The 57,671-nt window shown below is 33.4% G+C and carries 45 protein-coding genes and 5 pseudogenes (2 of these 50 running past the window's edge); 28 read left to right on the top strand and 22 right to left on the bottom strand.

The window, feature by feature from the left end; genetic code table 11:
* On the bottom strand, positions 1-907 hold the 5' portion of the coding sequence (locus tag MJ631_RS02990) for a ribose-phosphate diphosphokinase (protein WP_019236386.1). Its footprint begins 14 nt before the window's first position; 907 of the gene's 921 nt are visible here — the first part of the coding sequence; the start codon lies at positions 905-907; the stop codon falls past the left edge of the window.
* A 412-nt stretch (positions 908-1,319) separates the two neighbouring features.
* Between MJ631_RS02990 and MJ631_RS02985 the strand changes: the two genes are divergently transcribed.
* The 3 genes from MJ631_RS02985 (at position 1,320) to MJ631_RS02975 (ending at position 4,076) form a co-directional block, all read left to right on the top strand.
* A complete protein-coding gene (locus MJ631_RS02985) occupies positions 1,320-1,517 on the top strand; it encodes a hypothetical protein (protein WP_063630617.1) in 198 nt (65 codons plus the stop codon).
* Positions 1,518-1,821: 304 nt separating this feature from the next.
* On the top strand, positions 1,822-2,721 hold the full coding sequence (locus tag MJ631_RS02980; protein ID WP_214303431.1) for a DMT family transporter: 900 nt from the start codon (positions 1,822-1,824) through the stop codon (positions 2,719-2,721).
* 47 nt (positions 2,722-2,768) lie between these two features.
* On the top strand, positions 2,769-4,076 hold the full coding sequence (locus tag MJ631_RS02975) for a UDP-glucose dehydrogenase family protein (RefSeq protein WP_262986649.1): 1,308 nt from the start codon (positions 2,769-2,771) through the stop codon (positions 4,074-4,076).
* 17 nt (positions 4,077-4,093) lie between these two features.
* Here MJ631_RS02975 and MJ631_RS02970 read toward each other — a convergent pair whose 3' ends face one another.
* From MJ631_RS02970 to MJ631_RS02925, 10 genes are all read right to left on the bottom strand, one after another.
* Complete coding sequence (locus MJ631_RS02970; RefSeq protein ID WP_341818897.1) at positions 4,094-5,239, bottom strand: MFS transporter; 1,146 nt, start codon at positions 5,237-5,239, stop codon at positions 4,094-4,096.
* 140 nt (positions 5,240-5,379) lie between these two features.
* Complete coding sequence (locus tag MJ631_RS02965; protein WP_211908064.1) at positions 5,380-6,423, bottom strand: threonine aldolase family protein; 1,044 nt, start codon at positions 6,421-6,423, stop codon at positions 5,380-5,382.
* Positions 6,420-7,469 carry a threonine aldolase family protein gene (locus MJ631_RS02960; RefSeq protein ID WP_263858717.1) on the bottom strand — a complete coding sequence of 350 codons (1,050 nt, stop codon included), beginning with the start codon at positions 7,467-7,469 and terminating at the stop codon, positions 6,420-6,422. Before MJ631_RS02960 ends, MJ631_RS02965 begins: the two co-directional genes overlap by 4 nt.
* 1 nt (position 7,470) lies before the next feature.
* Positions 7,471-9,246: an ABC transporter ATP-binding protein gene (locus MJ631_RS02955; protein ID WP_263858705.1), complete on the bottom strand. Its 1,776-nt coding sequence runs from the start codon at positions 9,244-9,246 to the stop codon at positions 7,471-7,473.
* Positions 9,247-10,236 carry a phytanoyl-CoA dioxygenase family protein gene (locus MJ631_RS02950; RefSeq protein WP_262986645.1) on the bottom strand — a complete coding sequence of 330 codons (990 nt, stop codon included), beginning with the start codon at positions 10,234-10,236 and terminating at the stop codon, positions 9,247-9,249. It abuts the gene before it with no gap.
* Between the two features lie 4 nt (positions 10,237-10,240).
* Positions 10,241-11,917 carry a WG repeat-containing protein gene (locus MJ631_RS02945; protein ID WP_263858704.1) on the bottom strand — a complete coding sequence of 559 codons (1,677 nt, stop codon included), beginning with the start codon at positions 11,915-11,917 and terminating at the stop codon, positions 10,241-10,243.
* Entirely contained in the window at positions 11,878-14,205 is a 2,328-nt protein-coding gene (locus tag MJ631_RS02940) for a glycosyltransferase (protein WP_262986643.1), read from the bottom strand. Before MJ631_RS02940 ends, MJ631_RS02945 begins: the two co-directional genes overlap by 40 nt.
* Positions 14,162-15,115 carry an NAD-dependent epimerase/dehydratase family protein gene (locus MJ631_RS02935; RefSeq protein WP_262986642.1) on the bottom strand — a complete coding sequence of 318 codons (954 nt, stop codon included), beginning with the start codon at positions 15,113-15,115 and terminating at the stop codon, positions 14,162-14,164. Before MJ631_RS02935 ends, MJ631_RS02940 begins: the two co-directional genes overlap by 44 nt.
* Before the next feature lie 125 nt (positions 15,116-15,240).
* Positions 15,241-15,990 (bottom strand): NTP transferase domain-containing protein, encoded by a 750-nt coding sequence (locus MJ631_RS02930; protein ID WP_262986641.1) that lies wholly within the window; start codon positions 15,988-15,990, stop codon positions 15,241-15,243.
* Positions 15,991-16,111: 121 nt separating this feature from the next.
* Complete coding sequence (locus MJ631_RS02925) at positions 16,112-19,885, bottom strand: ankyrin repeat domain-containing protein (protein WP_262986640.1); 3,774 nt, start codon at positions 19,883-19,885, stop codon at positions 16,112-16,114.
* A gap of 429 nt (positions 19,886-20,314) precedes the next feature.
* Here MJ631_RS02925 and mutL point away from each other — a divergent pair, with 429 nt between their 5' ends.
* The 9 genes and pseudogenes from mutL (at position 20,315) to wmk (MJ631_RS02880) (ending at position 29,639) form a co-directional block, all read left to right on the top strand.
* Complete coding sequence (gene mutL / locus MJ631_RS02920) at positions 20,315-22,111, top strand: DNA mismatch repair endonuclease MutL (protein WP_253309690.1); 1,797 nt, start codon at positions 20,315-20,317, stop codon at positions 22,109-22,111.
* Between the two features lie 68 nt (positions 22,112-22,179).
* On the top strand, positions 22,180-23,118 hold the full coding sequence (wmk, locus tag MJ631_RS02915; RefSeq protein WP_262986639.1) for a WO male-killing family protein Wmk: 939 nt from the start codon (positions 22,180-22,182) through the stop codon (positions 23,116-23,118).
* A gap of 169 nt (positions 23,119-23,287) precedes the next feature.
* Positions 23,288-23,953, top strand: coding sequence for a JAB domain-containing protein (locus MJ631_RS02910; RefSeq protein WP_143688756.1), 666 nt, complete (start codon positions 23,288-23,290; stop codon positions 23,951-23,953).
* A gap of 170 nt (positions 23,954-24,123) precedes the next feature.
* Positions 24,124-24,837, top strand: a pseudogene (locus MJ631_RS02905) (hypothetical protein); the annotation flags it as partial.
* A gap of 62 nt (positions 24,838-24,899) precedes the next feature.
* Positions 24,900-25,031, top strand: a complete 132-nt coding sequence (locus tag MJ631_RS02900; protein ID WP_255521118.1) for a hypothetical protein — start codon at positions 24,900-24,902, stop codon at positions 25,029-25,031.
* Between the two features lie 255 nt (positions 25,032-25,286).
* Positions 25,287-27,041 (top strand): reverse transcriptase domain-containing protein, encoded by a 1,755-nt coding sequence (locus MJ631_RS02895; RefSeq protein ID WP_214303292.1) that lies wholly within the window; start codon positions 25,287-25,289, stop codon positions 27,039-27,041.
* Between the two features lie 92 nt (positions 27,042-27,133).
* A pseudogene (locus MJ631_RS02890) lies at positions 27,134-27,619 on the top strand (hypothetical protein); the annotation flags it as partial.
* Between the two features lie 86 nt (positions 27,620-27,705).
* The gene (gene wmk / locus MJ631_RS02885; protein ID WP_006013992.1) at positions 27,706-28,614 is read left to right on the top strand and encodes a WO male-killing family protein Wmk; all 909 of its coding nucleotides are present in this window, start codon (positions 27,706-27,708) and stop codon (positions 28,612-28,614) included.
* A gap of 89 nt (positions 28,615-28,703) precedes the next feature.
* Complete coding sequence (gene wmk, locus MJ631_RS02880; protein ID WP_143688974.1) at positions 28,704-29,639, top strand: WO male-killing family protein Wmk; 936 nt, start codon at positions 28,704-28,706, stop codon at positions 29,637-29,639.
* A gap of 95 nt (positions 29,640-29,734) precedes the next feature.
* Here wmk (MJ631_RS02880) and MJ631_RS02875 read toward each other — a convergent pair whose 3' ends face one another.
* The 3 genes and pseudogenes from MJ631_RS02875 to MJ631_RS02865 form a co-directional block, all read right to left on the bottom strand.
* On the bottom strand, positions 29,735-30,649 hold the full coding sequence (locus MJ631_RS02875; protein WP_262986636.1) for a patatin-like phospholipase family protein: 915 nt from the start codon (positions 30,647-30,649) through the stop codon (positions 29,735-29,737).
* A gap of 8 nt (positions 30,650-30,657) precedes the next feature.
* The gene (locus MJ631_RS02870; RefSeq protein WP_262986635.1) at positions 30,658-30,879 is read right to left on the bottom strand and encodes a hypothetical protein; all 222 of its coding nucleotides are present in this window, start codon (positions 30,877-30,879) and stop codon (positions 30,658-30,660) included.
* A 67-nt stretch (positions 30,880-30,946) separates the two neighbouring features.
* Positions 30,947-31,087: pseudogene (locus MJ631_RS02865) on the bottom strand (ankyrin repeat domain-containing protein); the annotation flags it as partial.
* 80 nt (positions 31,088-31,167) lie between these two features.
* On the opposite strand from MJ631_RS02865, the gene MJ631_RS02860 reads away from it, so the two are divergent.
* The 8 genes and pseudogenes from MJ631_RS02860 to MJ631_RS02825 all read left to right on the top strand — a co-directional run bounded on the left by MJ631_RS02860 (position 31,168) and on the right by MJ631_RS02825 (position 38,226).
* Complete coding sequence (locus MJ631_RS02860) at positions 31,168-32,580, top strand: IS4-like element ISWosp2 family transposase (RefSeq protein ID WP_214303148.1); 1,413 nt, start codon at positions 31,168-31,170, stop codon at positions 32,578-32,580.
* A 2-nt stretch (positions 32,581-32,582) separates the two neighbouring features.
* Positions 32,583-32,954: pseudogene (locus MJ631_RS02855) on the top strand (phage major tail tube protein); the annotation flags it as partial.
* 87 nt (positions 32,955-33,041) lie between these two features.
* Positions 33,042-33,989 (top strand): Rpn family recombination-promoting nuclease/putative transposase, encoded by a 948-nt coding sequence (locus MJ631_RS02850; RefSeq protein WP_262986632.1) that lies wholly within the window; start codon positions 33,042-33,044, stop codon positions 33,987-33,989.
* Between the two features lie 118 nt (positions 33,990-34,107).
* Complete coding sequence (locus MJ631_RS02845) at positions 34,108-34,359, top strand: phage tail assembly protein (protein WP_262986631.1); 252 nt, start codon at positions 34,108-34,110, stop codon at positions 34,357-34,359.
* A 112-nt stretch (positions 34,360-34,471) separates the two neighbouring features.
* On the top strand, positions 34,472-36,634 hold the full coding sequence (locus MJ631_RS02840) for a phage tail tape measure protein (RefSeq protein ID WP_262986630.1): 2,163 nt from the start codon (positions 34,472-34,474) through the stop codon (positions 36,632-36,634).
* A 3-nt stretch (positions 36,635-36,637) separates the two neighbouring features.
* Entirely contained in the window at positions 36,638-37,045 is a 408-nt protein-coding gene (locus tag MJ631_RS02835) for a phage tail protein (protein ID WP_262986629.1), read from the top strand.
* Positions 37,046-37,055: 10 nt separating this feature from the next.
* The gene (locus MJ631_RS02830; RefSeq protein ID WP_244226844.1) at positions 37,056-37,229 is read left to right on the top strand and encodes a tail protein X; all 174 of its coding nucleotides are present in this window, start codon (positions 37,056-37,058) and stop codon (positions 37,227-37,229) included.
* Position 37,230: 1 nt separating this feature from the next.
* Positions 37,231-38,226, top strand: coding sequence for a phage late control D family protein (locus tag MJ631_RS02825; protein ID WP_262986628.1), 996 nt, complete (start codon positions 37,231-37,233; stop codon positions 38,224-38,226).
* On the opposite strand, the gene MJ631_RS02820 is transcribed toward MJ631_RS02825, so the two are convergent.
* The gene (locus MJ631_RS02820; protein ID WP_262986627.1) at positions 38,163-38,711 is read right to left on the bottom strand and encodes an ankyrin repeat domain-containing protein; all 549 of its coding nucleotides are present in this window, start codon (positions 38,709-38,711) and stop codon (positions 38,163-38,165) included. The genes MJ631_RS02825 and MJ631_RS02820 overlap by 64 nt on opposite strands.
* Positions 38,712-38,839: 128 nt before the next feature.
* Here MJ631_RS02820 and MJ631_RS02815 point away from each other — a divergent pair, with 128 nt between their 5' ends.
* The 3 genes from MJ631_RS02815 to MJ631_RS02805 all read left to right on the top strand — a co-directional run bounded on the left by MJ631_RS02815 (position 38,840) and on the right by MJ631_RS02805 (position 40,949).
* Positions 38,840-39,064: a hypothetical protein gene (locus MJ631_RS02815; RefSeq protein WP_262986626.1), complete on the top strand. Its 225-nt coding sequence runs from the start codon at positions 38,840-38,842 to the stop codon at positions 39,062-39,064.
* 9 nt (positions 39,065-39,073) lie between these two features.
* Positions 39,074-39,979 (top strand): patatin-like phospholipase family protein, encoded by a 906-nt coding sequence (locus tag MJ631_RS02810; protein WP_262986625.1) that lies wholly within the window; start codon positions 39,074-39,076, stop codon positions 39,977-39,979.
* Between the two features lie 217 nt (positions 39,980-40,196).
* A complete protein-coding gene (locus MJ631_RS02805) occupies positions 40,197-40,949 on the top strand; it encodes an exonuclease/endonuclease/phosphatase family protein (protein WP_262986624.1) in 753 nt (250 codons plus the stop codon).
* Here MJ631_RS02805 and MJ631_RS02800 read toward each other — a convergent pair.
* The 7 genes and pseudogenes from MJ631_RS02800 to MJ631_RS02770 form a co-directional block, all read right to left on the bottom strand.
* Entirely contained in the window at positions 40,902-42,314 is a 1,413-nt protein-coding gene (locus MJ631_RS02800) for an IS4-like element ISWosp2 family transposase (protein ID WP_214303148.1), read from the bottom strand. The two genes, MJ631_RS02805 and MJ631_RS02800, sit on opposite strands and share 48 nt — an antisense overlap.
* A 25-nt stretch (positions 42,315-42,339) precedes the next feature.
* On the bottom strand, positions 42,340-46,230 hold the full coding sequence (locus tag MJ631_RS02795) for a toxin TcdB middle/N-terminal domain-containing protein (protein ID WP_262986623.1): 3,891 nt from the start codon (positions 46,228-46,230) through the stop codon (positions 42,340-42,342).
* Positions 46,231-46,589: 359 nt separating this feature from the next.
* A complete protein-coding gene (locus MJ631_RS02790) occupies positions 46,590-47,726 on the bottom strand; it encodes a SpvB/TcaC N-terminal domain-containing protein (protein WP_262986622.1) in 1,137 nt (378 codons plus the stop codon).
* A 155-nt stretch (positions 47,727-47,881) separates the two neighbouring features.
* Positions 47,882-48,103, bottom strand: a pseudogene (locus MJ631_RS02785) (patatin-like phospholipase family protein); the annotation flags it as partial.
* Positions 48,104-48,427: 324 nt separating this feature from the next.
* Complete coding sequence (locus MJ631_RS02780; RefSeq protein ID WP_262986620.1) at positions 48,428-49,081, bottom strand: hypothetical protein; 654 nt, start codon at positions 49,079-49,081, stop codon at positions 48,428-48,430.
* Between the two features lie 89 nt (positions 49,082-49,170).
* Positions 49,171-49,437, bottom strand: coding sequence for an exonuclease/endonuclease/phosphatase family protein (locus tag MJ631_RS02775; protein ID WP_262986619.1), 267 nt, complete (start codon positions 49,435-49,437; stop codon positions 49,171-49,173).
* Entirely contained in the window at positions 49,428-50,840 is a 1,413-nt protein-coding gene (locus tag MJ631_RS02770) for an IS4-like element ISWosp2 family transposase (protein WP_214303148.1), read from the bottom strand. Before MJ631_RS02770 ends, MJ631_RS02775 begins: the two co-directional genes overlap by 10 nt.
* 63 nt (positions 50,841-50,903) lie before the next feature.
* Here MJ631_RS02770 and MJ631_RS02765 point away from each other — a divergent pair, with 63 nt between their 5' ends.
* The 5 genes from MJ631_RS02765 to MJ631_RS02745 all read left to right on the top strand — a co-directional run.
* Complete coding sequence (locus MJ631_RS02765; RefSeq protein ID WP_262986618.1) at positions 50,904-52,730, top strand: RHS repeat domain-containing protein; 1,827 nt, start codon at positions 50,904-50,906, stop codon at positions 52,728-52,730.
* A 70-nt stretch (positions 52,731-52,800) separates the two neighbouring features.
* A complete protein-coding gene (locus MJ631_RS02760) occupies positions 52,801-52,941 on the top strand; it encodes a hypothetical protein (protein ID WP_262986617.1) in 141 nt (46 codons plus the stop codon).
* 142 nt (positions 52,942-53,083) lie between these two features.
* On the top strand, positions 53,084-53,440 hold the full coding sequence (locus MJ631_RS02755; protein WP_262986616.1) for a hypothetical protein: 357 nt from the start codon (positions 53,084-53,086) through the stop codon (positions 53,438-53,440).
* 10 nt (positions 53,441-53,450) lie between these two features.
* Complete coding sequence (locus MJ631_RS02750) at positions 53,451-53,945, top strand: Tc toxin subunit A (protein WP_262986615.1); 495 nt, start codon at positions 53,451-53,453, stop codon at positions 53,943-53,945.
* Positions 53,848-57,671: the 5' portion of a Tc toxin subunit A-related protein gene (locus MJ631_RS02745; RefSeq protein ID WP_262986614.1), read on the top strand. The gene runs 1,954 nt beyond the window's last position; only the first 3,824 of its 5,778 coding nucleotides appear in the window; its start codon is at positions 53,848-53,850; its stop codon lies beyond the right edge, outside the window. Before MJ631_RS02750 ends, MJ631_RS02745 begins: the two co-directional genes overlap by 98 nt.

Genomic DNA, 57,671 nt, shown 5'->3' with positions numbered 1-57,671 from the left:
TACCTCCTTGCATAAAGCAAATTAAAATATTTGCAATTGAAACAACCTCTATCTTATCATTTTTTTCAAATTTGTGAAATACGGTGTCCGTAATTACTAATTTATCCAGAGAAGAGGAAGAGATTTTCTCAACTGCATTTCCTGAAAGTATTCCATGTGTAATGCACGAAACTACAGACTTTGCTCCTCGATTTTTTAAAGCAAGAGCTGCATTACATAATGTTCCGCCAGAGTCAACTATATCATCAACAATGACGCAATTTTTGTTTGCAACTTCTCCGATTACATTCATTACCTCAGATGTACCTGCTTTTTCTCTATATTTATCTACTACAACAATATCATTATCCAACTTGTGTTTTTCCTCTAAAATCTTTGCAAAAGCACGAGCTCTGCCAATTGCTCCAACATCAGGCGCAACTATTGCCAAGTTTTCCTTGTATATAGAGTTAACAAATACTTCAAAACAGCTTAGATTAGTAACTGGTATATCAAAAAAACCTTCAATTTGACTTGAATGCAAATCAATAGCAGCAACACTGTTTGCACCAGCTATTTGAATAAGATTTGCAGTTAATTTAGCACTTAAAGCAGATTGCATATTATTGTTTTTAATAACCCTATCCTGCCTACTGTATCCGTAATAAGGAATAATAGCTGTTATTCTCTTGGCTCCAGATCTCTTTGCTGCATCAATTGTAAGCAGAAGCTCCATAAGGTTATCATTTACAGGGGAAGAAAGAGATTGTACTATATATACTTCTTGATTACGTAGATCATTTGCTACTTCTACATTTACCTCACCATCGGCAAATCTTGACACCTGATTGGGGAATAGCTGAGCATTTAGCCCACTTGCTATTGAATCTCCTAATCGTTTACTAGCGCTACCTATTATTACCTTCATATATACCAATTAAGTTTTGAAAATTATACAGAAACCATGGAACGATTAAAACTTTATTCTTGCCGCCAAGTGGATCATAGAAACGAAAAAGTTACTCGAAACATTTCACCAGCTTTCTTATCATGATATGTATAACAATGTTACAAAAAATAATATCATAGAATTCAATAGGATAATTCCTAGAAAACCCCTACATACTAAAAAAAGCAAAATGCTGTTAAAATGAGCTTAAGAATAAATAGCAAACATCTAACATAACAATTCTATTTGTAAATCAGGTGAGACTTATCCTATAGAAAGCTTTCGAACTACGCAAGCGTATCTTTTGCCTTTAGTATTTCTTTAAACCTGCTGCAAAAGAGTGGGAATGGTTATAAAATAGGGAGGTATAGCAAGAGAATAGAGAGGGAAGATGAGCTTAAACTACCATAATCTAAAAGAACATCCGAGAAATTTTCGAGATGTAACAGGTTTGAAAATAGAAGAATTCGAAAAGATTGTAGAAAAAGTGCGCCCAGAGTGGGAAAAAGTTCAAGAACAGAAGAAATGCCATGGAAGAACGTCAAGATTGCCTGTATTGGAAGATAAAATACTCTGTATAATTCTATAGACCTGCTGCAAAAGAGGAGATATTTAAAGAGAGATGTAGCAAGAGGGAATGAGCTTAAATTATCAAATCAACGTTATTCTACTTTACCTCACTAGCATTTTCCTTACCTTGAGCCTTACTATTACTCACAAATATAAACGTTCGTTACATAGCTCTTAATATGTCTAAAGAGACGAAATTTCCCGAATTATTTATAATGAACCCTTACGATCACATTCTGGGGACGTACATCAGAAAACTTTTATATTATTAGTTTTGTAGTAAAATTATATGAGTACATCGTATCTATTAAATCAGAAGCTTTATGGATTACAGATTGAGAGCTTATTTGTTTGGGGTTATCTGGTTTATACTTAGCTTACTTAGTAGTGTAGCTAATGATACTATATCAAAATATCTAAGTTTACATCTTCAGAGTTTTGAAATAATTTTTTTCCGCTTTCTGTTTACCACTATTACCCTTGTACCTTTTATGTTTTACTATGGAATAGAAACTTTTAAAACAAGTCAAATATCTACTCAAATAACCAGGGGTGGGTTGTTGTTTTGTGGAATGACCTTATGGACTTACGGGTTGACTGTTTTCCCCATAGTAACTGCAACGATTATAAGTTTTTCTATACCATTATTTGTTATACTTCTTGCAATCCCTTTGCTAAACGAAAATATAATTTGGCAAAGATGGATAGTAACTGTTATTGGCTTTGTTGGTATTGCTATTACTACCAAAGCTCATAGTGAAGATTTTAATCCTAAAATTCTTATTTTTATTGTATCTGCATTAATCTTTGCTATATTAGACATACTTAATAAGAAACTTGTAATAAAAGAGTCAGTAATAAGTATGTTATTTTATTCAGCTCTAACGACAACTATTTTTTCTACTCCACCTTTGTTATTTTATTGGCATATGCCTTCCTTGTTGGAGTTAGTATTACTGCTGATTTTAGGAATAAGTTCAAACCTAATTCTGTTCTTCATGTTAAAAGCTTTTGCTCTTACTGATGCTACTGCACTTGCACCGTATAGATACATAGAGCTAATAATTTCTGCAATAGTAACATACGTTATATTTAATGAATTACCTGATAAAAGTGCTTTATATGGTACTTTGATATTAATACCATCAACCTTATTTATAGCTTATTCGGAAGGTAAGGCAATTAAGAAAAATAATGTAACAACAAAAGTTTATAATTGTTAATGGTATTTATTTTAGATGCTAAGCTATATTTTTAAGGTGATAATAAAATGCACATAACTATTATAGGAGTAGGGTATGTAGGCTTAGTATCTGGTACAATGTTATCGGAGCAGGGCCATAAAGTTGATTGCATTGACATAAATACTGAGAAGATTGAACTTTTGAAATCAGGGAAAATTCCCTTATATGAACCTGGATTAGCAGATTATTTAGAGAATAATATAAAGTCACAAAGGATAAGATTTTTCGATTCGTATTTTCAAATAAATCCCAATACAGAAGTAGTATTTATAACTGTAGATACTCCATCAGACTCCCTAGGAAATGCAAATTTAAAGAATGTATATAATGCAGTAAGTGAAGTTTCTGAGAGAGTTAATCAAGATTGCTTAATAGTGATAAAGTCAACTGTTCCTCCTGGTACTGCAGAAAATATACATAATTATTTATCTAATAAGGGCTATAACTTTGATTTAGGAGTTAATCCAGAGTTTCTCAAGCAAGGCTCTGCAGTATCAGATTTTTTATACCCAGATAGGATAATAATAGGAGTAAAAACTAAGCTAGCTAGGGCAAAACTAGAAGTTATATATAGATCATTTATAGATAAGAATATTCCGTTAATAGTCACTGATACAGTTACTGCTGAAATGATTAAATATGCTTCTAATGCTTTTCTAGCAACAAAGGTTGCTTTTATCAATGAGATGGCAGGTTTATGTGAGCTATTAGGAGCAGACATTGACCTTTTAGCTAACAGTATGGGAATGGACCATAGAATAGGTAAGGAATTTCTCAAAGCTGGTCCAGGGTTTGGAGGATCATGTTTTCCTAAGGATTTGTCAGCTTTATTAAGGCTTGCTGAAGACTACAATGTTAAGCTACAAATTTTAAATTCAGTTAAAGAATCTAACTATAATCATATAACGAACATTGCTAAAAAGGTAGAATATGTATTAAATGGAGTCCAAAATAAAAAAATAGCAATATGGGGGCTAACTTTTAAGTCTGGTACTGATGATGTAAGAAATAGCCCAGCTATAGATATTGCACAATTGTTAGTGAATAACAAGGCTAAAATTACTGCATATGACCCAATGGGGATGGATAATGCTAGGCAAGTTCTAAAGGATATAGAATACGCGGACAATGCTATAGGGGCTGCAAGGGACGCGGAAGCCTTGTTATTGTTAACGGAGTGGAAAGAATTTAAAAATCAAGATTTTGCAAGTTTAAAGAGTATTATGGCTGCACCTAATGTTTTTGATTTCCGTAATTTATTAGATAGCGAGCTATTACTAAGATATGGTTACCATGTTTATTCCTTGGGTAAAAAATCTATCTACAAAGTTTAACTGTTGAGAAATTTTTTTTACACCGCTTTACTTAGTTTTTTTAGATCTTTGCTTGATAGTATGGAAAAGCAAACGAGTGCAACAACAGAGCAAATGGAAAAAAATGAAAACATAATACTGTTACCACAGTGCTTAACAAGTACTCCTAAGAGCACGCATGAAAATATTGAACTTGCAATATACCCAAATAATCCTGTTAAGCTTACAATTGCACATACATTATTTTGTGGAGCAATTTCTACAGCTATAACACCTGTCAGTACTTGCACTCCAAATATAAAGAATCCTGATAAGATTGCACCAAGGTTCATAAGAATTATGTTTTGACCAAAGTTCATTGCAATAAAAGTGAGTGCTATACCCAACATATAAAGTGATGCCAGCAAGCTTCTATTTTGAAAGAAGTACATATCACTAATTCTTCCTGTTATTAAAGTTCCAAGGATTCCACCTAAATCATATACGCCTGTTATTAGTGAGGATTGTACAAGAGAAATTTGTAATTTATTCTTTAAAATTATAGGAAACCAAAAAAAGATTCCCATTTTTATAATATAAGCACAAAAAGTAGCACAACATAGAAACCATATGGAACTTGTTACCTTGATACCTATTTGAGATTTCTGCACCTTATAATAGGTAGTAAAGTTGGCACTTTCTTTGTAATATGCTTTTAATATTGTATAAATTCCAAAAAGTAAGCATAAGAGACCAGAGTACAAAAATGCACTTTTTGCATCATATATTTTAATTATACTTGGTAATACAATTAAAGTAATACAAGAACCAAGTTGCTGAGATGAGCTCATAACTCCCCATGATGATGCAATTGAAGAGATGCTAGAGTTTGTAACCATAAACTTGGTAATAGCTGGCCAACCTAACCCTTGTGTCCAAGCTAATAATATTAATGTTAACAGTAATAAAGTTAGATTATTATATGATGAAGTTATACCAATGGTTAATAATCCAGTTGCAATATTGCATAGCCCAAACATAAATAATGGATTATTTTTGGAGTCCATGATTATTCCATTAACAAATTTTGATACTCCATAAAAAAAAGAAAAGCAGGCAAAAAAATAGCTTAATTTTACATGGTCAGTATCTATTAACAGTGGTAGAGCAATTGGTATACTTTGTCTTGATAAATAAAGCAGCATATATCCACAGAAGAATAGTAAATATTGAAAGAAGACAAAGTTCACACCTATTCCCAAATAGCTCTATGCAGATGCTAGCATAATACTATATTGGTATAATATTGTTTGACAAGAAGTTTGCAAACAATTAGTGCAGAAAATTACTTACTTAGTATCTTTCTTATAGCAGATACAGTAGTATTAATATCTTCATAGCTTATATCTCTATGTGTTATAGCTCTGATTTTACCTTTGATGTTAGCCATTCTAATTCCATAATTTGTCATTAGTACGTTTATTAATTCTTGAGTAGATATACAATTAGTATGTAATGAAAAATACGCTATATTAGTTTTATACAGGTCGATATCAATTATAACTTGATCTATAGAGCCTAGGCCTTCTATAAGGTGCTGCATTTTTTTATGATCTTCTTCTAAAGAATTTACATTATTATGTAGAGCATATAAACATGCAGCTGAAATAATGCCAGCTTGGTGCATACCTCCGCCAATTTGAAACTTATAGTACCAAGCTTTTTCAATAAAATCTTCACTTCCAAGCAATATTGCGCCCATTGGAGCACCTAATCCTTTACTAAAATCAATAAATATCGAATCAAAATAACTTGCATACTCTTTTGGAGATATTTTAGTATGAGCACAAGCGTTGAACAGTCTTGCTCCATCTAAATGAGTGAATACGTCATTCTCTTTGCAGAGACTTGAGATCTCTTGAATATATTCTAAAGGCCACACAGCTCCACCACCAAAATTTGTCGTTTGTTCGATAGAAACAAGCCCAACTCTCGGAATATTTCTTAAACTAGGACGAGTAATAAACTCAACAATTTGTTCTCCAGTAAATATTCCTCTCGTACCTTTGATGGGCAAAGGAGTGGCATGTGCCTGGGCTGCGATCAAGCCAGATTGTACTATGAGTGGATGTGAAGTTTCATCAAGCAGCAAGTAATCACCAGGTCTTTGAATGTGTACTTTATAAGCAATTACATTGGACATCGTTCCTGAAATCAAAAAGATTCCTGCAGGTTTACCTAATATTTTACATGCGGTTGCCACTAATTCGTTTACAGTTGGATCTTCACATGCAGCTTCGTTTCCAACTTTTGCTTTAGCCATCGCTTCCCTCATTTTAGCTGAAGGGTCAGTGTTTGAATCGCTAAAGAAATCTATTTTTATTCTCATATTAAATTTAACACAACCTCCTTTATAATTTCAGCAGCTTTCATGATTTCTGTTTCCTTTGTGCCAAGATGGGTAACTGCTCTTATATGAGACTCGAGCCAAGGAAAAAGCAATAAACCATAAGCTTGGCACTTACTCAAGAAAACCTCATTAGTTACATTTAGTGCTTTTATACTGAAGCTTACTATATTAGTTTCTGGATAAGGTAGTACCAGTTTTATGTGTGGAATTTCTTTAATCTTATCTGCAAACAATTTAGCGAGCTTATTATCTTCTTTAAGCCTAGAGATATTATTCTGTAGTACGTATTTTGCTGCATTAGCACAATACCCTATCTGATGATAACCACTACCTAGCCAAACCTGTAGCTTTTTAGCCCTTTCAATTATCTCTCTTTTACCCATAAGCATTGAACCAAAAGGAGCGCCAAGTCCTTTAGTAAAAGAAAAGCTCATTGTATCCACATATTTAGCATAATCTGCTAAAGCAATATTTGTTTCGATATGAGCATTAAATATTCTTGCACCGTCTAAATGAAGATTTACATTGTGAGCTTTTAAAAAGTGATATAACTCGACTTGTTTTTCAAAAGGATAAATTTTACCATTAAACCCGTTTATACTATTTTCTATAGAAACAAGACTCACCTGAGCAAAAATTTTATACCTCGGCTTAGAATTAATAGCATATTCTACTTCATCAACATCTAAGATTCCGCTATTATTTCTAATACAATTAAATACGATATTATTTACTTTTGCATTGCCTGCGCTATCGAAAAAATTAACGTGATAATTATAATGAGTTATTAGTTCATCACCAGGACTTGTTTGACTGGCAATGGCTAATCTATTTGCAAGCATACCGCTGGTTGCAAATAATGCTTCTTCTACTTTGAATAATTGTTTGCAATATTCTGATAAGTCATTACAGCTTTTGTCTTCACCATAAGCAAAATCTCCAACAGTTGCATTACTTATTGCATGTATAACGTTGGAGCTCTGCAGAGTTGTAGTGTCACTTCTCAGATCAATAATTTTTTCCATCTTATTTTTTGCCATTCAAACAACCAATTTGAGCATTCCAAAGTTCCTTGTAAAGACCTTGCTTAGAAACTAATTCAGCGTGTTTACCATCTTGGACAATTTTTCCTTTGTTAAATACTAGAATTCGGTCCATGTGTAAAAGTGTAGAAATACGGTGTGCTATAGTAATCGTAGTTTTATTTTTCATCAATTTGAATAAACTCATTTGAATTGTTTTTTCTGTTATAGAATCTAACTGACTAGTTGGTTCATCGAGAAATAATATTGGAGCGTTTTTTAAAAATGCCCTGGCTATTATTATTCTTTGTCTTTCTCCTCCAGATAGCTTGATGCCTTTTTCTCCGACTGTAGTTCCATATTGATCTGGTAGAGTCATAATGAAATCGTGAATACCAGCCAGCTTTGCAGCTCTCATTATTTCTTTGATAGTAGATTGAAGTCTACCATATATGATGTTTGCTAAAATAGTATCATGAAATAACAATGGGTCTTGAGGTATTACAGATATTTGTTGCCTCAAAGAACTCTGTGTAACTTCTGATACTATTTGATTATCAATCTGTATATTACCTTTTTTAACATCAAATAGCCTTAGAATTAAGTTTATAAAAGTAGATTTACCACCTCCAGAATAACCAACTAGACCTACCTTTTCGCAAGGATTAATGGTAACTGAGAAATCTTGAAATAATGGCTCCTGACCTTCATAAGAAAAAGAAACATTGTTAAACGTTATTCTTCCACTTAATAAATTTAATTCTTTAGCATTTTCCTTATCTTGAATTTCTGGTACAGTAGTCAAGATTGGCAATGCATCTGAAACTTTGCCGAAATGAGTAGAAAATTGGGTAAGATTCCTAGTTAGATGGTTAAGAAACTCTATAATCGATATATTAATTCCAAGTACAAGAGCAATATCTCCTATTGCAATTTTGTTCAATTGATAGTCATAAATTAAAAAGTACAAGTTTACTGCTTGGAGTATATCAAATGAATAGCCATATATAAACCAAAGACAAAAGTATGCCCATTGTAATTTTCTCTCTGCAATAGTTCTTTTCTTGCATATTTGAAAAAATTTGTGTCTCTCATGTGCTTGCTGAGAAAATAGCCTTACTGATATAACATTTAAAATACTATCTGCTATACTAGCTATTACTTGTGAATTTTGTTTAGAGTAATTATCAGCTAGTTCAGTAAGTACACGAAAGCTGAAAATCGATACTAAAATAAAAATGCTTACCCAAGTGAATGTGGCGATTGCAAATTTTATGTTTACTAATGATAAGGTATAAATAGCTAAGACTAATGCTATGCTGTAACCGAAAAAACAATCTATAAGCAATCTTATTAACTCTATCACACTATCCATTAAGTTACTGGCCTTATGTACTAAACTTCCGGATAAATTGTTCTGATAATAGGAATGGTCTTGTTGGAGTAGCCTACAAAAAGACATATCAGCTATTTTTTGACGCATTAAGGTAAACATTCGAATGTCAACAAAATAGCCATAGAATCTAAAAGCAGTAGTGATAAGTAATGCCATACCAAGATAAGCGCTTACAGGTAATAAAAGATTTTCAATTACATTACCTTCCTGATATTTTACAGCTGTATCTAGAATATTTTTTACTAAATACTTTCTAAAAGACAAATCAACAGCTACCACCAGAGCAACTAAAGACATTATAAGTACATTAAGCTTGAATTTAGATACTATATTCAAGATGAACATCAATACACATTTGAAGCTATCAACTCTACTTCTGTTCATTTACAATGCTAGCTCCACTACGTTGACTTTTTTATTGAGAAATACAAGTAGTGAAAACCATAAATTTTTGTATATTTTTCCTGAGATGTCTCCAGCATCATGTAGTGCTGATGCTTGATTTAGAATAAGCAGCTTATATAAATCTCGCTTAGCCTCAGTAGTGTCGATCTCAGAAATATTTGTAGTTGTGTCTGTAATAAAGGCTAACCAGCTCTTGATAAGTTCTTCCATGTTTTTTGCTTTTACACTTTCCTGGTAGCCAAACAATGACAAGCATTCTCTCAGTATAGATTCTGTTAACTCACCACAATTGAGTATACCAAAAACTGAAGGCTGAGGTTTTGGCACATAGGGAAGGTCTTGATCTTTTATAATCCACCTTGTTACATAAGCAAATCTATCTTTAGCATCTGTATTCTTATCACTACCATGCCATAACCGTGAATCAAAAACTATCGCATCTCCTGCTGAAATAGGTAGTGACTTAATTTTGTAATTTTCTCGGTTGTTTGAGTACTGATCAAAAAAATATGGGTACCAAAAATCAACTAAAGGCTGTATTTCCCATTTATGACTGTTTTCTATAATTTGTAGTGCACCTGAAGTTTCACTTACATTATTCAAAGCTAACCAAACGGAAAAGTGGTAAGGATCATTGAAACTATAGGAGATGTCTTGGTGAAAGGGAACTGCATCTATTAAATCAGCAGTTTTACATATAACATTTGATTTTTTCTGCAGTATCTGACACTGAAGTGACTTTTCAAGGTAATTTTTAATAATTTTATCTAATGCTTGAGATATAATTCTAGTTACTTGAGATAACATGCCCCATCTGCCGGTACAGTTTAAGTAGTCAGAAGTTGAAACACTTATTTCTTGGGATAGCTTTGATATCTTATTTGTTATATCACTTAAAGACTGAATTATTAGCTCTAAAGGAACCAGATTTTTGATAATAAAAAAACCATTTTTTTGTAATGTTTCCATGTGATTAACATCTGACATCAATAACTGATAAGTAATCTGTTAAAGGTAAAACAGCAAAAATTTTGAATCCTTTTACTTGTTTGAGTATTTTTTCCCAATCGTTTAATGTTCTTAGTTTACCTCCTGTTTCAACCATGACATTAATATCTACAGAGCCTCCAGTTGGAGAGCGGTAATCTAAAATAGTTTCTATCAATAAAATACGAGATATTCCTTTGACCAATTTTAAATAAGACAATACTTTATCATCATCATAGTGCTGTAGAAAGCGGCAAAAGACACCTAATTCATAATTTGTAACTGATAGTTCTTCCTGAGTTATAAGTTTGACTTTTAAATTTTCTACTAACTGTCTTGGTACTTTATGTTCGTTATATAGGCCTATAGAACCTTTATTGTGTATATCAGAATAAGCAAGAAATAAAGAGTGTACACCAAATAGCAATATATTCTTAGCATCATCTATATTAATTCTAGAATTAAACTCTTTAGTATCAAACCTAGAATATCCTAGTAATGCTTGGTAAAATGCTATTTTCTTATCTTCTGATGCTTCTCTTTCCTTAAAAGATTCAAATGAAGAGATAGACTTCTGTTTTAGTATATCGGCCATCTTTAACCAATTCTTTTCAGCGGCAACTCTTGCCCACATTGTTGCTGCTTTTGGCAAAAATGGTATTTCCTTAAAACACTTACCTTTTGATGATAGTTTCCATAAGTCCTCGTCTTTATCGTAATCAATAAACCCTATTTCCCACAACGCCCTTAACAGCCTTTCTAGATTTGGTACGATAATGTTTAACTTTTTAGATAAAAACGGCACAGTTGCAGGTAAAATATTTAACAAATCAAGTTCAATAGCAACGCTTGTTAGGTAAGTTTTCCAAAAGGCTGAAAGTTCTGCAGAAATCCTATGCACTTGAGATTCTTTACCTAAATCAAAAATACTAAACTTTACATTTCCGGTAATATCGATTTGTCCTAACACACCTTCAAAAGTTTCAACTTTTGCCATCCCATTATAAAATGCTTCTACCATTTTAAATCTCTGCTGGTAAACAGGATCACCATTAATATCTATATGAAACCAACCATGTTGATCTTCTGCAATAGAATACCCTTTATGAAAAACATTAAGTTTTTTATACCATTTATTATGTACTAACTTTCCATGATGATTAATATGTGTAGCTTTACCATCCTTATAGACTACAGCGATACCATCCTTAAAATCTCCAACATAATCATATTCCTCCTGATAAATCCTGTTGCCATTTAAATTAATATGAAAACATTTATCATGTCTTCTAACTACACAAATATCTTCCTGATAATTTCCAATCCATTGATACGACTGTTTGTATACTCTACATCCAGATGAATCAATATGGTAACACCCTGTATCATCTTCTACGGCCGCTCTATTAAAGTAGAATCCAAAAGTTTTTAGAAATCTATGATGATAAACTGCTTCTCCTCTCACATTGATATGATAAGCACCTGTCTGATCATAAACCGGTGCAAGACCGGGCTCATGAAATTTACCAACCTTTATAAACCTATCTTCATACAAAGGATTTCCTAGTAATTCGTGAAAACTCTCACACGGTGAAATTTTAATAGATTTAAGATTATCTTTGATTAATTGATCAAAGGTTTTCTCATGTTGCATGTTTTGCATAATTTGTAATTTAAATAATTCTTTTGTAAGCTTAGGTACTCACTACTCTGCCATATTTCCTCGAGTTTAACCTCATTAACATTACCAAAATTTCCTAATGTCTTACGGAGTTCATCTGGAGCACAGCAAGGACTAAACTTTCCTTCATTGTTTATCCATGCTTCTTTACCTAAAAATGGGCATTGACCACCTGGAGCCAAATCCTTAATACCTTCTTGAGAAAGAATTGTAAAATTTTCTAATTTTATCTTTTTACCATTTGGTAATAGCATATTATCTCTAAGCTCATATAACCTTCTCACCTCTGTATTCCATCTACTAATTGCTAACTCATCTCTTCTCATAGATAGATCCTTAATTTCCTCAAAATGTGCCCAAAGATGATGTCCTTTAACTCTATCTATGCCGTTTTTTATGGCCATCTTAACTATGTCATAGAGTTCATGTAAATTACTTTCCAAAAATGTTAATTGTAAAGTAACGGTACACCTTTCACCTGTATCGCTAAAGTATTTATCTCTAACTTCAAGGAAAGTTTTTAAATTTTCTGTCACTACTTCCCATTTTGAACCTTTCATGATTCTTTCATGAGTTTCTTTAGTTGCCCCATTCCAGGAAATCTTAACATCAGATAAAATTGGTACCAATAGTTCAGCCCATTTTCTAGCTCCTTTAATGGGAAAAGAACCATTGGTTGTGAGGTTAAGCTTAAGGCCGAACTCATGGCACAAATTGATTATTTCATCAAAGCTTTTATACATTAAAGGCTCACCCATAGTAGAAGGAATGATTTCCCTTAAAGGTGTGCCAGCTGCTTCCTTAATTACTTTTCTGATAGTTTCTATCGACAGTATCTTAGGTTTTATTCCTTTAGCTTTCTTTTCTTCTTTAACTTTGCTGTATGGTGAAAAACATTCGCACATTATACAAGCAAAATTACAGTAATCTGGATTAGTATCAAAAGTAATTCTCCAAGGACCGGGTTTAACAGCTACTGATTTGCCTTTCTTTTCAATAGCATTACGGTAAATCTTGTTAAGTTTCTCAATATGCTCACTCATAGAAGGTATATTTCCATTTTTAGTATAAGGATAGCCTTTTTGGGTAAGTTTATTGTATAACTCCTGATTTGTAGATAGGACTTGCATTTTTTCTGACAAACTACTTGCATCTCTGTGCTTAAATAATAGTCCATCTCTTACATATTCTGCCATACCACCATAATCGGCTGTTATAACTGGTATTCTAAGTTGCTGTGCTTCATGTATTACTAACGGTGAATTTTCACCCCAAATTGAAGGAACGACTATTGCATCAACTTTATTAAATACGTCAGTAACTATATTCTTATTATCATAACTTCCCATCCACTCTATTCTTTCTTTAACAACAGGTGAAAACTGATCGGCAATCGCTTTTAAAGCTTTAGTTTCTTCTCTTGCTGCTCCCCAAATTCTAAGTTTTGCTTTAGATGATAAGTGAGAAAAAGCTTTCAATAATAGATTAACACCTTTTTCGGGAGTATGAGTACCAATATAACCGAAAATAAACTCTTTTTCTTGTACTCTATTTCTATTCTTAAGACGATTGAGATCAAAACCATAATCAAGATAAGAAATTTTGTTTATCGGAACATAAAAATCCTGAGTAAATTTATCCATCAAGAATTTCGATGGGGAAATAAAGTAATCTATATAGTCTATTATTTTCCTTGTGTGCTTCATTCTAGTTGCAACCCATTGTTCCCAATAATTTAGGTCTGAATTCAGGAATTCTTCATCTCCTGTAAAATATCCCTTGTAACATTGGGTTGCACATTTTTGATCCTTTTGTCCATCACAAAGCTGTAATAAATCTTCAGAATTGCGTTGAATAAACCTTCCTCTTGGACACATTAACCAAAAGTCATGTAGCGTAAAAATTGTAGGTATATTTTCTTTAAAAGCAATTTCTGGTAAAGTAATTGATAGATGATTAAGATGACCAAAATGTATAAGATCTGGCTGAAAGTTATCTATTACTCTTTTAAATTTTATATCTACTTCTTCATTAATAAATTTATAACGATATTTAGCTATGGGTATATTAATTAAATGCAGTAAGATTCGAGAATCACTACGATCTAGGACTGTAGTGTAATAAAAATCAGGTAAAAAGCTATTTTCATACCTAGTAAATACTTGTACCTCATTGTTATTTGCTAGTTCATGAGCAAGAGTTTGGCTGTAAACCTCTGAACCAGCGCTATAATAAGGAGGGTAACCATGAATAACTTTTAATATTTTCATATATTACCATATCTATATTGTTAGGATACTCTTGTATATTGTTTTGTAGACTTTTTATAAAATTGCTTAATCCTACTTCTAATGAATGCTTTGGAGACCAACCAAGTAGCTCTTTAGCTCTAGTAAAATCACCATGGAACTTAGTTACGTCAAAATTTCTTGGAGGATAAAAATCAATTCTAGAATCACTTTTCGTGACTTTTAATATTGTTTTTGCTAAGTTTTCTAAAGTACATGGGCTATTAGTAGTAAGATGAATAGCAGGAAGAGAAGATTTTTCGCTTTGTAAATATTTAACAGTTAAGCATATACCCTCTATAACATCATCCAAATAGGTAAAATCAAAAACACATTCTTTACCTTCTATTTTAATTGGATCACCTCTTAATGCATTAATACAGAGTGCAGGAATTACTCTACTGTTATGATCTAGTAAACCACCGTATACATTTGAAAAGCGTAATATTGCTACATTAAAATCTTTTGAACTTGTTATTTGTTCCTCAATAAATGCTTTACCTTTTGCATAATTATTTATTGGATCGATACTAGCAGATTCTGTAACCGGCAGTTTCTTCTGCTCTCCATAGACTTCCCTACTACTTGCATAAATAAACCACGGTTTATTTGAAAGTGACTTACATAACCCTAAAAACTGCATTGTACCATCAACATTAATTTTTTTACACAGTTCAGGATAAAGTTCACCATGTATAACTCGAGAAATTGCAGCCAGATGAATAATTCCTGTACACTTAGCAAGTAGTGGTACTATATCTTCTGAAAAAAAACTGAGTGGATTGTTGCGAAACCTAATATCACAGCTTATTACTTCATGGCCCTGGTTTTCTAACTTTTTCACCAAGGTTGACCCTATCAAACCTGCAGCACCTGTTATTAATATCCCCATGTATACCCTCTCACTACAAATAGGAAAATTTGTCGTACCAATTATCTTACAAGTAAGAATCAAAAGGTATTATAAAACCAGTATAAAACAAATGTCAACTTAAATTAATGAATAAAAAAATGTAGTTATGAAAGAAAAGTTGGCTGCCTTCTTTCTTGAAAATAGTGTTCGGCTTTAATCAAATCCTCTTTATTATTTACTCCCATTGCTTCTCTTTCATCAGAAACTACATAACCTACACTCAAGTTATTGTTTGCTGCAATGGGCACTATATCATTAAGACAATATTCATTGGTCGAATTATTGAATTTTATTTCTTTTACTAAGGTAAAGAGATCTTTAGCATATAAAGCCATTATTCCAGAGTTTGCAAGAAGCATTTTATCTCCATTTTTTAGGATTTTTTGAACATTTCCGTAATTATCAATTACTAATCTTCCATATTGTTCATCTTGACTATTGAATCCAAGAAGAACTAAATTATTATACTTTAAACAATCAGTCATTTTCATAACTGTATCGCTAGATATAAAAGGAGTGTCTCCATACTGTATTAAAACTATGTCTTGATCAGATAACTCCTCCAGATTTTCTAGAGCAATTTTAACTGCAGTGCCAGTGCCTGTAATATCTTCTTGAATTATTAGTTTTATATTGTATTGATCGATTATACTTTTTAGAGTATCAAAGTTTTCTAAATCTTTTAGAAGGGAGTTGTTAACAACAATTGATAAGCTTTTTAGACTCAGCGATTTTGCATTAGAAATTATATGTTCTAAAAGAGTAAGATTTCCCACTTGGTGCAACGCTTTTGGATATTCAGAATTCATTCTACTGCTCTTTCCTGCTGCTAATATTATCAAAATTTTACTCATACATAACTCAGGAATTGATTAGGTAGTAAGTTAATTTATAATTAGTAAGATGTAAAGTCCACTGTAATTTTTATATATTTTCTAGATCTTGGCACCCTCATTAGAGTTTCATTTAAGAGAGCTATAACTTTAAACTCTTTACTCTATTTTCTACGCTGACATCTTGTAAACTCTGATCTGGACTTTTTAATATTTCTAATAATCTACTTGCAAGGTTTGAGTGTTTATTGATTACTGCAACCTGGACTAATGACTTGTCTTGATCATTACGAGCATTTGTTACAGCTACGCGCTCATCAGGTTTTATTGCTTTCAGCTTACTGATAATTTCAACATTACCATTTTTTGCATTCTCAAACAGCTCTTCTACTAATTTCAATAGGTTAGTAATATTTTGGTCTCGAGAAAGATCAAGTGGTGCTTTACCTTCTTTATTCTTGATGTTATAAATTGCACCATGTTTTAATAAAGATTTTACAACTTCCAAGGAGCCACCTTTAGCCGCAACATGAAGTGATGTAGTACCACCAGAAGTTGTTCTAGCATTAATAAAGTCATTTAATTTATCACGACTTACATATTGTAATAAAACTTCAACAACTTCTCTGTAACCTTTGGAAGAAGCTATATGTAATGGCGTATTGCCCTTGTTAGTAATTTGAGCAACTTCAGCTCCATTTTTTAATAAGGTACTTACAACATCTATGTTGCCGTTGTTAACAGCATGGTGTAATGGTGTTCTTCCATCGGTATCTTTGAAGTTAACAATTACCCCTCTTTTGATGCAATTCTCAACCGCTAAAGGATTGTCATTTTCTATGGCCTCAAGTAACTTTTCAGAAAAAGCAGACTGTAACCTCTGATTGATTGACTCTAAAAACCTTTTTACAGGAATGTCAATATTAAGTTCAACCATTTCTATGAACGATCTTACATCTTTCTTTAACTCACTATGCAATAACTTATAATATTTTGTACCTTGCCCTTTGGAAACGAAGCATTCAGCCTTCCCACCGTAAGCTTCATCTGTATACCCTGACGTTATGTGTTTTGGATCAAATTCTAGTGCTACTAGCATATCATTTACTGACTGTATGCTTTTATTATTTATCGAACCAGGTACACAATCTTTGTATACCTCAACTAAGCGATATGCATTTCCTAGGTAATAAGAACCTTCCTTAAGAGTTTTCCAAGGAGAAGTATTCTTTTCTGAACTATATGGTTGCGACATGCTACGCAACATAGGAAGGTAAAGCTCAGAAAAACGGATATGCACCTCTGTAGCACTTTTAAGCTTCTCAAGTTGATCCAACTCACATTCAGGGCTAAACTGTGATTGAACTTGATCTGGCTCCTTCAGCATTTTTAACAATTTAGTTGCAATATTCTTATGTTTATTGGCTATAGCAACTTGCAATAATGTATTCCCTTGATTATTACGAGCATTTGTTATAGCTAAGAACTCATCAGGTTTTACTGCTCTTAGCTTGCTGATAGATTCAACATTACCATTTTTTATATCTCTAAACAATTCTTCGATCAATTTCAGTAAGTTAGTAACTCTTTGGTCCTTAGAAAGATCAATAGGTATTTTACCTTCTTTGTTCTCAATTTTATAAATTGCACCATGTTTTAATAAAGATTTTACAACTTCCAAGGAGCCACCTTTAGCTGCAACATGAAGTGATGTAGTACCACTAGAAGTAGTTTTAGCATTAACAAAGTCATTTAATTTATCACGACTGATATGTTGTAACAGAACCTCAACAATTTCTTTGTAACATTTGGAAGTAGCAGTGTGTAATGGTGTATTACCCTTGTTAGTAACTTTAGTAGCATCAGCTCCATTTGCTAGCAAGATATTTACAACTTTTATGTGCCCATTATTAACAGCATAATGTAATGGCGTTCTTCCATCCACGTTCTTCGAATCAATGATTGCTCCATCTCTAATGGAACTCTCAATTCCTAAATAATTATTATCTTCTATAGCCTTAAATAACTTCTCAACCAATTTTAGTAATTTTATTACTTCTGGGTTTCCTCTTCTTTCCGCAAAGTGTAATGGTAAAACATATCTACCTCCTTCAGCTCTAGCATTAAAGTATGCTCCGCTCATAAGTAGAGACCTAACTATATCTAAATTACCAATTTGTGCCCCTAAGTGTAAAGGCGTAGCATTTTTATCCATTTTTGCATTAACATCCGCTCCATTTATAATAAGAGTTTTAACTACCTTAGGATGACCATATTGAGCTGCAAGATGTAGGGCTGTGCCTTTATTTTGATTTTCTTTTACATTTACATCAGCACCATGTTTCAATAGAACGGTTGCTATCTGATCATAACCTTTTTCTGCTGCAAAATGTAAAGGAGTCCAATTTGTGTGATCTAAAGCATTAATATCTGCTTCCTTTTCTAAGAGCAATTCAACCACCTCTAAATGATCATGGTCTACTGCAAAGTGTAGAGGTGTAGTACTTTTAACTGTTTTAGCATTAATGTCTGCTCCTTTATCAAGCAAAGATTTAGCAACTTCTAAATTACCATCATATGCTGCACAATGTAGAGGAGTCCAACTTCTGTTATCTAGAGCATTAATATCTGCTCCATTTTCAATCAAGAAATTCATTATTTCCAAGTGATTATGTTCTGCTGCCAAATGTAGAGCTCTTCTACCATCATCCATCTTTGCATTTATATTTGCTCCTTTTGCAATTAAGCTCTCTACTATTTTTAAAGAAAAACCATTATATGCTGCATTATGTAAAGGAGTCCAATTCTGATCATCCACGGTGTTAATGTTTGCTCCATTTTTAATTAAAAAATCACTCACCTCGAAATGACTTTGCTGAATTGCTAGATGCAAAGGTGTAAAACCTTCGTTTTTTTTAGCATTAACATTGGCTTTTTTCTCTATTAGTAGCTTCACTACTTCTAAGTGACAATTCTGAGATCCTATATGTAAAGCTGTGGAATTATCGTGGTCCTTAGCATTAACATCAATTCCCCTTACGAGAAGAAGAGACTTAACTACTCCAAAGTGATTACGTTCTGCTGCTAAATGTAGAGGTGTAAGATTCTCATAATCCTTAGCATTAACATTAGATTTTGCTTTTAGTAAAATGTCTACTAACTCTAAAAAGCCATTTTGAGACGCTAAATGTAGAGGTGTAATCTTATCATCTGTTTTTGCATTAACGTTTGCTCCCGCTTCAAGCAGAACTTTAACTATATCTAACCTACCAGTTTGTGTTCCCAGATGTAAGGGTGTAATGTTTGCATCAACTTTATGATTACCTATGCCTGAAGATCCAGCGTTAATATTAGACCCTTGTGAAATAAGAGCTTTAACTACTTCGAGGTTACCATTTTGTACTGCAGAATGCAAAGGTCTTGCTCGATCATTATTTACAGCATTAACATCTAATCCCTTTTCAATAAAAACATTTACTATATCTAGATGACCATTCTCTGCTGCTAGGTGTAAAGGTGTATTAAGTTTATCTGTTTTAGTACTAAGATCTGCTCCATTTGCAATCAAGGTGTTGACTATATCTAAATATCCTTGCTGGGATGCAAAACTTAAAGGTGTAAAGCCTAGAATGGTCTTATGGTTTACATCTGCTCCATGAGCAATAAGAAAGTTAACCATCTCTAAGCGATTTTTTGCAATTGAAAAATACAGTGGCGTAAAGCCATCGTACTTAATCTCTGAATTAATATCTAAACCTTCTCCTAATAAAGTGTTGACTAAATCCAACTGACCATTTCCTGCTGCTAAATGTAGTGGTGTAAGACTAAGATGTTTCTGAATTTCATAATTTTCATTTAAAAACTCTACAAAAAATTGCAGCTGATCCAGATTATTAGATATTCTATTAGTAAACATAAAGGCCTCGCATGAAGAATTTATGTAAAATATAGTATCTACAAGTTTTTAAGCAAGATAAATCTTCTTCTTAAAAAAGATACTGTAATCCAATCTGTATGCTTATAACTTCTTCATTTGATCATGAGTAGATCAGTTGTCTCAGCTGCAATAGAGACACCTGCCTTAAGTAGCTACGTCAATTTTCTCTGTTTTTGCCCCTTTTTTTTCTGATGAAGATGTCTTCATTCTTCTCAGTAGCCAATATTCTTTTTAAAGAATAATCGTTACGTGCACCAAGGAACTTAGAAAGAACAATAGGAAATCCACTTAAAAAGCATTAATAATTATACATAATTCTAATGATCTTCATGAAAGGGCTTAGAATAGAATTTAATAGACAATCTGATTTTAATTGATATTAAACTGATCAGACTGAGAGTTGAAAATATGGCAATAATTCTTTTAGACACAAAAACTATAAATCGTATAGCAGCGGGAGAGGTAATAGAAAGGCCAGCGAGTGTAGTAAAGGAATTAGTAGAAAATGCAATAGATGCTGGAAGTTCAGAGATAGAGATCAAAATAGAAAGTGGTGGACGTAACCTTATAACTGTGACAGATGATGGAAATGGAATAGAAAAGGACGACTTAGAACTAGCATTTATGAGGCATGCCACTTCAAAATTAAGCGATAGTGAGTTAATAGAAATCAAGCACCTTGGGTTTAGGGGAGAAGCTTTACCTTCAATTGCAGCAGTAAGCAGAATGAAATTATCGTCTAAGGCAAGTGGAGCAAAGGAAGCATGGTCTATAAGGTATGAGGGAGGAGAAAAAATAAGAGAGATTACCCCTTGTTCTTTGTTGCAAGGTACATATATTGAAGTTCGTGACTTATTTTTTGCTACACCAAATAGACTAAAGTTTCTAAAAACCGAAAGGGCAGAAACACAAAGTATTGTTGATATTGTGAATAACTTAGCGATGATTAATTATAGTATTGGGTTTACTCTCACTTCTGGTAATAAAAAGCTCTTAAAATATGTTAAGCAAACTTCGCTGTTCAACAGATTATGTGAAATAGAAGAAGAATTTCAAAGCAATTCACTGGAAGTTAAAGAGGAAGAAGAAGGCATCAAACTTAAGGGACACATCTGTAAACCTAATGTCAATCGTGGCAACTCAACTCAGATTTATACGTTTGTTAATGGAAGGCCAATAAAAGACAATCTACTTGTTGGTGCAATTAGATATGCGTATCACGATTTTATTCCAAACAATAGGTATCCTTTTGCAGTGTTGCATTTAGAAGTACCATATGACCAAGTAGATGTAAATGTGCATCCAAATAAATCGGAAGTAAGATTTCAGAATAAAAGGCTAATATATGAAATAGTGAGAAGAGGGATAATAAAAACACTATCAACGAGATTTGCAGCGGGTGATCAAGGTATTGAAGAGGAGCTAATTTTTAATGATAGTAAAAGCCAAGAGCAGGTTGATAGTCAAGAGAAAAAAGATCAAAAAGAGTTTTATGAAAAGAGACCAAGTCTTTTAGAAAATCGTCTAATGAAAGAATTCAATGCACCAGATGAAAGAAGGCAAAGCTTACCAGAAACTTTTAAGTATGGAGAATCCCCAGCCCAAAAGGGAACGATGGTTTTAGAAAGGAAGCAAATTGATTTGGTAGAGGATCATCCCCTAGGATATGCACGTTGTCAGGTCCACAATACTTACATTATTGCTGAGGCTGGAGATAGGCTGATTATAGTAGATCAACATGCAGCCTATGAGAGGTTGATATACGAGTGCTTAAAGCAAAAATCAAGCATAAAAAGACAAAAACTTCTTCCTGAAACAGTTGAAATTAAAAACCAAGCTGGAATGGGGATGGTTAAAACTTATAAAGATGAGCTTTTTGAAATGGGTTTTGATATTGAAATACAATCAGAAGATAAAGTAACGATAAAAGAAATACCTGCAATCTTGGGAACAATAGATATAAAAGAGATGCTAGTTGATATAGTAGATAAGTTAATGGAAATGGAAGATACGTTGCCAATAGAGGATAAGGTGAATAAAATATCAGCCACAATCGCTTGCCATGGAGCAGGAAGAAAAATGAAATTGGAAGAGATGAATGAGATACTAAGACAAATTGAGAAAACTCCATATCCTGGTCATGAAAGACCAACGTATATAGAAATGAAACTAAGTGATATAGAAAAATTGTTTGAAAGGAGATGAGTTCAGTTTGTCAAAAAGGTTCCCAATTAAGTATACGTAACAGCTCTTCTGGTTATGGAGTATAAAATGTGAAAAAAGAGAATAAATGCTCTAATTTTTTAGATTACAAAGTAATAGGACAGGAAGTAAGAAATCGTAGATTAGCAAAGGGATATACTCAAAAAGATTTAGCAAAAAAAATCGGAACAACATATCAGGTAATACTTCAATACGAAAAAGGAACACGCAGAATTTCAATTAAGAAGTTATATGAATTAGCAGAAGCATTATCAACAACTGCTAGAGATCTAGCTTGCGTACAAGAAGTATCAAATGAGGGAAGGTATGAGGGAGAAGAGGTATTAAATCTAGTAAGAAGACATAGAGAGATTAAGGATCAAGAATTACGTGAAACGTTTTATTTATTAACTAAATTCATCCGTATTAGTGAGGAAGAAAGTGGAAAGGCGGTAAAAATAGAAGTAGCAAAGGGTTTGGTTAAGGAAGGAGTTTCTGCTCATGTTATCTCTCGAACAACCAATTTATCTGTTGATGAATATGATAATGATGAGAAAAAAATTTCCATTCCGTATAAAGTAGGTCAAAGAGTAAAAGAATGGAGGTTGAGAAGAGGATACACTCAGGAAGATTTAGCAAGTAAAGTGGGCATAATAAATCAAAGAATATATGAATATGAACAAGGACGAGCTGCTGTTTCACTTGAAATGTTAGATGAAATAGCAAAGATGCTATTAATTAATATTACAGATCTGCTTCCAGAAACAAGAGAAAATGAGAATAGTGAAGTGGAACTATCAAGGTTAATAGAAGAATACAAAAAGATTAAAAGCCAAGAATTACGTCATGTACTCATAAAATCTCTGTTTGAAAGCATACAAGTTTGCAAAGAGAAAGTGAAGAGAGTAGAAAAGATGAAAATTGCAAAGAATTTAGTTAAGGAAGGAATTTCTATCAATATTATTTTAAAAACAGTGGGCATCTCTTTAGACGAAATTCAACAAATTTAAAATAAAAAATCAGTATCTATTAATATCTTTACTTTTTGATGAAAAAATAAGTAAAAAAGATTGAAAAATTGATTTGACTTCACTCAAAAGCTATGGCCTTATGCCAATGCTGACAAAAAACAGCAGTAAATATATAAAAACATTTTGTTATTAGTGAAGGGTAATTTTTATGAATAATAAGAAAGATCGTAGAGAAGAAATAGAATTCAGAGCATTAGAAAGCAACGGTAAAGCACTACTTGATCGTGAAGTAATAGAAACGTTTCTAAGTGCAGTGCATGACAGGGAAGAAGCTCGAATTATTGCTAGAAAGCTAATAGATAATTTTGGAATAGGAGGAGTTTTAGGCCAGGAAATAGATGACTTGAAAACTATAGAAGGGATAACTGACTCTACAGTAGCAGTAATTTTATGCCTAAAGGAAGCTGCAAAGAGAGTACCAAGAGAAGAGTTAAAGAAAGGACCTGTAATGGATAACTTGGAAACCATAGTAAAATATTTGAGGGTGAGTATTGGTTATTCAGAGGAGGAAAAGATGAAAATAATATATTTTGATCAAAAGTGCCGTTTAAAGGGGGAAGAAGTGTTCACTGGTACAGTGGATAAGGTACCTTTTTACATAAGAGAAGTAACAAGAAAGGCATTAATAAGAAAAGCGACGTCAATAATAATATCGCATAACCACCCAGAAGGAAGGTTAAAGCCATCTGATGAGGATGAAGCTGTAACTAAAGACTTGGCTAAAGCTTGTCAGACTATAGGGATTAGGTTGCTGGATCACATTATCATCACAAGTGTTGGGTATTTTAGCTTTAAAGAGCAAGGACTGTTATAAAGCAGATGTTTGAAGATTTTCATGAGTTGTTTAACTACTTGAATGAAGAAAGTATTTGCAATCACATTAATCATTGCTTATAATTAATGAGAAAGTATATATTGAATTAATAATAAAGTAATAAAGTAGGTTATAGACTTAGTAAAGTATATTTAATAGCGGAGGCTAATATGGTTAATAAAATAATTGTACCTTTTGATGATCAAGAAGGAGGTACTTACGAGTTAAACATTGATCTTGATAGATTATCAAAAGGTGAGGTGTTAAATGCTATTGTAGGAATTGGTCGTACTAAGGAGCAATCCACCTTTGTAAGCAAAATTAATAAGGCTAAAAAGCCTGAAGAAATAGCACCTTTCCCTGGTAGAGAAGTTCGCGAAAACAAAATCAACTATGGGAAAGGATTTGACTATGTTTATGGCACAAAACCTGTAAGTGATCAAGAAGATAAAAATCCATTTGCTTCAGCTTTGAAAAAAATAAAGCCAAGTGCAGAAAAGTTGAGCTGGTTTAAGAGTGCTGTGGTAAGAGCAAAAAGTCCAAATGAACTGCACAAGGTTGTAGACGAAGCACTAGCTGCTGGAGCAAGGCTAAATGCATGTAATGATGGAGAGTGGAGCCTCGCGGAATATGTGATACTGGGCACACATTTTCATAAATTTGATAAGGCTGATCGTAAAAAGCTAATACGTAAATTAATGCTAAACGGTGCAGAGTTTCATGATACTTTATTGGAGAATAAATTGATAGGTGAAATCTATAATGAGCTACAACCAGAAGTTCAGCCACAGATAGATGAGAGACTAGAAGAACTAGAGAAAGCTGGAGAAAGTGCTGTGCAAGAAGGAGAATTAATAGATGTTGAGATAGATAATACAACATCGGTGCGACCCGAAGTTGCGATTTTGTGATGGTTAGATTCCATCTTCCCTAGACATCAGGGATAATGTATGTCTCACATTTTAAAGAATGGCAACCTTTAGGATGCAAGCATGAGATAAAAGCAGGTAATGCTAAACCTTATAGCAAACTCCTGCAAACAGAGTTAGATATGGTTACAAGAGAAACTTATGATTGAATTGTCGTTATATTGAATATGCGAAATTAAGGTTGTTTTACGCATAGACCAAAATGGTATGAAGCATACGAGGAATTAAAGTTAGATGTCTTTGATTATAGATGTTCTCAGCTTCCGGTAAAAAGTAAGAACCTAAGTCTAACACGAAACAAAATCGTGAAACGGGATAACCATATAGGTGCTCTTATATTCATTTGAATGTAAGTAGGCAGCCAGCCATAAGCACTTACATTGGAGGGATTGTCCAAGAAGCTAATGCCCAAAGTAATATTTGGGATATGCAGACGTGGACACTATAATTTGGAGGGTAAAGTTGTGAATAGTAGTAAATATGTTATAGACCAACAATTTGTTAGGTATGAATGGAATACAATTCCTTGGCGTAAAGTTGAGAAATTTGTATTTAAGCTACAAAAGCGAATTTACCAAGCTGCAATATGTAATGATAAGAAGAAGGTACATAAACTTCAAAGATTATTACTCAATTCAATAAGTGCAAAACTACTTGCTGTCAGAAAAGTAACTCAAGATAACAGAGGGAAGAAAACTGCAGGTATTGATGGAAAAGCAAATCTTAATCATAAAGAAAGATTGCAATTAGCATATTCTTTAAATGTTAGAGAAAAAGCGAAACCATCAAAACGTGTTTGGATTCCAAAACCTGGAAAACCAATAGAATATCGCCCTCTTGGTATACTTACTATCTCAGATAGGGCAAAAGAAACACTTATGAAAATGGCACTAGAGCCAGAGTGGGAGGTAGGATTTGAACCGAACATGTATGGTTTTAGACCTGGTAGGTCATGTCATGATGCTATTGAAGCCATATTTAATTCACTGAATTGGAAAACAGCGTACTGTTTAGATGCTGATATTTCTGGATGTTTTGATAATATTAATCAAAATGCTCTGTTGGAAAAACTTAACACTACACCAACCTTTAGAAGAATTATAAAAGGATGGTTAAGAGCTGGAGTAATGGAAAACAGAAAATTTGAATCCACAAAACGTGGTACAATTCAAGGAGGGACGATCTCACCGTTACTTGCTTGTGTTGCATTAAATGGATTAGAACAATATATCAAAGAAACGTTATGGAGTGAACTTCTTCAATATAGGAAGATGAAATGTGGTGTTGCAAGCAGTAGAGAAGCAAAAAGCTCATTAAGTGTAATTTTCTACGCAGATGACTTTATCATCATACATGAGAGTAAGGAAATCATTCTGAAGGCAAAAATGATAGTTGAAGAATGGCTCAAAACCATTGGACTAGAATTGAAACCTTCAAAAACAAAGATTTCTCATACTCAAAATGGAGAAAAGCCAGGATTTAATTTTCTTGGTTTCTCAATAAGGCATTACTCTACGAAAAATAATAAGAGGGGTTATAAATTATTAGTCAAACCAAGTCGTGAATCCAGAAAACAGCATACACTCACTATAAAACATAAGATTAGAGGATTAAGAGGATCAACACAAGAAACAGTAATAAGACAGCTTAACCCAATTACTAGAGGGTGGAGCAAATATTATTCTTCGGTTGTGTCAAACAAGACCTTTAGGTTTATTGACAGTGTAATGTTTAGAAACATCTGGAAGTGGGCAGTCTACAGGCACCCAACCAAAGGAAAATACTGGATTAAAAATAAATACTTTAAAAAGTATAAAAACGATAATTGGCGATTTATGACAAATAACAAAGTTCTTCTTATTAAGCACGGAGATCATGCTATTAAAAGGCATGTCAAAGTGAAAGGAACCAAGTCTCCATATGATGGCGATTGGGTTTATTGGGGTAATCGTTTAAGGAAGATACCAGATAAACTACCAAGAGTAATAAAATTGTTGAAGTTACAACAAGGTAAATGTGGTCATTGTCAACTTTGGTTTAAAAATGATGATATCTTAGAAACACATCATATTGACCGAAACAGACGTAATAATATGAAAAAGAATTTATCCTTGTTACATGGACATTGTCACGATGAATTACATAGAAAGTGTGCATGACAAGCACCAAATTATAGAGGAGCCGTATGAGGCGAAAGTCTCACGTACGGTTCTGAAGTCGAGTGGGGAGAGGCGACTTTTCCCACTTAGATAACTATATAGAATTTTCTGGGGATAGCAAGGTAGAGGTAGCCAAAATACTGGAAGCAAAAAGAGAGCTAGGAAGTAATATTTTAAAAATTGGCAATGATGCAGTTGAGGTTAAAAGTGAGAAGGGAGGTATAAGAAACTATATCGATATGTCAGATGGAAGCTCTATTATATTAGAATTTCCTACAAGCATTGGTAAGCTAGATATTATATTGTACCACGATGTAAAAAAATATGATCAAGTACAAGTCAGAGTAGAAAATAAGGAAATGTGGTCTAAATTACAAGAAAGAGGCGAAGAAATAGGAAAAAATTGTCTTTTTGCTGGAGTAAAACTTAAAGAAGCAGTAGAAAAGGGAAGTTTTATGAGATGTGGCATATGGAATAGCAAGCAGCTTATGAAGGAGGTTGATAGCCCAAGTGAAAAATTGTCTTCATGGGTAGATAAAGTACGTGAAAATAGTAAAGAAACTTTTAGGGGGCTTTAATTCATTTATTTTAAGGTTCCAGAGTCTACCATTATATCTGGAGCCTTTGAGCTATAGTAGAAAATATTATATGTATGGTTCTTTGTATGGAAAAAAGTCTAGACTGTGAGGTAGGGCAAAAAGTAAAAAATTGGAGGTTAGAGAGAGGGTATACTCAGAAGGATTTAGCGGAGAAGGTTGGTGTAAAGTACTGGGCAATACTGCAATATGAAAAAGGGAGTCGTAAAATTCCAATTAAGAAATTATATGCTATAGCAGAAGCATTATCAGTAAATGTTAAAGGTCTAGTTTGTGGAGAGACGCTACCAAATGAAAAAAGATATTTTGAAGATGAAGAAATATTAAATTTAGTAAAGGGTTATAAAGATAAAGAATTAAGCGAGGTATTTTATTTATTAACCAAATTTATTCGTTTGAGTGAGGAAAGAAGCAGAAAAGCGGTAAAAATAGAAGTAGCAAGGGGTTTGATGAAAGTAGGAGTTTCTGCTCATGTTATCTCTCGAACAACTAACTTATCTATTGGTGAGTATGAGGAGAACAAAATTCCGGTTCCATACAAAGTAGGGCAAAGGATAAAAGAGTGGAGATTGATACGAGGATATACACAAAAAGATTTAGCGAATAAAGTTGGCATAACAAATCAAGGAATATACGAATATGAACAAGGGAGAGCTGCTGTCTCACTTGAAATGTTAGATGAAATAGCAAAGGTATTATCAATCAGTATCATAGATCTACTTCCCGAATCAGATGAGGATAGTGAAGCGGAAGAAAAGCTATCAAAGTTGATAGAAGAATACAAAAAGATTGAGAGTCGGGAATTACGCGATATGCTAATCAAGTCTTTATTTGAAGGTATACATGTTTATAGAGAAAAGGTCAGAGAGGAAAAGAAGATTGAAGTTGCAAGGAATTTAGTGAAAGAAGGAATTTCTGTTGATATTATCTTGCAAACGACAGGCTTATCAAATTATATGATTGAGAAATTTTTGTGATTTCATAAAAACTTAGCCAATAGTGGATTTTTTTGTGATAGAATATATGTTTGCTTCTGTAGGAAAAACAGCTTTTAGAGGATTTATCTATGATAATTCAGAGCATATTGAGCTACGAGCTGGGGAAAAAAATAGAAGGTTGTAGGATAGTACAAGGGTATACTCAGGCAAAATTAGCAAGCAAAATTGGTTTAACACATAAGGAAATACATAACTTTGAACTAGGGTGCAAGGCTATTACAATCAAAGAATCGTATATAATAGCAGGAGCATTGTCAGTTAATGTTATAGATCTACTTCCAGGACCAACAGTACTAAGAGAAAACAGTTGGTATGAAGATGAGGATAAAGAAATAGTCTATCTAACAAAAATACATAGAGAAATTAAGGATCAGGAATTACGCAAGAAGCTGTATCCATTAGTAAGGTTTGTATATATTAGCGAGAAAATTAGCCAAGAAGAAGCGAAAATAGAAGTAGCAAAGAATCTAGTGAAAGAAGGAGTTTCAGTTGATATTATTTCCCAAGTGACTCGCTTATCTACTTACGAATATGATGATATAGAGAAAGAAATTTGTACTGATTCTATACTCTACAAAGTGGGGAAAAGGATAAAAGAGCAGAGATTAATACGGGAATACACTCAGGAGGACTTGGCAAATAAAATCGGTTCAACACCTAAAGAAATACACGACTATGAACGAGGATATACAGACATTCCAATTGAAATATTATATAAGATAGCAAAGACATTATCAGTTAACATTAAAGCTCTTGGACTAACAGAATATGAAAATGAGCCAGTTTTTGGGTTTATAGGTAAATGCGAAAAAATTGAGGATCAAGAATTACTGGATACGGTAGCTAGATCTTTATCTGAAGGAATGCAAACTGGTAAAGAAAAGGTTAAAAAAGCAGAGAAAATCAAGATTGCAAAAGATCTAGTTAAGGAAGGTGTTGCTATTGATATTATTGTGCGAGCAAGTGGCCTAACTGCTGATGAGTTGGGTGAGTGTGAAAATTGAATGTGTTTAAGATATAAGTAAAGTTAGTTAATGATTTAACCAACAGAATTTGCTAACCAACTTTTTTGGCTCAGTTGAATTTTGCTTGGTATAAATTAAGATATGAAATCGCAAAGTTTATCTATTAATTTCTGGTTGTCCTCTATCATTGCATTTGCCTCTTGCTGAAGAGATTTGATATTTTTGAGTGTAATATTGTCCATCTCAGTCGATGCTACTTTCAATTGCGATTGTATTCTTATGTATTTATCATCTATTACTTGTTCTAGTTGATAATCAACGCAATCCAATCCAGAAGCAAACATCACATTCAGTAGTGGCTTGATCCACCCTATTTTGCCAAATCTCCTTGAGTTAGCATACTTTATACTTCTATTTGTTCCACCAGTACCTATTGATAGCAGTATAATCTCATCATTTGGAAATAACCTTTTACCACTTGCATATGCACAAGCCGCTGGATTATTGGCAAACACTCCGCCATCTATCAACACTCTCTCTGTTTGGCTAATTTTCAGACGTTTTGGTGTGAAGTACGTTGGAGCAGCTGTTGTAGCTCTGAGTGCATCTTTCAACTTAATGTTTTTTTCTTTCCAACTTTTGAAGAAAAATTCACAACTATTCTGAATGTCATAACTGGTGAGTAGTAGATTACTCGCAACATCGGCCATAGTACTTTCACCAAAGTATTTGTTGAGAATAAATTCCATATTTCTATATGAGTACTGAGAACCACTCAGCCAAGAAGCAATTGATTTTCTCCAAAATGATGATTGAAAGATATATGCTCCATACTCTTGGTAAAGTTCAACCAAATCATTGGCAGAGTATTGAAGTTTATTGCTTTTACAAAGTCCAGCAACAATAATCCCACCGGTTGAGGTTCCTGCCATTAAATCAAAAATCTGGGAAATTGGCTTTTTTGTCCTAGATTCAATTTCTGCTAGAATAATGGCAGGTATTATCCCTCTAATGCCACCTCCATCTACAGATAAAATGTACTTTGTCACTGTAAAATTTATTTGTGTTTGTGAATAGCTTCAAGTTCGTTGACTTCTTCAGTGAGGTTTTTCACTCTCTCTTCAAGTCGATAGACTATTTCGATTAGTTCTTGTTTTTTTTCTACAAATTTATCATGGATATGTACACGTAGGTCGAGTTTTGCCAACCACCAGATTAACCCTACAGTCTGTACAACTATTGTTATTATTACCGCTATTGGGATTTTTTGCTTTTTCATGTGAAAATATTAACTTGTTATGGATAGTTTTGGAAATTTATATGCAGATTATAGAAAACTTACAGCTTTAGTGATTACTTTTTGTTGATTCGTATCGGTCCTCTGCTTCTGCAAGTAGCTTAATGATTTCATCATAAGGTTTGTCCTTATTATGCCGTGATCTTAATACAGCAATTTTCCTTGGTGTTTTTCCATCTGTATCTCTAATCTTACTATTACCCACAAATATAAATGGACATAAAAATAAAGTATTACAACATTAAAGTTTGCAAACATTGAGGGTAAAAAATGGCAAACAGGAATAATGAATGGGCTGAAAATGAATTTGGAGATGCTGTACTTGGAGATAAAAGGTTAACTGACCGATTAGTAAATATTGCTGATAGTTTTACAAGTTTACCTGAAAGCTCAATCAATCAGGCGTGTGGAAGTTGGTCAGAAGCAAAAGCAGCATATCGTTTTTTTCAAAATGAGAACGTGAAAGAAGGCGATATTCTAGCTTCACACGTTGCTAAAACAGTTGAAAGAACAAAAGCCCATAAAAAAATTTTTGTGATCCAAGATACAAGTTATATTTCATACACAGACCATGAAAAAACAAGTGGATTGGGAGTTATTACAAGAAAACATAGTCAAGGTATTATAATGCATACAGCTCTAGCTGTTAGTATAGAAGGTTTGGTACTAGGGATACTAGATCAAAAAATTTATTCAAGACCTGAAGAATCTGAAAACATAAAAAAAAAGAACAATGACAGTATCCGCATTGAAGATAAAGAGAGTATAAAATGGTTAGAAACTTTAAGCAACACAAACAACATTATTGATTCAACTCAAACTGAGACTATAACTATATGCGATAGAGAAGCAGATATATATGAGTTTTTTGAGCTTGCATATAATCTTAATTCGGCAGTGTTAGTTAGAGCTTCCAAAGATAGGGCAGTAAATAGAAAATCTCGATATCCTGAAAAAGGTGAGCAGAAGTTATGGGAATTTATTAAATCCTCTCATTGTGCAGGTACGGTAAAAGTTGAAGTTCCTGCAAAAGATAATAAGCCAAAAAGAACAGCACATTTGGAAGTTAGATTCGGAAAGTTTATTATGCATCCATCTAAGAATAGTATTAGGCATAAGACAGAAGAATTACTTAAATTACCACACTATGCAGTTTACGTTGTTGAAAAAGACTTTCCTTCTGAAACAAATCCGCTAGAGTGGATGCTTTTAACAAATCTTCCAGTCAATACCTTTGATGAAGCTGTTGAAAAAGTTAGGTGGTATTGTCTTAGATGGAAAATAGAAATATTACATAAAATTTTAAAATCTGGTCTCAAAGTTGAAGAATGTAGGCTTGGAACAGCAGAAAGGTTGATGCGATATTTAACAGTAATGAGTATTATTGCTTGGAGAATTTTCTTTATTACAACAATTGCAAGAACTGATCCAACATTACCGTGTACTACCTTATTAGCCGAAGAAGAATGGAAAGTTCTATATGTAAAAATACATAGAAAACCATGTTCAAATGCAACTCCTACTATAAAAGAAGCTGTTTCATGGATTGCTCAACTTGGAGGACATTTGGCTAGAAAAAATGATCTAGAACCAGGCCCCATTACTATTTGGAAAGGATGGAGACGTCTCTTTGATCTAGCAGAAGGATGGCGACTTGCTCACGAACTTTATATTTGTGGGTAATAGTAAGTATTGATATGGGCATGGAGAAACTTGAAGCAGACTTTACTTTCGCTGAGTATGATTCAGAACTATTTAGACTTTTTGGCTTGATAAATGGAAATTCAGTATCTTTGACGCTAAGGGGCGGATTACAAGGCAGTGGAAGTAATGATGTTGAAGGAGTAATAATCAACCTTAGGGGCATATTCAAAGAATTTGATTTTGGTAGCTGGAAACCTGCTGAAAAAGCCACTCTAAAATGCACTGTAGCTGCTCATTATTATAAACTTACGATAGGTGGCAATGAGCTGATAGAGATCGATGCTGAAAATATGATTAGAAAGATAAATGGTGTTGATCAAATGGCCTTGCTGAAAACAGTTTTAGGGATTTAATGGAATAGACGGATTTCTTTTCACTTTTTTATTGAAAAATTACTGATAATGCTGTATAATTATTGATATTCTTTAGGTATTTTTGCTATGGCTTTATCTAAGTTTCTCGACCCTAAAAATGATATAGCATTTCGCCGTATCTTTGGTACAGAAAAGAATAAAGATATCCTCATTCACTTTCTAAATGATATTTTGAGCTTTACTGGCAAAAATGCAATACAGGATATAGAGTTCTTAAGTACTATTTTGGATCCCGAAATTGCCGCTAAAAAGCAAAGTATTGTTGATGTGCTATGTAAAGATTCAACAGGAGTACAATGGATAATTGAGATGCAGGTCGCTAAAACCAAAGGCTTTGAAAAACGTGCCCAATATTACGCTGCTAAAGCCTATTCAAGACAAGCAGATAAAGGTGATCAATACCATGACCTTAAGGAAATTATCTTTATTGCTATAGCAGATTGTATACTGTTTCCTGATAAGTCCGAGTATAAATCAAAGCACACTATTCGCGATGAAGATACTAATGAACATGATCTAAAAGATTTTTACTTTGTATTTATTGAACTGCCTAAATTTTCCAAAACTAAAGAAGATCAGCTTTCAAATATAGTTGAGAAGTGGGTGTATTTTTTTAAGTACGCTGATGAAACAAGTGAAGAAGAATTGGAAAGAATAATAGGAAGTGACGTAATAATCAAAAAAGCGTATGAAGAGCTAAACAGGTTTAACTGGTCAGAAAAAGAGTTTATAGCATATGAACAGGAGAGCAAGCGTATTCGTGATGAACAGGCTGTCCTTGCTCAAAAACTTGATGATGCTAAAGAGGAAGGAATCAAAATTGGTGAAGAGAAAGGAAAGATTGAAGGAAAGATTGAAGGAAAGATTGAAGGAAAGATTGAAGGAAAGATTGAAGGAAAGATTGAAGTTGCAAAAGCGATGTTGACTAATAATGTTGATATTAACACTATTGTCAAGTGTACAGGTCTTTCTGTCGATGAAGTTCAAGAATTAATTCAAGTTGAAGAGAAATAACCCCTACTATAACTTTTATATTAGGTTGCCTCTTCAATCAAACACAAAAACTGTAATAAAAAAAATTAGTTATGTAAAAGCTATGAAGTTTTTATTTAATTAACTTTTAGGGGAAAACATGACAACAGTAGAACTTAATAACCCAATAACAGTAGAAGGAATTTTACTCTCAGAGCTAACTCTGCGCCGTCCAAAAGTGCGAGATCGTTTAGCTGTTGAACGTATGAGTAATAACGATGCAGAGAAAGAAGTAGCACTAATTGCAAATCTTGCAAGTATTTCAAGAGAAGCAGTAGAAGAACTTGATCTTGCAGACTACAGTAAGATTCAAGAAGCGTTACAAGGTTTTTTGTCTCAGCAGAAGACTTGAGGCTGAGCATATTGTCGCTTAGCTCAATGGTTGGTGGTGGAATCAATCAGTGGCTTGATATGGATATTAAAGAATTTATTACGTGGTTTGAAAGTAGCAAAAAGTTATACAAATGAAAGCAATTTCTATAGTAATTGGAGCAACACTGCAAAGCAGTTTTAATAGTACGATGGCAGGTAGTACGAAGCAGCTTTCTCGTATTGGTAGTACGATAAAACAACTTGAATCATCAAGTAAATCAGTGTCTAAGTTTAAAGAGCTCAGCCACGATGCTCTGCTTGCTTGGCGTTCTTGGAATGAACTGGAAATAAAAACAAAATCTCTTGCTCAGCAGATAAAAAACGCAGAAGAACCGAGTAAGAGTCTGCAAAATGAGTTTACAAGGTCTAAAGCTGCAGCACTGAAAGCTAAAACAGCTTATTTACAAAAAAGAAGTGCTCTTCGCCTACTACGCACGGAGTTCAGTAAAAGTGGTAGAGACATAAAATCTCTTATTGGAGATCAAGCTAAACTTGGCTCTTCTATTGAAAAGCTTAAAAATAACTATACGGCTTTAAATTCCGTAATGCAAAAACGTAAAGGAGTTCTAGCGCAAAGAGTAAATTTCAAAGCTCAAATGATAGATGCTGTAACACTTGGACTCACCCTTGCAGCACCACTTAAGGCTGCAATTAGTTTTGAGAGTGCTATGGCTGATGTAAAAAAAGTTGTAAAATTTGAAGATAAAGATGTAAATGGGTTAACAAAGCTTGGGGAAACATTAAAGGCAATGTCACGAACAATTCCGCTATCTGCAGCAGAACTTGCGCAAATTACTGCAAGTGGTGGTCAACTTGGTATTGCAGCTAAAGATCTTGCAATTTTTACAGATACTGTGGCCAAAATGGCAACTGCATTTGATATGTCAGCAGAAGAAGCAGGAGAAGCTATTGCTAAGCTTTCTAATATTTACCAAATTGAAATTGGTGAAATGGCAAATATTGGTGATGCGATAAACCATATCTCTGATAACACTGCAGCAAAGGCCAAGGAAATTGTTCCGACGCTAAACAGAATTGGTGGTACAGCAAGGCAATTTGGCTTAACTGCAGTGGAGGCAGGAGCTTTAGCAAGCAGCTTTATTAGTCTTGGTAAAGCTCCTGAAAAGGCAGGTACGGCGATTAATGCAATGCTTAGCAAACTACAAACAGCGAGTAAACAAGGTGGCAATTTTCAAAAAGCGTTTCAAGTGTTAAAAATAAATGCTCAGGAGTTTGAGAAAGCAATCGGTAAGAATGCACAAGGTACATTACTTAAGTTTTTAGAAACAGTTGCAAAATTAGATAAGCAAGAACGTTCTAGCGTTCTCTTTGACCTCTTTGGTCTTGAATATCAAGATGATATAGCGCTACTTACTGGTAGTCTTGATGAGTATAGAAAATCTTTGCGACTAATAAACGAAGAATATCAAGGCTCAATGCAAAGAGAGTTTGAAAATAGAGCAAATACTACAGCAAATAATCTTCAGTTACTTAAGAACTCAATAGCAGAAGTGGGAATGAATCTTGGCTTTGTATTATTACCATCTTTAAATTTTACTGTTAATCTTCTCAGGTCAGCAACTACACAAGTAGCACTTTATGCCAAGGAGTATAGAGTACTGACTACAGTAATCACGAGTACTGCTACAGCCTTGATTAGCATTAAAATAGCAGCTATATCTCTTGGATATGCTTGGACTTTTGTAAAAGGTTCCTTACTCGCTCTTTTGTCTACTTGGAAAGTGTTTGGATCTGTTATTACTTTGGTAAAAATAGGTCTTTCTGCAGTTTTTCCAGCAATAATTGCTGGATTTAAAGCATTGACAATTGCCTTAATGAGTAACCCTATGGGACTGGTTATTGGTGGTTTTGCTGTTGCTGCAACTCTGATGATTATCAAGTGGCAAGCAGTAAAAGACTTCTTTATTACCATTTGGGAATCAGTGAAAGTTGTATGGAAGTCTTTTTCTGATTGGATAGGAAAATTTTGGAATAATATTACTCAGCCTTTTAAAACAATCAATAATCTGTGGAGCAAAAAAAATGAGGCTAGACTAGAAGTTAGATCTGTAAATAACGTTATCAGTGATTCCCTTAAGCACCCTATTACAGCACAAAATAAGACTATAGAGAACAAAATGCAATTTAGTATCAATATTCATTCAAGCCCTGGGCAAAATGCACGCAGCATTGCTGATGAAGTAATGGAACGAATTAGAGAACAATTTAGTGGCGCACTTTACGATATAAATTAAATTATGTTATCTCTTGGTCCATATAGATTTGCATTAACTGAGCAAGGTTTTACACGTAGAAGTGAATATCGCTGGCCTGCACTTGAGCGTATTGGGGAAAAGCCATTGCTTCAAAGTATTGGTCCTGGAGAGGACATTGTTGAGCTTGCAGGAGTAATCTATTCAGGAGGGATGAAGCAAATAAATAATATGCGAAATTCATCGAAACCTCTTTTACTTATTGATGGCCAGGGTAACATTTTAGGCCATTTTGTTATTGTGAAAATAGAAGAAACGCAGAAATATTTTTTTCCAAATGGTGAACCAAGAAAGATTGAGTTTCATTTAAGTTTAAAACATTATAGCAATTTATCATCACAAAATAACACTACTGACTTTACTGCAGCTGACAATGATGTACTACAAAACTAAGGAAAATGATATGTTAGATTTAATCTGCTGGAACTACTATGGATTCAGCTCAGAAGCAGTTGAGATTGTGTTAAGAGCTAATCCTGGACTTGCAGAGTATAAAAGTCTTCCTGCAGGATTAATCATTAAACTTCCTGTTATTCAAAAAGAGACACAAAAGCAAGTAGTAAAACTATGGGATTAAAATGACACCAGACTTTAGTATTTCAGTAGAGGGCATTTCCATCACTGAATTGGTGAAAAGTCGATTGGTATCAATGCATATTACTGATGAAGCAGGAGTAATAAGTGATACTGCTGTAATTCATCTTGATGACCGTGATTCATTATTTGAGATTCCTAGAACTGGGGCAAAGCTAAATATTTTACTCGGGTATAAGGAAACTGGCATTGTGCCAATGGGAGATTATATAGTAAATGAAATTACGCTACAAGGCCCGCCACAATCACTAAAGATTAAAAGTCATGCAGCGGATCTAAAAGAGTCATTAAAGGAACAAGTGTTTAATGAGTGGCATCAAATCACCTTAAATGATTTGGTAAAAAAGATTGCAGACAAACATGGCTATCAAGCTAAAGTTGCTGCAGAGTTTGCAAATATCATGATATCGCATATTGATCAGACTGCAGAGAGCGATATGCATTTTTTAACCAGGCTTGCTCAAATTTATGGAGCAATAGCAAAACCTGCAGGAGGATATTTACTTTTTGTTTCAAAAGGGAAAGCAAAATCAGTTACCGGAAAAACTTTAAGCACTATTACTTTAACACCTAGAGATATTACAAGTTGGCAAGTAAGATTTAATGAGCGTAATCAATATGGCTCGGTTATTGCCTATTGGTATGATTATGAAAAAGCAGAGACTATAACAGAAAAAATAGGCGATCAAGAACCAAGCTATATTCTGCGAGATGTTTATGCAAGCAGTGATTTGGCGCAAAGTGCAGCATCTGTAAAATTAAATCAGCTGATGAGCAGTACAGCAACACTAAATATCACAATGCCAGGCAAACCTGAGTTATTTGCCGAAGCAAAGATTAATCTTTCTGGATTTCGTAAAGGAGTTTATGGTGATTGGATAATAAATAAGGCTGAGCATGTAATTGATAACCTAGGCTATCGTAGTATGGTAACAGCTGTTACGGAGGCACGGGAAAGTAAATTGATAATTTCCTCATAGATATCTTTTTTTTCTTTATTATTATTTAATTCCTCTACAGCAAGATCTAAAGGAGTTTTTTTATCTTTGTTTTTAGCAAGAGGATTTGCTCCGTTTTCCAGTAGAAATTTAGTAATTTCTAGATGTCCTTTTCGTGCAGCATAATGCAAAGCTGTCCAGCCAAAAGCATCAGTAGTATTTATATCAATGCCTTCTTCAACCAGAAATTTTATAACTTCTAAACAGCCTCCACTTGTAGCATAGTGTAATGATGTTGCACCAAAATAGTAGGTGTCATTGATATTTACTGCATTTTTTATTAAGGATTTTATGTTATCCAAATTGCAGCTTTCAGCTGCAATACGTAATGCTATTCTATCTTCACTAGTTGTTTTACTTTCTATTGGTATAATTTTTGATGGTTTACAATGCTGAAACAAAAAGATAACACATATTATTGGTATTATCGAATTTACTAATAGTTTTCGAAAAATGCTGAATTTCATATCTATGATATTATTTACATTACTTGCTTAATGCAATGAGTTAGCTTTAAGAAAAATTCTTAAGATTTTTTTGGACGTATTTTTGACAAATCTTGTATATATTAGTATACAGCTTTTTGTACAAAAACATGAAAAACCAAAGTACAGGAAAGATTCCTGTAGCAGTAATTGCTACTATGGTGATACAAACAATAGCATTGATCTGGTGGCTAGCTAAGCTCGACTTAAGAGTTCATATGCATGATAAATTTATAGAGCAAAATCAAAGGACTACAGAAATCATCTATCGTCTTGAAGAAAGGGTCAAAAACCTTGCTGAAGAAGTTAACGAGCTTGAGCAGAGACAAAAATAACTATAACAAATGACAAAGTACATTTTATCTGTAGATGGAGGAGGAATTAGAGGAATAATTCCTGCCATTATTCTAGCAGAAATTGAATCTAGGACAAAAAAGCCAATTTCCCAGATCTTTGACTTAATGGCAGGAACCTCAACCGGTGGAATTATTGTTGCTGGACTTTGTAAAAGCAATAAACTTCAATACTCTGCCAATGATTTGGTTGAACTTTACCAAGAGTATGGAGCATATATCTTTCAAGCATCACTTTGGAGAAAATCAATCGCTTCTTGGCTGAGTGGTTCTCAGTACTCATATAAAAATATGGAATTTATTCTCAACAAATACTTCGGCGAAAGCACTATGGCCGATGTTGCGAGTAATCTACTGCTCACTAGTTATGACATTCACAACAATTGTGAATTTTTCTTCAAAAGTTGGAAAGAAGAAAACATTAAGTTGAAAGATGCACTCAGAGCTACAACAGCTGCCCCAACGTACTTTGCGCCAAAACGTCTAAAAGTTAGCCAAACAGAGAGAGTGTTGATAGATGGCGGAGTGTTTGCCAATAATCCAGCTGCCTGTGCATATGCAAGTGCTAAGAGGTTATTTCCAAATGATGATATTGTATTGTTATCGATAGGTACTGGCAGAACAGATAGAAGCATAGAGTATGTTAATTCAAGAAGATTGGGGAAAATAGGATGGGTCAAGCCACTACTGAATGTGATGTTTGCCTCTGGATTGGATTGTGTTGATTATCAACTAGAACAAGTAATAGATGATAAATATATGCGAATACAATCACAATTGAAAGTTGCATCAGCTGAGATGGATGATATAACACCTCAAAATATTAAATGTTTGCAGCAAGAAGCAAAGGCAATGATAGAAAGTCATCAAAGAGTGATTGATGTGCTATCAAAATGATATAAGTTTATGAAAAAACTTTTTTTCTGATGAGAGAGTTATAAAATTCAAAGCTTTTTTGATAAAAATAAACTTTTAAAAAATAATTTGGACGTTTTTTGTACCAATCTTGTATATATATAACATAAACTTGAAGCGCAGGAACTACAAAAGAAAATTCAGCTTTAAGAGAAAAAAGATAGTAAAAAAAATCTTCTAATCAAAAAAGGGATGTAATATGTTAAAAGGCATGAAATCTTTATTATACAAAAGTAAAATGTCGAAATGTTTTTTCACAATGTTACTTGCATGCTTTATTATGCCAATATGTAACGCTCAGCCACCTCAAAAAAATAACGTACATGAGTTCACATCAGCCACATGGAATACCAACGGCCCGCGCTGGAATGTTGTGCAAGCGTTGATGAATTATGGATTAGACATTTTAGCCATTCAAGAAGCTGGAAATATTGGAGATATTTCTAGTCAATTGTCTAGTCCGGCCGGCAATCGATTACAGATTTGCTTTGGGGGGTTTGATCTTGAGCCTAACTCAGATGTAGGCGTTCAGGAATATATTTGGAATACTGGATCAGGAACTTTTTATATGTATTATTACAACAATCGTTTAGATATCCCGTCAGCTCCGGGAACGAGTCAAGGGACTACTAAGCAAAATATGGCAATAATTTCCAGGCAAAGGGCAGGTGAAATTGTACTCATTCCATCTGAAGTTAGACATACACCAATAGATGCTGCGTCAGAGAACTATCAATCCCGCACTTTTATAAATCGACCAGTTTTAGGAATACGTATTGCCAATAGTGTTTTCTTTAATATTCATCCAGAACCAAATAGAACGCGTAATGAAGCTCCTGAACTGATAAACGTTATACAAAATTATATGGAGACATATTATCCTGATCAAACCTGGATCTTACTATTACCCACAAATATAAAGTTCGTGAGCAAGTCGCCATCCTTCTGCTAGATCAAAGAGACGTCTCCATCCTTTCCAAATAGTAATGGGGCCTGGTTCTAGATCATTTTTTCTAGCCAAATGTCCTCCAAGTTGAGCAATCCATGAAACAGCTTCTTTTATAGTAGGAGTTGCATTTGAACATGGTTTTCTATGTATTTTTACATATAGAACTTTCCATTCTTCTTCGGCTAATAAGGTAGTACACGGTAATGTTGGATCAGTTCTTGCAATTGTTGTAATAAAGAAAATTCTCCAAGCAATAATACTCATTACTGTTAAATATCGCATCAACCTTTCTGCTGTTCCAAGCCTACATTCTTCAACTTTGAGACCAGATTTTAAAATTTTATGTAATATTTCTATTTTCCATCTAAGACAATACCACCTAACTTTTTCAACAGCTTCATCAAAGGTATTGACTGGAAGATTTGTTAAAAGCATCCACTCTAGCGGATTTGTTTCAGAAGGAAAGTCTTTTTCAACAACGTAAACTGCATAGTGTGGTAATTTAAGTAATTCTTCTGTCTTATGCCTAATACTATTCTTAGATGGATGCATAATAAACTTTCCGAATCTAACTTCCAAATGTGCTGTTCTTTTTGGCTTATTATCTTTTGCAGGAACTTCAACTTTTACCGTACCTGCACAATGAGAGGATTTAATAAATTCCCATAACTTCTGCTCACCTTTTTCAGGATATCGAGATTTTCTATTTACTGCCCTATCTTTGGAAGCTCTAACTAACACTGCCGAATTAAGATTATATGCAAGCTCAAAAAACTCATATATATCTGCTTCTCTATCGCATATAGTTATAGTCTCAGTTTGAGTTGAATCAATAATGTTGTTTGTGTTGCTTAAAGTTTCTAACCATTTTATACTCTCTTTATCTTCAATGCGGATACTGTCATTGTTCTTTTTTTTTATGTTTTCAGATTCTTCAGGTCTTGAATAAATTTTTTGATCTAGTATCCCTAGTACCAAACCTTCTATACTAACAGCTAGAGCTGTATGCATTATAATACCTTGACTATGTTTTCTTGTAATAACTCCCAATCCACTTGTTTTTTCATGGTCTGTGTATGAAATATAACTTGTATCTTGGATCACAAAAATTTTTTTATGGGCTTTTGTTCTTTCAACTGTTTTAGCAACGTGTGAAGCTAGAATATCGCCTTCTTTCACGTTCTCATTTTGAAAAAAACGATATGCTGCTTTTGCTTCTGACCAACTTCCACACGCCTGATTGATTGAGCTTTCAGGTAAACTTGTAAAACTATCAGCAATATTTACTAATCGGTCAGTTAACCTTTTATCTCCAAGTACAGCATCTCCAAATTCATTTTCAGCCCATTCATTATTCCTGTTTGCCATTTTTTACCCTCAATGTTTGCAAACTTTAATGTTGTAATACTTTATTTTTATGTCCATTTATATTTGTGGGTAATAGTAAGGTAATGTTTCCTATTGGATCATACGTATAGTGAATACTTTGTAATTTCTTTTGTCCCTTTTGACTTTCTAGTTTAGTAAGTTGAAAAGTTTTAGGGTCATAGCTATAGCTGGTAACAACACCATTGCCATAGGTAATCGATGTACGCTGGCCTTTGGCATTATAACTGATGTTTGAAACGTATTCTTTGTTAATTGTTTCTCCTCCTTTTTTAAGCTTAATTTGCTTCACTCTGCCAGCTATATCGTAAATTGGAATATGAGCATTATTTTGCGGATCAGTCTTTTCAATTATTTCGCCAATTGCATTATATTTTATGCTTGAATTAAACACTTCCTGCTCAAGATCTGCATTTACCGTAACAATACTTTCGACACTTTTCCAATTTGCTTCTTGTTTATAATTCTTCCTCAGAATGTAGCTACTTTTTAACACCTGACCTTTAAAATCATTTTCTTTAATCTCAGTTAGTCCTGCTTGATCATAATGACCAATTAGTGTTCCATAACGATTAGTAGCTTTATCTTGAATATTCTCAGAGTAAAAGAATCTTTCGACAGTATTATCTAATTTCAGGCTTTGGTTGGTAACTTTTACTTTGCTTGGCCGTTGTAATCGATCGTATTCTGTATAAGTACATACTCCTCTGCTATTCCAGCTATACACTCTGCTTCCAGCAACATTTGCTAAACTCCAGGTTTCTCCAGCATCAATACTGGTGCTCTTTAAGAGCCCTGCCATCGAATAGGTGTGGATAAAATTCTTTATCTTTTCTTCCTTACCCTGGTTTTGCTCATAAAACCTTGAATCAACACTTTCTCGTTCATTTCCTTGAATATCAAGTTTGACGTGCGATTTTAACTCTATATTGCTTTGCCCATTCTTGCTTAATATGTCTATTTGCAAAAACTTTCTTCCTAAGCTATCTAAATGCTCTATCGTTGGTGTATTATAATGCTTTTCTGCTTTGCTCAGTGCGTCTTTTTTATCCTTTAAAGCTCTTTTTTCTTCTGCACTTGCTTTATTCCATTTCTCGGTAAATTCTTGGTAGTATGTTGAATCTTTCACCGTATCGTTAAGATCAAAATTCTTGGTAGTCCATGAATCAAATTCTACTTTGCTGAAAAAACCTTTTGCCGTATCAATACGAATGTTTCTCAGCAGAGGATCATAATAAAGAGTGTCAGATACTCCTTGATTACGCATACTCTCTTCGGCGTCATAAAAAGGTGAATTACTATAAAAAGGTTCATACTTTTTCACCTCCTTGCCTTTATTGTTATAAACAACTCTCCCTGATGCTAGCCATTGTTTACTATCTGAATCCACGAGCATTTTAGTTTCAAGATTTCTGCCAAACCCATCAATGTGAGTTACAACTCTCCTGATTCTTGTCGATGCTCCTTCTGAAACATGAGTCTCTCTCTGCAGATTAATCACATGCACAGGTTGACCATTCTTTCTCCATGCTTCTAGGTCATAATAAAAGAAACTTGTTGCATTCTGTAAGTAGTGCCCTGGACCATTTGCTCCTTCTGCTGTCCCTAAAACATCTTCAAAATTTGGATTTTTTCTTACTTGATATTCGAGTAGTGGCTTATCACCTTTTTCTTCTCCGTTTTCTCTGCCGTAAATTGAAGCGGCAATTACAACTCCCAGTGGATTTAATATAACTTCTGAAACATTATCGTTATGATCAGTGAGTTTTACTGGACTTGAACGTTGATAATCATATTCTGCAGTGGTTTCATAATTTGAGGTTGCAGTGGCTTTAACTATTGTTTTTATCGGCAGTAAATTATATTTATCATAAACAACTGCAGTTTCAGCGCCAAAAACATCAATTACTTTTTCCGGTAAATAGTATTTATTGCTACCATAATAGTATTGTGTTGGACTTGGTACCCACCAAAGATTATTCGATGTTTTTTTGTAGCCAAGGTCTTTTAGCATCTGATCAGAAGTGATTTTGCCTGAAAATACTTCTTTTATTTGACTATCAGAAAATGCCATAGCTTCGGTGTGATGAAGCAGCACTTGCTGCGTTACCGAGCCAAGTGGTAAAGTAGAATTTTGTTCTTTATTCCAAAAATAATTGTGATTTTCACTTAAGATCCTTGCTTGCGGATTTGTATAGTTTAAGTTTTCTTCAAATTTTATCGTATTTTGTAGAGATTTCTCTACGTGTGTCCTTAAGTCACTAATGTTAACATAGCTATCTGTTGCAACTCTTAATCCACCTATCTCAAAAGCTTGTGATTTATAGAGAGCTCCAAGTAAGTAAAATTCTTTAGTGTTATTAATGTAAAAGTTATGTTCTAAAGTAGCATGTAACTTTTGCTGCTCTGAGTAATTGTTTGGCTGATTTCGGCGAGGGTAAGTAATACCTGCTGATTTAGTGACATTACCATACTCATCAACCTCTAAAACAAAGTCGTGCTGAATACGTGGATCACAGCAGTTTCTTTCATAATGATAGCTAATAGTTTCCTGTAAATTAACAAAGAATATTCCGTATTTAAATCTAGAGTCTTTATTAGTATTATCTTTACTCGATCTTAGTAGTTTTACTGCAGCGCTGGATTCAGTGACTGAATATGGATGCAAGTAGAGGGTTGGATTTTCTCCTTTATCTAAACCATATACTTCTTGTCTTAGCACTTGCCCTTGAATCCCGCGGTATGCTTGTCTTTTATCCTCTATTGAGATGATATTTTTATCTAATACTTGTGGCGTTATTTTTAACGCTTTACCATCTCCTTGGTAAAATTCCTTTCTATAGCTCTCAACTAAATCTCCTGCTTTTTTATAAGCTCCAGTGTGATACCAAGTCTTGGTGTAAATTGGTGCTACATAATGTTCTTTTTTCTCAATAGTGGCAAAATCTTCCGTGTCCCAGGTTTCTACAAAACCAAATCCGCGAAATTCTTTTTCAGTGTAATCATAAAATCCATGATGATAGCTATATTTACTTGTAAGTTTACTTCCTACTATATTGTCTAGAGTTTCTATTTTTTCAATTACTTGTACTGGAAACGGCAGACTTGTTACCCATGCCTTTCTATCTTTCAAATAAAACTGAGTAGAAGCTGCATAATGAAGACGGGTAAGGTTACCCATGTTATTATCTATTTGCTTCAGTAAGTGCGGCTTTACTCCGTTGTAAAAATCGTAGTACAGATGCTGTAATTTTAAGTTTTGATCCAGATAGCTAATAAGCAAACAGTTAGTTCCATTTCCTAGAATATCAGCAAACTCAATACGACCAATTTGATTGTAATCTACCGGTAATTTCAAATTAACTGGCTTACTAAATGAATTACCACTATTGTTATAATAGATATCTAAACTATTATGGTTAGCATAAACTAAATCAGTAGTACCAGAGCCATCAATGTCAGCAAAGTAAAGTCTTTTTGCATTTAATCCGTTCCTAAAATATGGAGCGTTTTCAAATACAACTTTTTCACCAAATTTACCGTAGCCAAGATTTGGCCAACATTCTACTTTACCATTTTCTATTTTTACTAAATGGCTTTTGCCATCACCAAACATGTCAGCAAAGCGTACTAAAGTACTCTCTGAACTGACACGTTGATTTGGCAAATCTTTTGGCGCTCTATTGTAAATAGCTTCTTTGTATCCTTTTTTACCTATAGATGGATATACTCTTACACTTTCTCCTTCAAATATTACGATATCCGTTCTTCCATCTCCGGTGACATCTATCATCTCTTGAAGTTCACTGCTCAAATTGATTATTTGCGATTCAAGAGGCTTAAATTCACTCCACTTACCATCAAAATCATGATAACCTTGAAAACCACTTTCATTCACATAAAGCTGTAACTCACCGTTACCTTCTAAACTCGTCAGTGAATAAGTAGTTTTACGAAACAGCGATGGAAAACGCTCTAGCAGTTTAGCTTGAGCAAACTCTCCATTGCCATTTGGTCTAAAATAAAGGATTGTGTTGCCATCGTTATATAATATCCCTTCAATACCTTCTTGATATAAATCAACCGATTGAAATCTTTGATCATTTAAATACCCAGGAAAGTTTTTGTTTATTCCTTCTATTTTTACTGGTTTAAAAGAGTTTTTATTATTTCTATTGTGAAGATCTAAAAAATTACCTTTTTCTTTTATGACAAGAGTTTTTTCACTGTCTTTGATTTTCCAATTTGAGTTTTCTGCTACAATCTCTGCACTATCTTTTTAAATATATAGTCTTGTTCTCTGAGAATCTGTAGAAGATCTTTAGACGGTTTGTTGCCATCTTTAAGTCCGACAGATGAAACTGTTGCAATGTAGGTAGAATCATCGCTGGTATGAGAAAAAACTAAAGTTGGTGTTGATTTGCTAAATCTTTTTTCTCCTCTCTCATGATAGCCAACTTCTTTTACAGCTCTTAAATAGGTAATTGTTGGTTTTTCGTCGTAATCAAAGTACGTTCCATTTACTAGCTTTGGCTCTTTACCCAGTTCGTCAAATCGATGGTAAATCCTTATCGCTCGGCATAAGAGTTCAGTTCTTATTGCAAACCCTGTAATGTGTGAAGTAAACGAATCTTGACGGAGAACTGTATTTCTTTCTTCGCTATATTTTTTATCTATAGGACTGGCAAAGTCATTTTCGCCATAATCAAATAAAACTTCAAAGTGATTATAGTTTAATTCTTCATTATGGCCATAAGTAATCCGATCAATTACTCTGCCACTACCTTGTTTTTCTGTACTTGAGCGATAATGATAAAATATTTTATTTCCATATACATCGCTTAATTCCTCAAGTAACCATTCTGCTATATGCTGTTTGTTATTCGTATCGTAGATTTGCGCTTGTTCATTCTTACCATAAATAGCAATGCTGCCATCTTTACTAGTAACTTGCCAATGAATAGTGCTATCACTTTTACTTATTAAACGCTCTATTTTAGCAAATAATCCTTCAACACGTGGCTGATAATAAGTAATATCATATTTGCTATTACTTGTTTGATTAATCGCAACCAAGTCATCTGCTCCACTTAGGACAAAAATATCTTCATCATCATAAGTTGGAATTTTTTTGGATGTTTTTCTGATAATACTTGCTACTGAAACATTAAACCCTATACCAAATACTCCGTTACCACTTCCAGAACTGTAATTAACGCTTAAAGAAAGTGAGAAATTACGACAAGTTGGTAGCGCAATTGGTATTGAGAAAGATCCAGTACCAGTGAATGAGTTAGCCTCAAAAGCTTCACTGATTCCTTTTATCGCTCCTCCGCCTTTTGGCAGCTCAAGCTTTGTGGCCTCAATAGTAGACTTTTGTGAAGTGGATTCCATATGATTTATTTGCGTGAAAACGCGCTTTTATGTTATATATATACAAGATTGGTAAAAAAAACGTCCAAATTATTTTTTAAAATTCTATCTTTTTCAAAAAAGCTTTGAATTTTATAACTCTCTCATCAGAAAAAAAGCTTTTTCATAAACTTATATTATTTTGATAGCACATCAATCACTCTTTGATGACTTTCTATCATTGCCTTTGCTTCTTGCTGCAAACATTTAATATTTTGAGGTGTTATATCATCCATCTCAGCTGATACAACTTTCAATTGTGATTGTATTCGCATATATTTATCATCTATTACTTGCTCTAGTTGATAATCAACACAATCCAATCCAGAGGCAAACATCATATTCAATATTGGTTTGACCTATCCTTATATGTTAAAACAAGTCTTTATAAATGTTATAGAATGGCAATGCAAGAACATATAGAGAAGAGGAACCGTTTTTAAGCAAGGTTCTCTTCTCTATTTTATATACTGAAAGTTCCGAACAACTGATTGAGCTTTTAGGTTCGTATATATAAGGGTGGAAAATGCAGTATTAAATATTATTCTATAGAGATAATATAAATTGTTATTGCTTGGTTGAGAGCATGAGAAGATAATAACTTTTCAGAGTGGGTAGGTGGCAGCATTCCTTGAGGCCACATTTTGTTTTTACAGTAATGGAATTAGACCTTGTTATGAAGATTAACCGCCCCTACATACATTTGTTAATTTTAAATTGTAGACCCTAGAGTAACCTTTCTCCACATAAGAACCTAGCTCAACATCTAGGCCTAGATAAAAAGCATCTTCTGCAAGCCTACATATTTTTTCATCTTCAGTTAAATTAAACCTCCTATCAACAGGGCTTTTTTGGCGTTTTCCTTTACTGGTTTCGGCTATTGCAATGTAACAAGAATCATTATTGTTAATATAAACATTTTCAACCATTCCACTCAAACCGTATATTCTTCCAGTACTAGGCAAAGTTTCATTGGTAAACCAAATTGATTGCTTACCCGCAAAGCTCACCCCTTTGAGCTTATTTCTAACTTTTATGCTTTCGTAGCCATTTCCTAGAGTGTATTCGAAGTTAACCTTTTGATCAAAATCTTTAGCATTCTGTAAAAAATCGCAAATATTTTTTTTATCAGTATACATCCATGACTTTAGTCCTTGACTGACTACTGATACCGAGCAATCACTACTATCACTTTCTATCGTATCAACCTTACCAGTCAAAAAATAAAGCTTATTATCTGAAGCTAATGCATATGACGAATATATAAGAAAAATCGAACCTGCCAAAATACCCTTTGCCAGTTGTAACGTTTTTATATACTTCAAATATTTTTTCATGATGGCCTAAATCCTATAAATTTTATATAAATAAATCGATGACTCACTAAGTTGATGAACAATCTCAACCATTGTATTATATTTAGAGATTAATTAAATCTAACAGGTTTATGATCTGAGGGGTTTGGCACCTGCATCTGTAGTAATTGTGCTACTATTGCAATGGTATCAGTTCGATGGATTGCTGGACCACCCACAATGCTATAATCTAACTCACCTGATGATCGTGTGTTCTGCCCTGAATTCATTATATCGATAAACCTACCATTATTAGCACTAGGGAGATCTGATCTAAGTTGTGCCGGAGTTCTATTGAAGTCTCCCATCACCATCCAGGTTCTTACTATTACCCACAAATATAAAGTTCGTGAGCAAGTCGCCATCCTTCTGCTAGATCAAAGAGACGTCTCCATCCTTTCCAAATAGTAATGGGGCCTGGTTCTAGATCATTTTTTCTAGCCAAATGTCCTCCAAGTTGAGCAATCCATGAAACAGCTTCTTTTATAGTAGGAGTTGCATTTGAACATGGTTTTCTATGTATTTTTACATATAGAACTTTCCATTCTTCTTCGGCTAATAAGGTAGTACACGGTAATGTTGGATCAGTTCTTGCAATTGTTGTAATAAAGAAAATTCTCCAAGCAATAATACTCATTACTGTTAAATATCGCATCAACCTTTCTGCTGTTCCAAGCCTACATTCTTCAACTTTGAGACCAGATTTTAAAATTTTATGTAATATTTCTATTTTCCATCTAAGACAATACCACCTAACTTTTTCAACAGCTTCATCAAAGGTATTGACTGGAAGATTTGTTAAAAGCATCCACTCTAGCGGATTTGTTTCAGAAGGAAAGTCTTTTTCAACAACGTAAACTGCATAGTGTGGTAATTTAAGTAATTCTTCTGTCTTATGCCTAATACTATTCTTAGATGGATGCATAATAAACTTTCCGAATCTAACTTCCAAATGTGCTGTTCTTTTTGGCTTATTATCTTTTGCAGGAACTTCAACTTTTACCGTACCTGCACAATGAGAGGATTTAATAAATTCCCATAACTTCTGCTCACCTTTTTCAGGATATCGAGATTTTCTATTTACTGCCCTATCTTTGGAAGCTCTAACTAACACTGCCGAATTAAGATTATATGCAAGCTCAAAAAACTCATATATATCTGCTTCTCTATCGCATATAGTTATAGTCTCAGTTTGAGTTGAATCAATAATGTTGTTTGTGTTGCTTAAAGTTTCTAACCATTTTATACTCTCTTTATCTTCAATGCGGATACTGTCATTGTTCTTTTTTTTTATGTTTTCAGATTCTTCAGGTCTTGAATAAATTTTTTGATCTAGTATCCCTAGTACCAAACCTTCTATACTAACAGCTAGAGCTGTATGCATTATAATACCTTGACTATGTTTTCTTGTAATAACTCCCAATCCACTTGTTTTTTCATGGTCTGTGTATGAAATATAACTTGTATCTTGGATCACAAAAATTTTTTTATGGGCTTTTGTTCTTTCAACTGTTTTAGCAACGTGTGAAGCTAGAATATCGCCTTCTTTCACGTTCTCATTTTGAAAAAAACGATATGCTGCTTTTGCTTCTGACCAACTTCCACACGCCTGATTGATTGAGCTTTCAGGTAAACTTGTAAAACTATCAGCAATATTTACTAATCGGTCAGTTAACCTTTTATCTCCAAGTACAGCATCTCCAAATTCATTTTCAGCCCATTCATTATTCCTGTTTGCCATTTTTTACCCTCAATGTTTGCAAACTTTAATGTTGTAATACTTTATTTTTATGTCCATTTATATTTGTGGGTAATAGTAAGAAACATTACTACAATGGAAGATGAGTCTTATAAGACTATTTTTCCAAATAACAAAAGTATAGATACTAAGTCTGATTATCACTATGATTCGCTTTATCGTCTCATTCAAGCAACAGGAAAAGAACATCCAGCACTAAGTGGAAAGGAAGAAATTATTACGCAAATTCCACATTTAAACAACCAAAATGCGATCAGTAATTACACTGAGTATTATGACTTTGATTATGGCAGTAACATTACGAAAATTAGGCATAACGGAAAAAATAGTTCCACTAAAGAATTTTATATATCAAGTAAGTCCAATCGTAGTTTACAGGTAGTAGATGAAAGACCTGTCAATGAAAATAACATAGATGCAAGTTATGATGAAAGAGGTAATTTACTAAAGCTGAGTGGCTCGCAGGATTTGCACTGGAATTACCGAGATAACATCGCCTATGTTGATATTATAACAAGGCCTAATGGTAAAAATGATAGTGAATATTATGTTTATGATAGTAGTGGACAAAGGGTTCGAAAAGTTACTGAAACCTATCAGAATAATCAAGCTCATTCTACTAAAGTAGACAAAATTTACTTTGGCGATATTGAAGTTACGAGAACTTATCAAGAGAATGATTTAAGGAAAGAGAAATACACTGTTCATATAATGGATGATAAAAGTAGAGTAGCTCTACATCACTATTATACTAAAGGAAGCTCCGAAGAAACTAAAAATAGTCAAAGTCGTTATCAGCTGAGTAATCATTTAGATTCAGTGGCATTAGAGTTAAACGATAATGCTGAAATCATCACTTATGAGGAATGTCTGCCGTTTGGTGGCACAGCGTTAATTGCTGGAAGAACTGTCCGTGAGGTAAATGAAAAAGAATATAGATATTCAGGAAAAGAAAGGGATAACAGCACAGGTCTCTATTACTACGGTGCACGTTATTACGCACCATGGCTTCTAAGGTGGATAAATCCAGATCCAGCGGGGACTGTTGATGGACTCAATCTTTACCGGTTTGTTAAGGGTAATCCAATCATCTATACCGATCTAATGGGAAAAATGCCAAGAAAAATGCTTGGAAAACGTGTTGATGATTCACAAAGTTCAGATAATAATAATGACAAGCGAATACACTCCCTGGAATCCCATGTGGAAGCCCGATTTATAAGGTTTATTCGCCTTAGTAGCTTTTTGCAAGCTATTGCGATCAAGGCTTACGAAAAGGGAATGGCAGAGCATCCGAATAATGTTGATCCTGTACAAATTATAAGAAAATCTTTCATTAGTGGTGGTGCAAGTTCACATCAAGATGTAAGTGCGACAAATGGGCTGCATGCAGCTCACGTAATTCAAGCAAAGATTGAACAAAAACATGAAGACGTATCAGACGAAGATTATAAACGAATGGTAACAATGATTGCTCATACTCAGGATGAACCGCCTCAATATAATAATAGTAAATTTGGTAAAACTTTTGATAATGTTCAAAAAATGTTAATTAATAATGACATGTTACACAAAATTAATTTTGATTTTAGTAATACAAAAAACAAAAAGACTTTGTACAAAAAAAATATTGCAATGATTAAAAGAATACGAAAACAATTCAGTAGAAAGCTGTTCGATGCTTTTATCTCAGAAGAGAGTAAACAATCTTCCGAAGGTGATAAGAAAAAAGATCGAAGAGATCAGGAAAAAAAGAATATAAGCAAAGCAATCGAACTTTTCAATACTAGAGGTATTATTTTTGATGTGAAGGCATTTAGAATGGGATTCTCTTTATTCAAGAAAGAGCAGAGAGCACATTTTGGTGGATAAGTAAAGATAAATTTATTAATAGATTTTTTGTTAACAAGTTAAACAACAGCTAAAAAATATAGAGGAAATTATGGCAAAAGGAAACACAATTAATGACTCTCTAGTTCGATTAGAGAAAATAGGAATAAAAGTTGAAGAAGCTGAGAAGTTACTCAGCTTTCAAAACGAAAATGATGAGTATTTATATGACTCAGCATTTAAAATTATGTGAGGATGTCTTTGTCAAAAGAGTAAAAGACAAAATCACAGAGCAAGAAGCTAAAGAGATTTATCGGAAAGCTCTAAGCAGGAGAGAATACTCTTCTTTATAAATGAATTTTATTAAAAAGCCCAACAACTATGGAGAGGAAAAAATGACTAACGAAAACACAACTAATGATTCTCAAATCCGCTTAGAGAAGATGGGAATCAAAGGAGAAATAGCTAATAAACTACTGAGCTTTAAAAATGAAGGTGGTGAGTTAGAATACGACTCAGCATTTAAAATCGCGGATTTGTCTGAGAATACCTTTATTGATAAGGTAAAAAACACAATTTCAGTGGAAGAAGCAAAAGATATCTATCAAAGGGCCTTAAACAGAAGAGAATTTGTTTCCCATTATATTAAAAATGCAAGAGATATAAACGAACCACACTACCGAGCATTACGTGTCTGCAATATTGACCATGATACAGCAGCTCAGTGTAAAAAAATTATACAAAATTTGTAAGGAGAACAATATGACAAAAATAGTTGAAAATACATTTGGAACAGAAAATGTTTATTCTGAATGCGATGACTGCCAGTCAGTTTTAAGCCCAGCAGCTTATTTCGTTAAGCTTATGGAAACTGTTGAAAAATACATTAAACCCAACACACTGAATTCACGACGTCCTGATTTGGAGAATATTAAATTAGACTGTGATAATACTAATAAGGAAAAACTATATCTGGAAGTTGCTAATCAGATAATGGAGGAGAAGCTCAAAAAAGAATCAAAAGGAAACATACTACAAAAATTAGCAACAGCTAAGTATCCATTTAATTTACCAGCTAACTTTCCCTTAATTGGTATACGTGCTTATCTTAAGGAGCATGACATAAGTTTAGCAGAGATGTATAAAATACTAATAAAAGATGCTGACACAACTGCAGAATCCTTACATCTTTCACCAGAAGCTTATCATTTCTACAGAGAAAACAGAATCTCATTTAAAAGAAGTATATGGAGTTGATAATTTAGAAGGACTAGCAAAAGTTGATTTATTTATTGCTAAAGCTAATATAAGTTATGATGAATTAGAGTTATTGCTTGATAGTTATAACAAAATTAAAAAACTTGCTGATTCGGCAAAACTAACAATTAAAGATAAAACTATCAATAATATTGATAATAATGCGTTGGGATTTTTACACCGTTTTATTCGTCTGGCAGTACAACTTGATTGGTCATTTACTGAGTTAGGCCAAATTTTGTTAATTATCGATAAAAATGAAATTAATGCTGATACTATAAAGTTAATAGCAGCAGTTAAGAATCTGCAAAATAAATTAAAACAACCTTTGAACAAAATATCCGAACTTTGTTATTCCTCAGTTGATTTTTTTGTTACTAATAAAGTTCCCGAAGAATTTCGAGAGCTGTTAAAAAAAGACTATCAACAGTTTCAGGACATAATAGATGCTAATGTCAAAATCAGCAGCACATTACAAGATATTTTAAAAATTGATGGTAATGAGTTGTCCTGTTTAGTTAATTATAATGATACTAAAGATAAGTCTAAATCTTCCGGAAACTTGAGGTTTTTCAGAATATATAAGCAAGTTTCATTAGCAAAAGTAGTAGGCATACCAATATTGGAGCTTATTAAATTTTTATCACAATTACAAATTACTGAACTAAATTTTACAAATATAGAACACGTAATTGAATTAAACGACTGGTTGAAAAAGTACTCAATCACTATTACACAACTAAATGATCTGCTAAATCCTTCTGTTTCTTTTCAAGAACAAGTAAGTAAAATAGAGGAAGAAATAGAAAGTCAATCTCAATCATCAGAGCTTTCAAGAGAAGAACTTCTTTATAACATAATATCTAAATATGTAGAAGTACAAACAGATCTATTCAATGCTATTTATGAATTTACTAAAAAGTATAAAGGATCTAAGGTACCAGTAAAACCACTCCTACAAAATATTGCTATATTTAAAGCCTTAAAATTATCAGCAGAAGACGTAAATAATATTACAAAACATGGTGACTTTTATGGGATAGTTTCAAATTGGTCATTAGAACAGATTAAAACTATCGTAAGCTATAAGGTTCTAACAGATCAATTTTCTAATAACGATATTACCTTTTCAAAGTATACAGATTGGTTACGTGGAACAGACTATAAAGAAAGTGAAGTTATAGAGAAGATAGAATCACTCACTAACTGGAACAGGAATACGTTGAAAAAGATAAAGGAGATAGAAGTATTTAAAGAAAATTTCACTAAAGAAAAAAACTCTATAGAATCTTTAACAAAAATTAAGCTTGTTATGGATGTAGTAACCGAATCTGGAATTAATGACGTAGCCTTGTTAGAATTAAGAGATTTATATACTTTAAAAGCAGATAGTGAAAATGATTGGAGAAAATATAACGATACTCTAGGTAACTTAGAATTATCAGAAAATGACGAAGTTAAAGAAAGAGTGAAAAAATATTTAGCCGAGCAAAAACGTGATATTCTAGCAAGATATTTAGTACACATACTCAAGCTTAAAGATATGCGAGAATTATATTCGCATTTATTGATAGATGTTGAAATGAGTGATTGCTCAAAGATATCACCTTTAAAAGCAGCACTAAACAGTGTGCAACTATATATCCACCGCTCTATAATGGGCTTAGAAAAAGATGTCACTATTGATAAAGAGCTAAATGAGGAGAAATGGAAATGGCTATCGAGTTATCGAGAATGGGAAGCAATCAGTAAGATAAACTTATATCCTGAAAATTATTTAAATCCTACTTTACAGAAGATAATAAGCCCAGAATATAAAACACTACAAAACACCTTAATGCAAGGAAATATTACAGATGAAGCAGTAAGCAATGGATACCTCAAGTATTTTGAAGATTTCGAAGGAGTTTCAACTTTAAAAATAGTAGATAGTTATTTTGAAGAAGTAGAGGATAAAATTTTTGGAGCAAAAAAAGATACTCTGTATATTATAGGACGGACAATTGCCCAGCCATACAACTATTACTACCGCACAGCAGTCTTCGATAAAGATAACGAAAAATTTGTCTATTGGACTGCCTGGGAAAAAATTGAGTCAGCAATTCCAGCAGAAACTGTAACGCCAATTTATGCATTCAATAGACTATTTATTTTTTGGTTACAACAAGTTACGAAGAAAGAAAGTGAAAAGGGCAAGCAAGATGATTTATCTGATAAAATTTATGCAACAATCAATTATATCTTTCAGAAACCAAGTGGCAGTTGGTCAGCACCACATGAGTTAGCAAGTAGTATTAAAATAGATAAAGCTGAGGAAAAAAATAAATTACACTGGAAAAAAGTGGCAGCTTTTTATCTAAGAGAGAAAGAAGGAGAAGAGGGACGTATTATAATTTTAATGGGTGAAATGAAAGAGGATGAAACTTTCAATTTATTTACCCTAGATGAGGATCTAACTGTCGAAAATAGGAATGGGAAATTTGCTGATTTTTCTTTAGAAGGAGAGCGCTACTCCTGTGCTATAGATAAGGATAAAAAAGATCAACTTTTTCTGGGATTGAACAAAAATATTTTTAAAAGTAATGCTACCAATCAAAGTGATAGTAAAGAGAATTTTATTCAAGGTGGAACAAAACTGCTTGGGGATTTTAAAATCTCTCTAGCTCAGCAAGTAATGAACAAACCAGGATGGTTCATTATTGAAGGAAATCTTAAAGGTGAAAACGTCCATGAGTCATTTCTATTGTTTACCAATAAGGCATATGACTTGAGTAGAATTAGTGAAAAATCAACCTATGAAATTATTGATCAAAAGAAATTAGAATGTAAATATAACAGTCCGGCTCCAAAGATGCCAATAGAAGATGTCTCATTTACATTTGTGAGATTAAATATTACTGGTAATGTCCGTGAATTACGTAAAAAAGCTTATTTAGGTAATCCTAAGAGGGTTTTAACTTTAGATTCACAAAAGTTTGAACAACTTAAATTTAACAGATTTGAGCCAAGCGCAAAAGTGAGTCATCCACCAGGCAATACTCTAGATTTTAATGGTGCTTATGGTATTTACCTGTGGGAAATATTCTATCACATACCAACACTGATTGCTTGGCATTTAAATCAAGAACAAGATTTTTCTATAGCACAGAAGTGGTATCAATATATTCTAGATCCTAATAACACCGAACAGCCGTGGCAGTTTTTACCTTTTATTCAAGGGAAAAACATTATAGATTATTTAAAAGACTCTCAGACAAAAACGGAGTTAGAAATAGATCCATATGATCCATATATTATTGCAAAGCAAAATATAGAATCATTTAAAAAGTACATCATAATTTCTTATGTAGACAATCTAATTGACTGGGGGAATATGCTCTTTGCTAAAGGATCATGGGAAGGATTAAATCAAGCTACTATGATATATATTAGAGCTTGGGATTTACTTGGACCTAAACCCATTAAAAATGGTAAACATGAAACTATTGCTAAAAGCTTTAAAGAATTAAAAGGCTTAAGTATAGCTCAAATGGAAGCAAAATTACCAGCTAGTGCTCAAAATATACAAATACCTTATAAAAGACGATCCATTAATGAAATTATTAATATTACAAAATATGATGATTATTTCTGCACGCCTCCAAATAAAGAGTTTATCGACTTATGGAATAGAATTGAAGACGAGCTTTATAAAATAAGACATTGTTTAGATAGGACTGGAAAAAG

It is taken from the genome of Wolbachia endosymbiont of Oryzaephilus surinamensis (assembly GCF_025617515.1).
In the GTDB taxonomy this organism is placed as follows: Bacteria; Pseudomonadota; Alphaproteobacteria; order Rickettsiales; family Anaplasmataceae; genus Wolbachia.
The sequence above is the reverse complement of the archived record's forward strand: the minus strand, read 5'-3'. Positions and strand labels throughout refer to the sequence as shown.

Bases quoted from the DNA above. Each gene is read 5' to 3' on its own strand.
- MJ631_RS02790 (WP_262986622.1), bottom strand. From the start codon at position 47,726: ATGGAATCCACTTCACAAAAGTCTACTATTGAGGCCACAAAGCTTGAG.
- MJ631_RS02910 (WP_143688756.1), top strand. From the start codon at position 23,288: ATGAATAATAAGAAAGATCGTAGAGAAGAAATAGAATTCAGAGCATTA.
- MJ631_RS02770 (WP_214303148.1), bottom strand. From the start codon at position 50,840: ATGGCAAACAGGAATAATGAATGGGCTGAAAATGAATTTGGAGATGCT.
- MJ631_RS02825 (WP_262986628.1), top strand. From the start codon at position 37,231: ATGACACCAGACTTTAGTATTTCAGTAGAGGGCATTTCCATCACTGAA.
- wmk (WP_006013992.1), top strand. From the start codon at position 27,706: ATGGAAAAAAGTCTAGACTGTGAGGTAGGGCAAAAAGTAAAAAATTGG.
- MJ631_RS02820 (WP_262986627.1), bottom strand. From the start codon at position 38,711: ATGAAATTCAGCATTTTTCGAAAACTATTAGTAAATTCGATAATACCA.
- MJ631_RS02870 (WP_262986635.1), bottom strand. From the start codon at position 30,879: ATGAAAAAGCAAAAAATCCCAATAGCGGTAATAATAACAATAGTTGTA.
- MJ631_RS02830 (WP_244226844.1), top strand. From the start codon at position 37,056: ATGTTAGATTTAATCTGCTGGAACTACTATGGATTCAGCTCAGAAGCA.
- MJ631_RS02940 (WP_262986643.1), bottom strand. From the start codon at position 14,205: ATGAAAATATTAAAAGTTATTCATGGTTACCCTCCTTATTATAGCGCT.
- MJ631_RS02800 (WP_214303148.1), bottom strand. From the start codon at position 42,314: ATGGCAAACAGGAATAATGAATGGGCTGAAAATGAATTTGGAGATGCT.
- wmk (WP_143688974.1), top strand. From the start codon at position 28,704: ATGATAATTCAGAGCATATTGAGCTACGAGCTGGGGAAAAAAATAGAA.
- MJ631_RS02935 (WP_262986642.1), bottom strand. From the start codon at position 15,115: ATGGGGATATTAATAACAGGTGCTGCAGGTTTGATAGGGTCAACCTTG.
- MJ631_RS02845 (WP_262986631.1), top strand. From the start codon at position 34,108: ATGACAACAGTAGAACTTAATAACCCAATAACAGTAGAAGGAATTTTA.
- MJ631_RS02750 (WP_262986615.1), top strand. From the start codon at position 53,451: ATGACAAAAATAGTTGAAAATACATTTGGAACAGAAAATGTTTATTCT.
- MJ631_RS02760 (WP_262986617.1), top strand. From the start codon at position 52,801: ATGGCAAAAGGAAACACAATTAATGACTCTCTAGTTCGATTAGAGAAA.
- MJ631_RS02980 (WP_214303431.1), top strand. From the start codon at position 1,822: ATGGATTACAGATTGAGAGCTTATTTGTTTGGGGTTATCTGGTTTATA.
- MJ631_RS02840 (WP_262986630.1), top strand. From the start codon at position 34,472: ATGAAAGCAATTTCTATAGTAATTGGAGCAACACTGCAAAGCAGTTTT.
- MJ631_RS02860 (WP_214303148.1), top strand. From the start codon at position 31,168: ATGGCAAACAGGAATAATGAATGGGCTGAAAATGAATTTGGAGATGCT.
- MJ631_RS02780 (WP_262986620.1), bottom strand. From the start codon at position 49,081: ATGAAAAAATATTTGAAGTATATAAAAACGTTACAACTGGCAAAGGGT.
- MJ631_RS02810 (WP_262986625.1), top strand. From the start codon at position 39,074: ATGACAAAGTACATTTTATCTGTAGATGGAGGAGGAATTAGAGGAATA.
- MJ631_RS02900 (WP_255521118.1), top strand. From the start codon at position 24,900: ATGTATGTCTCACATTTTAAAGAATGGCAACCTTTAGGATGCAAGCAT.
- MJ631_RS02850 (WP_262986632.1), top strand. From the start codon at position 33,042: ATGGCTTTATCTAAGTTTCTCGACCCTAAAAATGATATAGCATTTCGC.
- MJ631_RS02965 (WP_211908064.1), bottom strand. From the start codon at position 6,423: ATGAGAATAAAAATAGATTTCTTTAGCGATTCAAACACTGACCCTTCA.
- MJ631_RS02945 (WP_263858704.1), bottom strand. From the start codon at position 11,917: ATGCAAAACATGCAACATGAGAAAACCTTTGATCAATTAATCAAAGAT.
- mutL (WP_253309690.1), top strand. From the start codon at position 20,315: ATGGCAATAATTCTTTTAGACACAAAAACTATAAATCGTATAGCAGCG.
- MJ631_RS02930 (WP_262986641.1), bottom strand. From the start codon at position 15,990: ATGAGTAAAATTTTGATAATATTAGCAGCAGGAAAGAGCAGTAGAATG.
- MJ631_RS02970 (WP_341818897.1), bottom strand. From the start codon at position 5,239: ATGCTGCTTTATTTATCAAGACAAAGTATACCAATTGCTCTACCACTG.
- MJ631_RS02960 (WP_263858717.1), bottom strand. From the start codon at position 7,469: ATGGAAAAAATTATTGATCTGAGAAGTGACACTACAACTCTGCAGAGC.
- MJ631_RS02955 (WP_263858705.1), bottom strand. From the start codon at position 9,246: ATGAACAGAAGTAGAGTTGATAGCTTCAAATGTGTATTGATGTTCATC.
- MJ631_RS02985 (WP_063630617.1), top strand. From the start codon at position 1,320: ATGAGCTTAAACTACCATAATCTAAAAGAACATCCGAGAAATTTTCGA.
- MJ631_RS02755 (WP_262986616.1), top strand. From the start codon at position 53,084: ATGACTAACGAAAACACAACTAATGATTCTCAAATCCGCTTAGAGAAG.
- MJ631_RS02805 (WP_262986624.1), top strand. From the start codon at position 40,197: ATGTTAAAAGGCATGAAATCTTTATTATACAAAAGTAAAATGTCGAAA.
- MJ631_RS02975 (WP_262986649.1), top strand. From the start codon at position 2,769: ATGCACATAACTATTATAGGAGTAGGGTATGTAGGCTTAGTATCTGGT.
- MJ631_RS02950 (WP_262986645.1), bottom strand. From the start codon at position 10,236: ATGGAAACATTACAAAAAAATGGTTTTTTTATTATCAAAAATCTGGTT.
- MJ631_RS02815 (WP_262986626.1), top strand. From the start codon at position 38,840: ATGAAAAACCAAAGTACAGGAAAGATTCCTGTAGCAGTAATTGCTACT.
- MJ631_RS02835 (WP_262986629.1), top strand. From the start codon at position 36,638: ATGTTATCTCTTGGTCCATATAGATTTGCATTAACTGAGCAAGGTTTT.
- MJ631_RS02895 (WP_214303292.1), top strand. From the start codon at position 25,287: ATGCCCAAAGTAATATTTGGGATATGCAGACGTGGACACTATAATTTG.
- MJ631_RS02925 (WP_262986640.1), bottom strand. From the start codon at position 19,885: ATGTTTACTAATAGAATATCTAATAATCTGGATCAGCTGCAATTTTTT.